We start from the raw sequence: 57671 nt of genomic DNA on the forward strand, positions 1-57671 counted from the left end.
TAGGTTCTGTACGAAAAGAGATGTCGCAAACACCGCATGGAACAAGCCAGCGAGACCATAGCGGCATAGCTTTTCGCGAGCTTGTCGAAGTGCGTCACGATGCGTCGGTTCTCTTTCAGCCAGTCAAACATGCGCTCGATGATGTTGCGCTGTCGGTACTTGGGCCGATCAAACAGCCTTGGTAAGCCAGGCTTGGGTTTGCGCTTCATCGAGCGCAGCGGGATGACGGGTTGCATTCGATATCGGTCGCAATAACGGCGTAGCGCTTCGGCATCGTAGCCCTTGTCGGCAAGCAACCATTTACAGCGTTTACGCGGGCGGCCACGTTGGCTCAATGGAATGCTGACCTCGTCCAACAGGGGTTGGGCGTAGCTGATGTCACTGGCTTGACCGCCAGAGAGGAGGAAGCACAACGGTGTCCCGTTGGCGTCGCAGAGCATGTGGATTTTGGTTGTCAGGCCACCGCGACTGCGGCCTAGAGCGTGATCGGCAGGCTCGTCAGGCCCCCTTTTTTTTTCCGGCGCCTGATGAGGCTCGGGTTGCGCGTACAGCAGTTGAGTCGATCATCCAGGTCTGTAGATCAATCAAACCTTGCTCATTGAACCTCAGGTGCAAGCGTATGAGCATCTGATCGAACGTGCCTTGTTTTCGCCAAACCCGAAACCGTTGATACACCGTTGACCACGGGCCAAAGCGCTCCGGCATATCTCGCCACGCAGCACCTGAGCGGAGCACCCAGAGCACGCCATCGAGCATCAGGCGGTCGCTCAGGCGGGGCCGCCCCCGGCCATGGGTTTCGGTGAAGAGATCAGCAACCACAGCCCAAGCCTCATCCGAAAGTTCGTAACGCTTTGCCATCACAGGATTCCTTTCCGTAGATGGTTGGAAACCTTACAAAAAATCAGCTTCTGAGGGACGCCGATTGGGTTTCTCTGGATTTCACTATCCCATAAAAAAGGGCCCCGCAGGGCCCTGATTTGTACTCAAACAGTGTTACTTAGCCAACCAGGATTCGACCTCTTCGGCACCGTGTTCAGCCTTCCACTCTTTGAGCTGCTTGTGATTGCCGCCTTTAGTTTCGATGACTTCACCAGTGTGCGGGTTTTTGTACTGCTTGACCTGGCGCGGCTTGCGATTGCCTTTTTCAGCAACTGCGATAGGAGCTGCCCGGCGAGAAGCGGCTTGAGGATCGAGGATGGCAACAACGTTACGCAAGCTATAATTGTACTCGCCCAATAAGTTGCGAAGCTTTTTCTCAAATTCGATCTCGCGTTTGAGACCATCATCGTTTTTCAAGCTTTCCAGCTCAGCCAACTGTGCAGCGAGCTGTTGTTCAAGGGCGCGGAATTCAGCGAGCCTAGACATATCGGTTCCTTTTAGATTATTGGTTAGGCTCGTTTTGAGCCTCAGGCAGAGCCTGGTGAGACTGCACGAATAGTACGATGGCCGAAGCTGCCGTGTGAAGGGTGTAGGCCACCATGTGGCAGTCAATTTCTTTGGCAACAACCCCTTGGCCAGACCGGCCAAGGCATTGCGAATGCTCGGCATGCCTCCAACCAATAGGTTTGTCCAACCAGACGGAAAAGTCGTTAACTGACAAAAAGCGTCGCGAATGACAAGATTGGTCTGACGCTGTCCGTGAAGTTCGGCATTTAACCGGGCGCTCCAATAGTAACGTATAAAACACGCTCTGGTGATCAGTCCCCCCCCTCAGTGCTTAGCACCGTGCAGCCCTGTGCCAGTTCGCCCCCCTCTAAAAATCGAGGCTGTCAATCACGATTGCAAGCACACCTACTAGATGGTAGGCTTCGATCCATTCGAGTTCGACCCTCAATTCCCTACCACCTTTGCGACAATTCACACACGCAAAACTCTCAGCAAGCCTACTCCAAGACCAATGCTTCCTACGGAGCTAAACATGACCAAACAGAAAATTACGTTTCCAAATTCCCAGGGCATGAACCTTTCAGGTCTGCTTGAGGCGCCTCAGTCAGCTAAAGCTTACGCATTGTTCGCGCACTGTTTCACGTGTGGAAAAGATATAAAAGCAGCCGCCCGAATTGCCAAAGCGTTGGTAGACAATAATATCGCTGTGCTTCGATTTGACTTCACAGGTCTTGGTGGCAGTGATGGAGATTTCTCCAACAGTAATTTCTCTTCTAATGTTGCCGACTTAGTAGCTGCAACAGAATATTTGCGTAATTTCCACCAGGCACCATCCCTTTTGATTGGACACAGTTTAGGCGGCGCCGCAGTTATAGCAGCGGCCAAGCACATTCCAGAGGCAAAGGGGGTAGTTACAATCGGCGCTCCCGCCGATGCGTCCCATGTCATGAAACAGTTCAAAGGTCAGGTGGAAACCATCAGAGACATTGGTGAGTACAGCGTAACGCTTGCAGATAGACAATTCACAATAAAAAAGCAGTTTCTTGACGACATTGAGAGCCACCAGCAGGATAACAGTGCTGCGAACTTGAAACGTGCGCTTCTTGTCTTTCACTCCCCCACGGACAACATCGTATCGATAGAACAAGCGCAGAAGATTTACCAAGCAGCTAAACACCCTAAAAGCTTCATTTCACTGGATTCCGCCGACCATCTATTAACTAACAGTCGAGATGCGGAGTATGTTGCCTCATGCATTGCCGCCTGGAGCTCTAGATATCTATAACAGTGTTACTGCCTCGATCTAAAGGAATTGTCTTATGCGATACTGCTCAATTTTGGCCCTAAAGAAGGCTAGGGAACAAGGGAAAGAAACTCCCCTCTGCTGCGATAGTGAATCGGCACAGCGACAAGGGAAAGAGAGTGCCAGTAGCAGTTCCTGGTCTATGATATTTCTCATCATATTAGTGGCGTTTTTTGCGTTAGCTCTAATGCAATCGTCCTAATCCCAGCGTTAGCGTAGGTGCGAGAATTCTGCATAGGGCTGGCACCCTACTCTTCAGCGGTCGCAAGGCTGTGTTGTTGCCGCCACCAATGACGAGCTCAATCGTGAAGCCATCCTAGACACCTAACGAATGGCCGTAGCTCCCCTTCAGACCAATTCCGCCAGTCGAGTCGATCACGTACAGCATCGGCTCACTCATATCCACTGCGGGAAACGGCTAAGCGGCAGGGGTGAGGAAAGCACAGGTAGCTCAGCATCCACAGCGCTCCGTGACCGCCGGAAGCTTCTGAAAGCCAGATATCAAGCCAAGTCCAGCCGACCAGACACAGAGGCTCGGCGCAAGTGATTGCGCCTGTTGGCTGGGAAATCCTAATAAATGAAACAGGATTGCTATTCCTACCTACTAGGTGGTGGCTTGTTTTGCTTTCACGTAACCATACTAAATGTTTCAGTTCTACGCCTTGCCGTAGCTGAGAGGATCACATGCAAGATTGGAACAGGCCCGACAAGACATCAACGCCCGCGTTATGCAGCTTGGCTCGCTTTCGCCAGAAACCATTAAAGGCGTAATGGCACTAGGTGGGGCTGGCGCAAAAACCAATCACCTAGACGCGAAAACCCGCGAGCTGATTTCTCTTGCGGTAGCGGTGACCACTCGCTGCGACGGCTGCATTGCATTCCATGTAGCCGAAGCTAAGAAGCTTGGTGTTACGGTTGAGGAGGTCTCAGAAGCTCTGGGAGTCGCAATCAACATGAACGCAGGCGCAGCTCTGGTTTATAGCACCCATGTGCTAGACGCCTTCGACAAAGAATGACCTAAAGGGGCTGTTTTCCTAATGAGCAGCCATCCTTTTCCCGTCCGCGCCCAGACTAATAACTGGGCTGCTGAATCTTTCAGGTGATACAAAATGAGCGCAGAATCCAAATTGATCACGATTGACGTTTGGTCGGACTTCGTCTGCCCTTGGTGCTGGATTGCAAAGCGTCGGTTCGAGATTGCCCTCGCCGATTTCGAGCACAAGGACTTGGTTCAAGTTAACTACAAGGCATTTCGACTCGCTGCTGGCCAAAAAGCTGCACCGATAAAACAGGTTCTTGCGCAGAAGTTTGGCAACGAGCAGTCTGCCAAGGGGATGATCCAGGCTGTTGTTGCGAACGCCACAGAAACAGGCCTCGTTTACAACTTTGACACTATGCTTTTTGGAGACACCACAAAAGCACATGCTCTCGTCAAAGCAGTCGACGATAACGACATCAAAAAGGCTCTCAGCGAACGCCTTTATAAGGCCTGCACCACAGATGGACGCTCGATCTTCGAAGTGAACTCATTAGCGGAAATTGCGGGAGAAGTCGGCCTTTCAGAAAGTTTCGTCCAGCATGCCTGGAATGATGAGACGCTGCCTTACCTAGTCGCCAAGGATGAGAAAGAGGCTCGTGAGGTCGCAAACGGCGTTCCTCTGTTTGTCTTCAACAACGGCTTCTACATTTCGGGAGCCCAAACCGTTGACGCATTCAAACTGGCGCTACAACGAATGCATTCGGATGCCACCGAAGATGAATCTTTTCAAGGGCAGACCTGCGGCCTAAACGGATGTGACAGCTGATGAACGTGCTCGCACATTAACGATAAATATTAATTTCTGTAGGCCGTCAGCATGAACAACATTGTGAATGGTATCGACGTTACTAATCTAGAGAACTTCGCTCGCGAAGTAGCGGCGGATGACACAAAAGCTGAAGTCCGCTTCAATGTCCACACTAAGTGGATGGGCCAAACCAAAAGCGTTACGAATGTTACTCAATGCAGGCTTGCCGGTCGGCAAATAGCGCGAGACTTCCAGATCGTCTCGGACGAGCCTGTTGAGCTGCTGGGTGAGAATACAGCTCCCGGCCCAATGGAGCTGCTGCTTGCCGCCCTGAATGCTTGTATGTCGGTGGGTTACGCAACAGGCGCTGCGGCGAGGGGCATCAAAATCAAGAGTCTTGAAATTGAAACGGACACTAATCTAGATCTACGTGGATTCTTGGGTCTTGATGAAAGCCTCAACCCTGGCATAAATGAAATTAACTACAAAGTAAAAATTTGCGCAGACGCGCCTCAGCATCAAATCGAGGAGCTTCATGCACACGTCATTAAAACCTCGCCAAACTTCCATAATATGGCGAGAGAAATCAAAGTATCACCTAAACTAGAGATCATATAATATCTGGCAGCATCATCGCTGAAGGGACGCCAAAGTACTACCTGGCGGCCCTACGCAGCACTTTAAGAACAAGCTTGGATATGTTTCTATGAGTGACGTTCATGACTTAGATGCAGACGGGCTGTATAGAGAACTTAGCGTACCCCATAGACTTTTTGTGGTCTACTTCTCTGCTCCTTGGTGCGGCCCGTGCACCGGAATGAAGCCAGTCTTCCAAAAGCTCGCTGACGCCTACTCTCAGCTCGCGTCATTCAGACACGTTGATGTCGCCCTATCCCCCACGGTTGCGAAAGCATCAAATATTCACGGCGTTCCTTCAATCGCAGTATTTAGAGAGGGGATTCTCTCTAAGTTGATCATGGGTGCGAATTCATACAGGGAGTTGCAGAAAGCTCTGGAAATTGAACTCAAATACATGGACTGAAGCGACCTTTAAGGTTGACACTCTATAACAGATTCTCGGTTGGAAATCTGACCCTACCCAGTGGAGGACTTCTTTTGAATACACGTCTATCTGCCGCTCTCACCACAAAAAAAACACAACGCGTTGTCATTCTCACCGCTATCGCTTTGACCGCCTTTGCTGCGAACTCAGTGCTGTGCCGCGTCGCACTGCGCCACAGCGCTATCGATCCGATCAGCTTCAGTGTCATACGTTTGGTGAGTGGTGCACTGATCCTATGGGTGATTCTTAAGTTTCAGCGGCCAGTAAAAAAGGCGACAGGCTCCTGGGGGGGAGCTGTATCACTCTATGTTTATGCCTTTGCGTTTTCCTACGCGTACCTGAAACTAGACACCGGTACCGGCGCACTTGTTCTGTTCGGCGCAGTGCAGCTAACCATGCTCGGGTACGGAGTTCTGCAGGGAGAGCGTATGGGCGTCTTGGCACTGCTAGGCCTAGTGTTGGCGGTTACTGGCCTTGTCGTGCTGCTTCTTCCTGGATCCAGCGCTCCGCCGCTGACAAGCGTAGTAATAATGCTAACATCAGGGGTGGCATGGGGGGTCTACTCAATCCTCGGTAAAAGCTTAACTGATCCGTTGGCGGCTACAGCTGGCAACTTCATGATGTCTGTGCCGCTAATCATGCTTACCTCCCTGCCCTTCATATCCTCTTTCCATGCAGACGTTGTCGGTATTACCTCTGCCGTCGTATCAGGCACAATCGCATCAGGCGCGGGATACGCTATCTGGTACGCGGCGGTTCGAAATCTCTCATCTTTTCGCGCAGCTACGGTACAGCTGACCGTGCCAGTGATTGCCTCTATCGCCGGAGTTCTACTGCTAGGGGAAACCTTTACTACTCGACTTGGCCTAAGCTCCCTCACAGTACTAGGTGGCATTGCCCTGGTACTGTCAGCTAAGCAAACAGCTTCATTAAAGCCGAGAGACTGAAAAGCATCGACACGTGCAGCACAGTCGATCTTAGGCTGCACGCACTGCATCAATCGCTGAGGCAAGTTCCACATCGCGCGTAACCTTGGCACTCACAAAGGAAGAGTCGGGCACCTTTTGATCTCTTTGAGAGAAAAGCCCGTATACATCTCCTTAATATTTCCCAAGCGGCGGATCTTATACATAGCCAGCTGATGGAAATCGTCCATGTCTTTAACCACCACCTGAAGTAAATAGTCATACTTCCCAGATATGTTATGACAGGAAATCACACTTGGAAGTGAATTGATTCCCTTCTCAAAGTTGTCCATCGCCTCCTCAGAATGCGTATCCAACGTAATACTGATGAAAGCAAAAACATTCAAACCAATAGCTTTTCGGTTAAGGGAAGCGTGATACCCCTCGATCACCTCTTCTTCAAGCCGCTTCAATCGCTTCCAGCTTGCAGGGGCCGAAAGCGAGACGCGAGCTGCAATCTCAGCGTTGGTGAGACGACCGTTCAACTGAACGATCTCAAGGATCATTCGATCCACCTTATCCAGCTCAATCATGGGCGCATCTCGGGCAATGGCAGAAAAATCTAAATTAATCGGATACGGAATTTTCCTAGACAGCCCTAATAATATTAACTAGATAACCGCCATGCAAGAAATATACGAAAGAAAATTTCTCTAGGAAATAAATATAATTAACTGGTCTAGCCACGCATCGATCAGAGAGAAAAGCCTTGAATAACAATAAGTTAACCACCTCAAGCGCGACGGTGATTGCTCACGCAGGTAGCCATCCCGAAGACCACTACGGTTTCGTCAACCCTCCTATCTACCGAGGTTCGACAGTCGTTTTCCCAAGCGTCGACTGTATGCAGAATGGCGACCAGCGCTATCAGTACGGTCGATGGAACAATCCATCGACCGAGGCCCTGTGCGAAGCTATATCAACGCTGGAAGGCGCCACTGGGGCCGTTCTGTGCCCTTCCGGCCTATCCGCGTGCGTTACCGCGATATTGTCCGTTGTAGGCTCAGGCGACCATATTCTGGTACCGGACAGTGTTTATGCCCCGACACGCCATTTTTTGGATACTGCAGGAAAACGGCTGGGTATTCAGACAACCTACTACGACCCTCAAATTGGAGCGGGCATCTCCGAACTTTTCCAATCTAATACTGAGGCGGTGTTTACTGAGTCCCCAGGCTCTCACACCTTTGAAATTCAAGACATCCCGGCAATCGCCAAGGCCGCACACGCCCATGGCGCACTGGTTCTGCTCGATAACACCTGGGCGACGCCGCTTTACTTCAAAGCGATCGATCATGGCGTTGATCTCTCGATTATGGCTGCCACCAAGTATATCGTTGGTCACTCTGATGCCCTTATCGGCACCATCGCCGCATCATCACGCGCATGGCCGCAACTGAAAGCCTACCATTTCCAATCGGGCACATATGTGAGCCCGGACGACGCGAATCTGGCACTGCGAGGACTTCGGACATTAGACGTTCGTCTGGAGCGACATCAACGCAGCGCCCTGTGCGTGGCAAAATGGTTGGAAGAGCAAGACCAAGTTTCTCGTGTCATTTACCCTGGGCTACCATCCCACAAAAATCACTCCCTATGGCGCCGGGACTTTACCGGCGCAACAGGCCTCCTATCGTTTGTTACCAAGTCCGCCCCCATTGAAGCAGTCAAAGCTCTTCTTGATGATCTAAGTCTTTTCGGACTCGGCTATTCCTGGGGTGGCTTTGAAAGCCTAGCGATGACAGTTGATCCACGAAAAATGCGTACCACAACCACTTGGGAGGAAGAAGGTCACCTGATTAGACTTCATATCGGCTTGGAAAATGCAGAAGACCTGATCGCCGACCTCAAACTAGGCTTTGATAGATTCGATCTGATTTGCCATCAGGCTTAACATTGGTCTAGCGTTAATTAACCGAGAAGATAAATAAAGCCTTGCGCACGCTAAAACAGGGGGAGCCGGTAGGTTACCCCCCTTCTTCACGTACTGCCGCGAATAATAAAACCGGAGGCAATTGTGAGCATTTTTAGAACAAAAAGCTTAGACGAAATAAGCAAATTACAGAACTCGAACGCATCTCTGAAAAAAGTGCTAGGGCCAGTCGATATGATTTTTATCGGTGTGGGCGCCATTGTAGGAACAGGTATTTTTGTGTTAACGGGCACAGGGGCTCTAACAGCCGGCCCCGCATTAACAATTTCGTTCATCATCGCTGCTTTAGCATGTGGGCTCGCAGCACTCTGCTATTCAGAGTTTGCATCAAGCATTCCAGTAGCAGGCTCCGTCTATACCTACAGCTATTTCACCCTTGGGGAGATTGTTGCATGGATGATCGGCTGGGATCTTATGCTCGAATACGGCCTGGCTAGCGCAGCAGTTTCTGTTGGTTGGTCTGGTTACTTTCAATCCCTGCTAAGCGGATTCGGATTATCGTTACCCACTGCGTTGACGGCAGCACCTGGGGCGCTGCCAGGCGTTAGTACGTTCTTCAATCTGCCTGCGTTTGTCATCATGATGGTAATCACTTGGCTGCTTTCTATTGGAATACGTGAATCTATAAAAATCAACAATATCATGGTGGCACTCAAAATTGCAGTAGTACTTTTGTTCATTCTCGTCGGCGCCCGACACGTAAAGCCCGAGAACTGGCAGCCCTTCGCGCCTTTTGGATTCAATGGAATAATGAGCGCAGCAGCATTGGTCTTCTTCGCGTTCATTGGTTTTGACGCAGTATCTTCTGCAGCTGAGGAAGTCAAAAGACCTGAGCGTGATCTGCCTATCGGGATTATTGGTTCACTTGGTATATGCGCGATATTGTACGTCGTGGTATCCATGATCATGACAGGTATCGTTCCATTCGGTGAGTTCCTCGGCGTCGACCATCCCGTCTCGCTCGCCCTCCAGTATGCAGGTGAGAACTGGGTAGCGGGCTTTGTCGACCTGGGTGCTATTTTGGGGATGACCACGGGTGTTCTTGTAATGCTCTATGGGCAATCCAGAATTATCTTCGCTATGTCTCGCGATGGACTGGTACCCTCAAAGTTTTCCGAAGTTCATCCTAAATATGGCACACCATTCTTCACTACTTGGGCGATCGGCATCATTTTTGGTCTTATCGCAGCAGTAGTACCACTGAATGTACTTGCCGAACTTATGAACATCGGCACGCTAGCCGCATTCTGCCTAGTTTCGTTTGCAGTAATCGTGCTTAGGAAGAAGCGTCCCGAACTGCCACGCGCCTTCAAGTGCCCGCTCGTGCCGCTCGTACCAGCACTCGCAATTATTTCCTGCATTACGCTGATGTCGTATCTAAAACTGCACACATGGATTGCATTCGGAGCATGGCTGCTCATTGGTGCCGCAATTTACTTCCTATACGCCAAAAAACACTCAAAACTCAATATGTCTACAGAAGGTGCAGTGAATACAGGCATCCCCTCGGTCTAATCCGCTAGCGCCTCATTGTGGCCAGTCTCGCTCAGAGCAAGACTGGCCTTCATTTAGACAAAGCTAAGGAGAACACATGCCCCATCGGATAATTATTGTCGGCGGCGGTATTGGCGGCACAATGACTGCCAATCACCTTGCCACCAAACTCTACCCTGAAATACGCAGTGGTAAAGTAGAAATCTTGATGTTGTCAAACTCCCCCTGGCACTACTACAAACCAGCCTTCATGTACATCGCCTTTGACAGCTTCTTCAAGAATGAACTCAGGCGGCCTCAGCGCAGCCTACTCCGCCCTGAGATTGACTTTCTTATTGAAGAGGTCGAGGAATTCCAATTCAATATAAACCGCGTGAAATGTAAGAGCGGAAAAGCATACGGATACGACCAACTCATTATCTCCACAGGGTGCATACCAAGCCCTGAACGAATCGACGGCCTAAAAGAAGGCGGTGATCACTTCTATCAGCATGAGCCTGCGCGGCAGCTTGCAGATAAGTTAAAGTCGATCGAAAAAGGTCGCATCCTAGTCACGGTAACATTCCCCAAGACGCCCAATGTACCTCATCAATGTGGTATTGCGCCCATTGAAACTACACTAATGCTTGACGACCTGCTACGTAAACGCGGCGTTAGAAACAAGGTGGAAATTGTCTACACGTACCCCACCGTAGCTCAACTGTTAAGAAACTGTCTTTTTTTGCAAAAGGACACCTGCGAAGTACTACCAAGCATATTTGAGCAAAGGGGCATCAAGCATCAAAGAAGCTTTACTCTCAACAGAGTTGATCCAGAAAGCAATATCGCCTTTTCAGAAGAGGGTGGGGCTGAAGATTTCGATATCCTTATGGCAACCCCACCTATCCGCGCCGTAGAGGCGGTCAGAAACTCCGGACTATCGCAAGCTGCAGACGATGAAGGGTGGCTCCCTACAAATTATCAAACCATGAAAGTCTATGGCTTAGAAAACGTCTATGTTTTGGGCGATACCGTTGATCTCCCCGTGAGCAAGGCCGGAGGCGCATGCCATAGCCAGTCCCCCGTTGTAGTAAATAACATAGCCTCCGAGCTTCGTTTCGGGCGGACTTGCGACAGTTACGAGGGCAAGGTTGCTGCAATTGCTCAGATGGGACTGGAGGCAGGAATGCCGCTCTGGTACGACTATGAAAGTGATGTAAAGCCTACGCCCCCCACTAAGGTTGGCGGACTTATGAGGAAAAGCTTCAATAGAGGCATATATTGGGCGGTCGCGCGCGGCCTGGTGTAACACGATCAATAATTTTACAGGACACCTCAGATGAGCTTACTCTCTGAACAAGGAAGCGCCTCGGAAAATCAACCGGGAGCGCCCTCGATTTTGGAATCGTTGGAACTTAGCGAGGCGGCGCTCGAAGGGCTCAGGCTGCTTGTCGTAAAGCTTGAGCCACTCTTGGCCGGAGATCGACTCTCAAGGCTGGTCGACCTAATGTCAGTTGCGACCGACATCGTCGACATGAGCGATTCTTACATGGTCGAAAAGCTAGCAAATGTCTTCGAAGAAGGCACGTCTGCTGCATGGTTAGCGGGTAACGCAGCTCGCGTCGCAAGCGCGCAAGTGAGCAAGCTTTCGGAACCCCCCTCTTTAATCCGTTTGCTTCGGATGACCTCTGATCCGGATGTCAGACGGGGACTAGCATTTGCGTTGGAATTTTCGGGAGCACTCGGAAAGCAACTCAACCATGGCGTTACCAACCATTTAGATGACTGACACCGTTTTCGCAGACCAAGACGCAAAGCGCCCGATGCATTGCATCGGGCGCGATTGACTACGCAGATAAATACCTCAAGGTGCTAACAGCAACGTGGCTGACCGTTGCCACCGCCATATCGAGCTTCCTGTCTCTCCCGAAAGAATTCCTCATATGACATCAGAGGTTTGTCAGGGTGCTTGTTCTGCATGTGCTCGACGTAGGTGTCGTAGTCAGGCATGCCCACCATCAGACGCGCTGCCTGACCCAGGTATTTACCGAGGCGGCTCAGGTCATTGAACACGCTACCACCCTCCTTTATGCATCAGGCAGTGCTTGGTAAGGCGACTCTTTATCCGTCCGCTCCTTGCTACCCCACGCCGCAATCCCAACCTTAAGCGCGTAGAACAAAATGCTAAACATAACAAGCAAGAACAGGGCTGTGAGCGTAGCGTTCGTATAGGCGTTGAAGATCACATGCTGCATCTGCGAAATGTCCTTCGCCGGCGCCAAAATCTGACCATTGGCCTGCGCATCACTGTACTTACGGGCCAACGCCAGGAAGCCCATAGCAGGGTTAGCATCGAACAGTTTGATGAATCCTGCAGTTGTAGTGCAAATCAGCAGCCAAATCGCTGGTAGCAGGGTCACCCAAACATACCGATGACGCTTCATTTTGATAAGCACGACGGTACTTAGCATCAGAGCGATACCTGCCAACATCTGGTTGGAAATGCCGAACAGCGGCCAAAGCGTATTGATACCACCCAACGGATCGATCACGCCCTGGTAGAGCAGGTAGCCCCACAGTGCCACACAGCCAGCGGTGGCAATAAGGTTCGCCGTCCAGGACTCTGTGCGGCGTAGGGAAGGAACAAACGAACCTAACAAATCCTGCAGCATGAAGCGTCCTGCCCTGGTGCCAGCATCGACTGCGGTCAAGATAAACAGCGCTTCGAAGAGGATTGCAAAGTGGTACCAGAACGCCATGGTATTTTCACCCGGCAAGAGGTGGTGCAGGATTTGGGCAATACCTACAGCTAACGTCGGTGCACCTCCTGCCCGGGCAAGAATTGTGGTTTCACCGATATCTCGGGCAACAGCCTCAAGCTGATCAGGTGAAATTGTGAACCCCCAACTGCTAACCGTCTGCGCTACGGACACTGCATCACCACCAACGATAGCCGCAGGGCTGTTCATGGCGAAGTACACACCAGGCTCAATTACCGACGCAGCCACCATAGCCATGATCGCTACGAAGGACTCCATCAACATGCCACCGTAGCCGATGTAGCGGGCGTGGCCTTCGCTTGCGAGCAATTTAGGTGTTGTGCCAGAGGCTATCAGCGCGTGGAACCCCGACACGGCACCGCATGCAATGGTAATAAAGAGGAACGGGAACAAGCCGCCTTTCCACACCGGCCCCGTGCCATCGGTGAACTGAGTCAACGCCGGCATTTTCAGCTCGGGCATAGTGACGAGAATCCCGACGGCAAGTGCGAGAATCGTGCCAATTTTGAGGAATGTGGACAGGTAGTCACGCGGTGCCAAGATCAGCCAGACGGGCAGCACCGCAGCGACGAAGCCGTAGCCAATCAGCATCCAGGTGATTTGAATACCGGTGAAGGTAAAAGCCTTGGCCCAAACTGGATCAGCAGCAATCTGCCCTCCCAACCAAATTGAGCCCAACAGCAGCAGCACCCCAATTACCGAGATCTCTCCGATGCGCCCGGGACGAACATAGCGCATGTAGACGCCCATAAACATGGCGATCGGAATGGTGGCCATGACGGTGAAGATACCCCAAGGGCTCTCGGCCAGCGCCTTGACCACAATCAGCGCTAATACGGCAAGGATGATGATCATGATCAGGAAGCAGCCGAACAGCGCGATCGTTCCTGGAACTCTGCCCATCTCCTCTCGCACTATGTCTCCCAAAGAGCGACCGTTGCGGCGGGTAGACAGGAATAGCACCATGAAGTCTTGTACCGCGCCGGCAAGCACCACGCCGGCTATCAGCCAAAGCGTTCCAGGCAAATAGCCCATCTGGGCAGCGAGTACCGGCCCAACCAAAGGCCCCGCACCAGCGATGGCAGCGAAGTGATGCCCGAAGAGCACGTGTTTGTTGGTCGGCACATAATCCAGGCCGTCGTTGTTGACTACGGCGGGAGTGGCTCGACGAGGGTCTAGCTGCATCACTTTCTCGGCGATGAACAGACTGTAGTATCGGTATGCAACGAGATAGATGGCGACTGCTGCGACTACGATCCAGAGAGCATTGATAGCTTCGCCACGGCGCAAGGCCACGACGCTCAGCGCGAATGCTCCCAGAACAGCCACGGCAAACCAGGCAATGTGTTTAGCCATATGGGTCATTACGTGTCTCCTGTCGACAGCCTGTAGGTCGTCGACCGTGATTTTTATATTTGTGTCCGCTTCGCGGCAGCGGCCAATATCCGCGTATACCCACCACAAATAAATCCGCAGAACTACGCCCACAAGGCTACGTAGTTCTACTGAGCTGCCGGCTATGCAATCGGGCCTTTCGACCGCTAGCCGCTTTCGGCTACTCGGTGCATCGGGGATTGACATAAGATGCTGGTGCCTCGGTGGTCTCTAACCGCAGAGCCCAAGACCGCTGGTCGAGTACAAGGTCTGGACAGGAGTAGGAATGCAGCTCAAACACAAAATTGTCGCCCTGGGGATCTTGCCACTTGTACTGGCTATTGCCGCTATCTGCGCGCTTGTCATCTCCCTGAACAACCAGCTAGGTGACCAGCAAGCACAACTGATCGAAGACAGTATTTTGGTCAGTAAGCGCGCAGAGCTGGAGAACTACGTAGCGATGGCGAGGAGCTTGATCGCCCCCCTCTATAACGATGGCCATGGTGACGACCAGGCCAAGCAAAAAGTCCTAGACGAGCTGAGGAAGCTAAGCTTTGGTATAAATGGTTATTTTTTCGTCTACGACCGCCAAGGCCGCAGTCTGATGCATGCACGGCAGACGGAGCTTGTCGGCAAAGACCTCATGGATATGAGAGATCCACACGGTCTGCTAGTAATTCAAGCGTTGCTGCAAAGTGCCCGGTCTGGAGAGGGTTTTCAACGCTATGCGTGGAACAAACCTTCATCCGGAAGAGTGACCGAAAAGCTAGCGTACGTCGTAATGTTAGAACAATGGGGGTGGATGATCGGTACGGGCATCTACCTCGAAGACGTTGAGAAAGCCACTCAGCAAGCTCGTGATGAAGTGGCCCAGGGTATCCGCAAGACGATGGTTTCAATTGCCGTCGTCGCACTTGTGGCGGTCTTGTTCGTATTTGCAAGCGGAATGACGCTGAACCTGAGTGAGCATCGGCTAGCCGACACCAAGCTGCAACGCTTGAACCAGCGAATTGTCAGCCTTCAGGAAGAGGAGCGTTCGCGCGTTTCTCGCGAGCTTCACGATGGCATTAGCCAAGTTCTCGTATCCATAAAATACAAACTTGAGCTAGCAGGCTTTCTGCTCGAAAACGAAGAAAGCCGAGGTGCAGTCATCTTAAAAGAGGCTACCGAGCGGCTTGGGGAGGCAATTGGGGAGGTTCGCAGCATCTCACACGACCTTCGCTCTTCGCTATTGGACACCCTGGGGCTTCCTGCCGCGATTGGACAATTATCTGAGGAGTTCGAGCAGCGCAGTGGGCTGCGGGTAACGTTTGAGACTAATGAGTTTGAGTGCCTGCTGGACGACGGGGTGCCCGTCTCGCTTTTTCGAATTGTTCAGGAAGCGTTATCCAACATCGAGCGACACGCTCAAGCTCAGGATGTAGCCATTACTTTGTTTGGAACCGAGCAATCTGTTCGTTTAAGAGTCATCGACGATGGAATTGGCTTTAACGTCGATGAAGTTGAGCGTCGCCATGCCGGGATCGGGCTCAGAAACATACGCGAACGCGTCGAACACTTGGGTGGTCGATTTCATCTGGCATCTTCACCTGGCCGGAGTGAGGTCGACATTGAGATCCCAATGAGCATCCCCTGTAGAAAAGTTTGAATCACTTATTTCGATAACGATGGACACCCCCAATGAGCCTATCAACAAAAATTCGTTTAGCCTTAGTCGATGACCACTCGCTCGTTCGCGATGGAATCAAGGCACTGCTTTCAGTAGTACACAACGTGACTGTTGTTGGTGAGGCCGAAAACGGCGCACGCGCCATGGAAATGGTTGAACAGTGCAAGCCAGACCTACTTCTAGTAGACATCAATCTACCAGACATAAACGGTCTTGTACTCACACGAAAAATACGCGAAAAGCATCCTTCATTGCGGGTTCTGGTGCTCAGCATGCACGACAGTAAAGAATACGTCAGCGAATCACTGCGTGCAGGCGCGAGCGGCTACGTGTTAAAAAACTCCCCTTCGAGAGAAATAGTTGCGGCGATTGAAGCGATCGCAACTGGAGGTACTTTTTACAGTGCCGAAATAGCACAAAAACTTCTCCTTGAAGACGGCGAGTCCAGCGAACTAACGCCCAGGGAGAGCCAAGTTCTTTATAAAATGGCTCAAGGACTGAACAACAAAGAAATGGCCCGTGAACTTAATATAAGCGTCAGAACAGTAGAGACGCACCGCCTGAGCATTCGACGAAAATTAAAAATCGACAAACCTGCAGCGCTAGTAAAATATGCAATCGATCATGGAATAATTTCCAGCCAACCACATTGAAAATGTGACGATAACCTAAACAACTATCTGGCTCGCCAAATTGTAATGAAATCGTACCATTTCTCGTGCGTCATTATACACCAGCCAGCCAGCCAGCCGCGCACCAGCAGGACTGGCACAGCCACACTCCAGCTCACAAGGATGCAGCAGTGCCCCATTCCGTGTACCTCTGAATCCAAATTCCTTAGTACTGCCCCGCGACATAAGTGATGCCAGATGGCACCACCCATTGCAAGCCTACCTACTGGATGGTATCCTGACTTCACAAGTCGGAGGAATTTACACGTGGACACAAACGATAAACCACCCACCCGAGCTACCTTTCGGTTCGGCATCAATCGATCGTCGGCTAATAAGCGAATGCGTTACATTGAAGGAACGCAAATCGATCCAAACGAATGCATTTTTTGCGTGCCCGACCTCAATGATGACGTCGTCGAATTAGGCAAGCGGGTGCCAGACGCAGAATCACCCCAGAAAACTCAGTGATCAAGCAAGGCGGCAAACGGCATGACCCCCGTACTCCCGCTCTTGGTAAGCTTTTTCCCGCCCTGCCCTCCAAAAAATAGATAGCCTGGCTGGGAAGCCTCATTGCTCACGTATGGATTTTGATCTGCGCATTCGCAACCAATCCCAACAAAATTCGTTGATCCCGAACCAGTTTGCGTCTTAGCGTTTCTGGCTCATTTCGAAATGGCCTCAGATCAGCCGCCGCCTGGTGGATCGGTAGTCCTAAGCAGGCTCCTAGGCTCGCCAATCCCGCATGGAGCCTATTCGAGATGGGCGCTAAGGGTTAGGAAGCCCAGTGCGCGCATGGCGAGCGCTGTCTTATGAGGGGTGACTAATTTATGATGTCTGGATGACAAATTTGGATGCCGCATCATGAGTACACGTTCAGACCTTTTGACCAGCGCTGAAATTCTGTTGCGCACGAAGGGCTACGCAGCCTTCAGCTATGCCGACTTGGCAGAGGAAATTGGCATCAAGAAGGCGAGTATTCATCATCATTTCCCGACCAAGGAAGGCATGGCAATTGCCATCGTCGAAAGCTATCTGTTTCGTTTCAAGAAGCAGTTGAATGCCATCAATGATGAAAATATTGGCGTTGTTGACCGGTTGAACGCCTTTGCTCTTATGTTCGCGCACAGTAGTGAAAATGGAATGCTTCCACTCTGCGGGGCGTTGGCTGCAGAGCTGCTGGCCTTACCTGAAAGCCTCAAGGCGATAACAAAGGATTTTTTCGAAATCCATCTCACTTGGCTTCAAGATAACATCAAGCATGGCCAGGTTCTGGGTGAGCTTAAGGCCGACCTAGACGTTACGAAGGTTTCAAGATTTATATTGAATGCCCTGGAGGGTGCCAGCTTTGTGTCTTGGGCCATGAACGATGATTACCAGAAGTCTTCTGGGTTTGATTTGATTCTGGCTGGGCTTTTGAATTCTGAAACTAAACATTGATAGTAACCGTCCGGCCAACACATCTTCCCGCCCCACCCGCTGCAAGCCATGGTGTCCACCTAATCGAGTGGACACCATCGCCCTCAATACTGGGGTTTTGAAGGTGCGTTCTTCGACCTCTTACGTGACTCGAACAGGGTCATCTTTCCCTAGCATACGCCTGTATCCGTCCAGCAATTCGCTGAGGGCGTTCGCGACGCCCTCGCCATAGCAACCCGAGGCGCGCCCCAGACGTCACTGACGATTATGCTTTCCATTCCACTCGCTCTAACGCTCAAAGACCGAAAAGGCATCGCCAGGGCAATAGGCCATCAATGCACAGGAACAACTCGAAGCTCAATCTAAAGCAGACGGGGGTTATCCATTGCTGGCCCACAATCAAGAAATCCCGCTACGGTACTCGCCTCAACGGGCAGCCGGAGCCAAGCTCCACCTCGCAAAAACTACCTCATGGCGGGGTGTCACAGGTAGGAGATGAACCGTCGGGCTCCGCAACAGAAATAGAAACGCCCCGCCTGGGCGGGGCGTGGTTACCAGCACCGAACTCAGCGCTCTTTGTTCGCCTGCGAAAGCACGGAGCCGGCCAGGCTCAACACCGTCTGGCTGTGGCCCAACTCACCCAGAATTTTGCTGGCTAGCTCCTCCATCCGAGCACTGGTTTGCTTGGTAGATGAGGCCTGAGAAAGCGCCGAGCCAGCTAGCTCCTTGGCCAAAGCGGAGGATTTAGAGTCAAGCAGTACAGCCGAGGCCAGGCTGGCGATCGAACTGCTGGTTTGTTTCGCATTAAAGCTCATAGTCTTACCTTTTGATCAGAGATTAAGTGCCCCGACCGAGCGCTAGCGCATCGAACCACGCGTCACCTTTCATTTGACGCGGCAGTGCGCAATTCGATGTAATGCGTTCACTCAAGTCAGGTTGTCCAACCGTATGGCTTTGAGAGCGAGTGGATCACGGAACGTTTGGCGACCTAACGTGACCGCTCGCTGAACTCGCCTCCCGTCTAGGGACACGGCACTGCAAACACCATATCTAGGGTGTCTTTGTCGCAGCAACCACAAGATGAGCGATTTCCGCTTAGTTATCAAGCGTTGAAGACACATATGCCCTGTGGATAATGTGTGCATATCCTGTTGGGCGTACAGCCCAAGCTGCATACCGCTTGGCTTGCAGCGCGCCCCAAAAATTTCGAACTTTTTTTTGACGCTGGCCATTACGTGATTCGTCGTGAGGATCTGAAGCGCTCACGCATGCTGAATTGGCCTGCACCTGGTGGCGGAGACGCTCGGGAGATAGGGCGAAAATGATGCAGGCCAGCCTCGTCCCGCTTGGCCTTCAAGCTAAGGCTGCGCAGGCGGCGGCACTGTCGACGGGCCAACTCATTTTGATGAGCGTGCGCGGATATTGGATTTCAAGGCAAATGTAGGCGGGTTGGCCTTGTGATCTGGTCGGGAGCATCTGGGTATGCAGAGGGATGAACGCTGGCTGCAACGCGGTGGATTTCTGCGTGTGCAGGCGTATCCATTTATGCACGAGGTTGGCGTTGAGGCTGGGGCCCAATCCGATGTTGGCGATGGAGGCGCCGGGCTCTGAACACTCTTGAATGACCTGGGCTTTGAAGGATTTGCTGTAGGTACGGCGCTGAAGGCGCATGAAGAGTCCGCCTGATGGGTCAGAAATGGCGTCCACTTAAATTAGGTGGATACCATGGCCTCCGGCGTTTGCATCGGGAAGGTGTGTTCGCCGGCCCCTTACCATTAATTAGGCGTTTTGGGGCTCAGAAAAGCTTGTTCTTCATGCGCTGATTATTGAGAAACCAGGGCAACGCCCTGGTTACATTCTTCACGGACGCACGTCCCCCAACTAATGTAGGCGCACCAGCCACAGATTTGAGAGCGCAAACAACTTGATCAGTCTCGCCGTGCTCTGCAAACACGCCACAAGCGTTTCCTGGCTGAGATGAAACAGGTCGTGCCGTGGCATGCACTGGTTGCATTGCGAACCGCATAATCCAAAAGCTGACAGCGGTAGGAAGCCCTATCCACTGGAAACCATGCTGCGCATCCACCTCTGCAATACTGGTCTCACTAGCGATCCAGCCATGGAAGAAGCGCTGTAAGAGATCACCTCGATGCGCCAGTCTGCACAGCTGACACTCAGCGCCCCGACCCCTGAGGGCACCACGATGGTGAGTTACCGGCATCTGCTGGAAGAGCATCTGCTTGCGAGGGGCATTCTGGAGATCATCGACGACTTCTTCTCGACAAAGGCCTCTCATTGCGCAAGTGGTCGATGGTCGATGCCATCATCGCCACCCTCCCTGTTCGACCAAAAACATGCATGAAAAACGTGCCCCTAAGGTGCATCAGCCGAAGACAACTGCTGCCAGCCTAAAACCCCTCTTGTCTGGTTTATGTTTTCATTAATTATATTAAAAACAACGTCTTGGAGTATTTCACTCTGAGCCGCTACCACCTCTTCGCAGTGGAGCTCCGCACTGTCCGCTGCCAGTTCTTAACGGAGCTGGCCTCTTCCCCTCTGTGTAAATCTAAAACCTCCGAGAGCCTGGCATTTCAGTCGCCTAACCTGCTGAAATAGCAGGTATTTCACCAAGCTTAAGATACGAGCCTCTTCGGATCGAAACGTCGCCGCATGCGTGCGCACACTTCACGGGAAAAGAATTTCTTGCGCGCCAACCTACCAGTTGGTAGAGTTGTTTCTCAGCGAACAACCTACCCCCGTAAATGCGTGCACCGAGGATCTATCAAATGACTACCAATCTGAACGGTATTGACGTAGCTGCCCTGCAACAATTTGCCCAAGCCGTTGCTGAGGATGCGAGCAAGCGCCACGCCAGTTTCAACGTTAAGACCGCGTGGAAAGGCCAGACCCGCTCTGTAGCCAAAGTCAGCCGTTATAGCCTGGCCGGTGAAACCTACTCGCGTGATTTCGAAATCGCCGCCGATGAACCCAATGAACTGCTGGGCGAAAACACTGCGCCTAACCCTCAGGAACTGCTGATGGCTGCTCTCAACGCCTGCATGTCGGTCGGCTATGCCGCCAATGCCGCGATGATGGGCATCAAGATCCACAGCCTGGAAATTGAGACCGACGGCACTCTCGACCTGCGTGGCTTCCTGGGTATCGATGAAAGCGTTAACCCAGGCTACGACGAGGTAAGCGTCGTAATCCGCCTGCACACCGACGCCTCCCGTGAGCGCGTGGAAGAGCTGCACAAGGTGGTGCTTAAGACTTCGGTCAACTACGCAAACTTCTCTAAAGCCATCCGCATGCTCCCTAAGCTCGAAGTCATCGAAGGCTAACTGTCATGGCCGCAGGTGTGTACGGCACCTGGCGGCCAGCGACCTTTCGGTTATCTGGTACTGGAGTCTGTAATGAACGATTTTTTTAAAGGCAAAAAACTGTTGGTCGTGGGCGGCACAAGCGGCATGGGCCTGGAAACAGCACGCCTGTTTTTGAAGGCTGGTGGCAGCGTGGTTCTCACCGGCAGTAAACAGGATAAAGCCGACGCTGTTCGCGCTGAGCTGAGTTCGTTGGGGAACGTATCGGTGATCGTTGCCAACCTCATGACCGAAGAAGGGATGAATTTCGTACGCAACGAAATCAATGCCAATCACAGTGACATTGGCTTCATGGTGAACTCCGCAGGCATATTCATTCCGAAGCCTTTCATCGAGCACGATGAGGCTGATTACGACATGTATCTGGATTTGAACCGCGCCACGTTCTTTATCACGCAGGCCGTGGTCAAGAATATGCTCGCCGCCAAGCGCGAAGGTTCCATTGTCAACGTCGGTTCGATTGGCGCCCAAGCTGCACTGGCAGGCTCTCCAGCGACTGCTTATTCGATGGCTAAGGCGGGTCTGCACGCAGTCACCCGAAACCTGGCAATTGAGCTGGCGCACTCCGGTATCCGAGTTAATGCCGTGTCTCCTGGCATCGTTCACACCTCGATCTATGAAGGTTTCATGGACAAGGACGCGATTCCGGATGCGATGAAGTCGCTCAACGATTTCCACCCGCTGGGGCGTGTCGGTGTTCCCGAGGACGTCGCCAACACCATCCTCTTCCTGCTCTCGGATAAAACTTCCTGGGTGACAGGTGCTATCTGGGACGTTGATGCAGGGGTGATGGCAGTACGGGCCTAATACCGTAGCAAGCGCTGCATATAGCGCCTCTCAGTGAGGCGCTTTCCCAGTGCACTGCCTCCGGTGGAAAAAGGTGCTGGCTGTAGGAGTTCCAAATGCCTATCACGACAAAAGCTGCGCTCATGAGTTACGCGGAAACCCAGATGCGTTCAAAGGGTTACTCAGCATTCAGTTACGCTGATCTCGCTGCGAAGATCGGTATCAGAAAAGCCAGCATTCACCATCATTTTCCTACGAAGGAGTGCTTGGGCGCAGAGCTGATCAACGATTACATCTCCCGGTTCAATGAAACGCTGGCCTCAATCGAAGCCATGTATCCCGAGCCACTGCAGCGTCTGCAGGCCTTTTCTCGACTTTTCGTGATCAGCGCGAATGATGGGCTGCTGCCTTTATGCGGCGCCTTGGCTGCGGAAATGGCTGCGTTGCCGTTGTCGCTCCAAGGGCTCACGCGGGACTTCTTCAACTCTCAGCTCGCCTGGCTCCAAAGCACCCTGAATGACGCAGTCCGCCAGCACAACTGGTCGCTGGGAACAACGGCTGAAAACTTCGCCTTCATGCTGTTGAGTATGTTGGAGGGAGCAAGCCTCATTGATTGGACACTCGGTCGATCAACCGACCCTTTGGCTGGTTTTAACCATTTGCTTGAAATGGCGGCAATTCGGTCTTCATTTCTTCGTGCAGGATAGATTATGAAAACTCCTTCGAAAAAATACGTTGTCGATATCTGGTCTGATTATGTGTGTCCTTGGTGCTGGATTGCCAAGCGCCGCTTTGAGAAAGCACTTGAATGCTTCCCAGAGAAGGACGACGTACAGGTCAACGTTCGGGCCTATCGGCTGGCTGCCAACCATGCTCCGGAGCCGATGATTCCTGCCTTGAAGCGTAAGCTTGGTAACGCAAACTCCGCTTTATCGATGATGAGTACCGTCAGTAAATATGGCGAGGTCGACGGGCTTGATTACCGCTTTGACACCATGATGTTTGGCGATACTGCGGATGCTCATGTGCTGGTAAAAGCTGTTGAAGACTCGGAGGTAAAGAAGCGTCTTGTGGAAGCGCTGTACGAGCAGAGTACAAGCCACGGTAAGTCCCTTTTTGATCGCGCCAGCTTGGCGGCGATTGCTAAAGGCGCAGGTGTGTCGGACGAGTCCATCCAGCTGGCTTGGTCATCTGCAGAGTTGCGCGCTGAGATGAAGGCGGATGAACAGTTTGCCGCCCAATTGGGTTCCGGCGTACCGCTCTTCGTCTTCAATAATGCGTTCTCGGTATCAGGCGCACAGACAGACGCATCCTTTCTTCAGGCGTTGAATCAGATGGCAGCTGAGGCGAAATCCCTGGATAGCTCATCAATGGGCCAAGTCTGCGGGATCGATGGCTGCAAAATTTGACTGGCAATGGATGGCGGCATTCTCAAGGTGCCGCCTTTCCTCAATACAGAACGAGAAATCCAGATGAGTCGTATCGTTGAGTTGAGCGCTCCCCAATTTGCTCGCTTCGTAGCCAAAGGGAGCAGTGTCGTAATGTTCTCAGCCTCCTGGTGCAAACCTTGTAAAGAGATGAAGCCGATCTTCTTGGAACTGGAGGGAAAACTCCATTCTCTAGCGGTCTTTGGAAAGATTGATATTGCGGTGTCTCCGACAATTGCGCCGATGTATGGCATCCGCTCTGTGCCGTCCTTGGCGGTGTTTCACGAAGGCCGCTTATTGAAAGTCTTCGCTGGGTCTAAGTCAGTTTCAGCCTTGAAGAAAGCAATTATCACTGAGCTGGAAGACGCTAGCTAACGGAGCGTTCTCCATAACTCGCAGTCTGGCCGGCTATTCACCTCTCGGTGCTGAAGACTCATTTTTTCCTGGGCCTGCGTCAATTGGATGAGCACGATCTTCGTTGAATATTTCCGTCAGTAAAGCGTTGGCTCGTTTGTAAGCGTCGTACTTGAATTCGGTGTCATCAGCGGGCTGAGCGGCCATTTCTTCCAGCATTTCCAAATTCAGGCGACGGAACCGATCCGCACGCTCACGAGCCTCGTAGCGCCCTACACCCAGTTGCTCCAAGGCTCTACGCCCAAGGGATAACGCGCTTTCAAAAGTTTCCCGCTCGACGGCCTCTATGCCCATCTGGCGCAGGGTAATGCTATGCCCCATATCACGAGCACGCACCACCAGTTTCAGGGATGGAAAATGCTCTTGAGCCAGCTCGGTCAGTGCCAGGTTATCGTCCTGGTTGTCGATGGCGTTGATCAGCACCACGGCTTTCGCGGCACCCGCAGCGTGAAGTAAATCGAGACGTGTGGCATCCCCATAAAACACCTTCACTCCGAATTTTCGCAGTGTCTCGATGTGGTCGGGATCATGATCCAAGACCACTACCTCAAAGCCACAGGACATCAGTAGACGCCCAGCGATTTGACCGAACCGACCGAAGCCAGCAATGATGACCCGAGGATTGCTCTGATCAATGATGTCCGATTCCTTGCTACCCTGTTTGCCCGACGAGTCCAAGTGATTGAGCAAGAGGATCAGCAGAGGCGTTATACACATGGACAGCGCCACCGCCAACGTCAGGCTTTTACCCCAAGGGTCGATCAGGATGCCGGCGACAGTCGCTGCGCCAAATACCACAAAGGCAAACTCACTGCCTTGGCCGAGGAACACCGCCTGCCACGAGCGCTGATCACTTGGGACACTCAAGAAACGCCCCAGAAGCTTTATCACGAGCAGCTTGATCAGGATAAAGCCCAACGTCAGAGTGATGACTTTCAAAGGGGCGTCGATCAGCGTTCCGAAGTCAATCGACATGCCTACGCCGATGAAGAACAGACCCAGCAATAATCCCTTGAAAGGCTCGATATCGCTCTCTAGGGCATGACGATATTCCGAGCTAGCCAATAGAACGCCCGCTAAGAAAGCACCCATGGCCATCGATAAGCCTGCCTTTTCCAATAAGAGGCCGAATCCGAATACCAGGAACAGCGCGACAGCACTAAAGATCTCTCTCAGGCCAGAGCGCGCTACAAAGCGAAGGACGGGTCTGGATACGTACTGACCCAAAAGAACAACTGCGACAACTGCACCTACGATTTTCGCGATAGACAGGGCCAGTTCCGCACCCGAGGGCGTGCCACCGTTTGCGGCCAGCAGTGGAATCATAGCCACCAGGGGAATCGCCGCGATGTCTTGGAAAAGCAACACGGCAAAGCTGCTTCGACCCACGGCGGTCGAGGTCATGTTCCGCTCATTCATGGCCTGCATCGCGATAGCTGTCGACGAGAGGCTCAGCGTTAGCCCTACCAGCAGCGCAGCTGTCCAGTTCAAGCCTAGTGCAGCGCAAAATATTGCGATGGCTGCACCACATGCCAGCATCTGCATCGCACCACCACCGAACACCATCCGGCGCATAGCCCAAAGACGCCTGGGGTCGAGTTCGAGACCAATGATGAACAGCATCAACACCACGCCAATTTCAGCGAAGTGCAGTATGGACTCGACGTCGGTCACAAGCTTCAAGCCCCACGGGCCGATTAAGCAGCCGGCTATCAGATACCCCAGAACCGGGCCTAAACCTAACCGAACGGCAATTGGGACTATCAAGGCAGCTGAGCCCAAGTAAATGAGCATTTCAATCAGGCTATGAGTGTCCATTCAATCTTCCTTCCACGAGGCCAGGCGCTCGCCGTAATGGCGGATCTGCTTGAGCAGTCCGTCTTGGTCTGCTCTATATGCACCATGAACTGCGACTGGGCTTAACCAACGCATTCCACAGTAATTCGCGGTTGCTTGAAGAGGCTGGGACAGCACCGCGAAACCCGGATGGTCACCGCCTTCAAAATGATCATGCTCTCCGCCCGTGGTCACGGCCCACAGGAGATTTTTATTTTTCAAAGCAGTAGCACCCGCCCCGTAGGCCCAGCCCTGCGTGAAGACCTTATCGATCCACAGCTTCAAAAGTGGGGGGTAGCTATACCAATACAAAGGATGCTGCAGAACCAGCAGGTCTGCTTGCTCCACGGCCTTCTGTTCAGCTTCAACGTTGATGTTGAAATCGGGGTATAGGTCGTACAGGGAACGGACTACAACATCGGATTTGTTAGCTGCGAACCTGAGCATCAACGTGTTTACGTTGGATTTCTCAGGGTAAGGATGGGCGTAAATGATCAGAATCATGACGTGATTCCCCACAAACCTGGCGTTCTTCAAGAACGGAAAAAGCCCCCTGATCGTTGAGCGTAAATACACTCAGCGATCAGGGAGCTAATGGTTTGGCGATGAAGCCTTATTGGCCTGCTTGCAGCTTCAGCACGTCCTGTGCAGTGACTGGATTGCCAGCGATGCCCCAGTCACCGCTCTTAACCTCTTCGAAAATGACCCAGGTCAAGGCACGCATGTTTTCGCCTTCCACCGACACCATGGCGTCAGTCACTTTGCGAATGACCTCGGCTTTTTGCTCGTCAGAAAAAACCCCTTCAATACCTTTAATAGTTACGAGTGGCATGGTGTTCTCCTAAATGTTTGGGATGGAATTTCAGGCTTTTGCTGCTGTGTATTCAGGGTAGTCCGTGTAACCCTTATCAATCGAATCGCTTACGCCGTAGTAGGTAGCGCGATCACCCTCGGCCAGCGGCCAATCGTTCTGCATGCGCTCGACCAGATCCGGGTTGGCGATGTAGGCGGTGCCGAAAGCGATCAGATCGAGTTCGCCTTTGGCCAGCTCAGACTCTGCGATCTCTTTGGTGAAGCCGCCAGCAGCCATCAAGGTGCCTTTGTAAGCGTCGCGGAACGCAGCACCGAAGCCTGGGGGCGTTTGCGCGGCCAAGATGGTCGGTTGGTAGTTCAGGTGAACAAATGCCAGCTCTCGTTCGTTGAGGGCAGCCGCCATGCTCATCCAGGTTTCTTCTTCGCCTTCGTACACCCCGAAGTCGTACAGGCGACCAAACGGCGAGAAGCGAACGCCAATCTTCGAACCACCAATTTCAGCAGCAATCGCGTCAATTGTTTCCAGCAGGAAGCGCTGACGGTTGGCAATAGAGCCACCGTACTGATCAGTGCGAGTGTTCAGGGCGCTGCTCAGGAATTGATCGAACAGGAAGCCGTTGGCTGCCATGATTTCGATACCGTCAAAACCTGCGTCCATCGCCATCCGCGCGGATTTAACGAAATCCGCAATGACCCGTTTCACTTCTTCAGTTTCCAGGGCGCGAGGTTCGCTTGGTTGAACAGGCCCAGATTTGCCCGGTTCGATCCAGGCATACACCGTGGTGTCTACGGCAGGCACTTTGCCCGAGGAGACCGGTACCAAACCATGCACCGAGACATGGGACATACGCCCTACGTGCCAGAGCTGCGCAAAAATCTTCCCGCCTTTGGCATGCACAGCGTCAGTGACATTGCGCCAGCCTGGCAGGTGCTCATCTTCGTAAATGCCGGGGGTGTACAGATACCCCCGAGCCTCGTCGGAGATAGGCAGGCCTTCGGTGATCAGCAAGCCGGCAGAAGCACGTTGCGCGTAGTACAGCGCGTTGGATTCATTTGGAATGTTGTTCAAGGTTCGGGTGCGAGTCATGGGGGCCATGACGACGCGGTTTTTGAGCGCAATACCGGACAGGTCGTACGGAGTGAACAGCTTATTCATGATTAATCTCGACGTCGTTGGAAGGTTGAAAGTCAGCGTCTGATTCAGGACTTATCAAACGCGTCGAGCACGTGGGTGCTGTAGACCAGCGCAGCACCGGCGTTCATGTTGATGGCTACACCCAGGGCTTCAGCTACTTCTTCACTGGTAACGCCGAGCTTCTTGGCCTCAGCTGCGTGGAAAGCGATGCATCCGTCGCAGCGAGTGGTCACAGCTACAGCCAAAGAAATCAGCTCGCGGGTTTTGGCGTCCAGATGGTTCGTCTTGCCGCCAGCGGCGCCTAGCGCAGCCATGCCTTTCATGGTTTCAGGGGACAGGCCATTGAGCTCAACGAGGCGAGTGTTGATGTCTTTGCGGGTTTGCTTCCAATCTTGCATGAGGCTCTCACGTGGGCGTTAACGCCCGGCAGGTTCACGGGTTGGTTTCGACTATGAGCATACGCTACCATCTAGTTGGTAGGCTTGCAACGCCTCATGCTAAATTCACGTCATTACGCAGGATCGAGGTGACAGTATCGATACGTGGCCAATGATATTTTGGTCGAAGGCGCCTGGCCATGACTGCGCACCTACCTATAGGTAGCCATCTTCAAAAAGAAGATTCGAATGAGCGTAGGCAGTGCAAAGGCTCAAGTGGAGCGATCCATATTCGCGAAATGTGGTTGAGGCTCGGTCAGAGTCAAGCCTGGCCTTATCAGGGTTGAAGGCACTGAATAGGCTCTGGGCTGAGCCCTGCGAGGGTGCGCCGGCAATAGGCTCTGTACCGCATGGAACAAGCCAGTGAGACTATGGCGGCATAGCCTCTGGCAAGCTTATCGAAGCCCGGAGGTTCTCTTCAGCCAGCCAAACATGCGCTTGGTGATGTTGCGCTGTCGATACTTGGGCTGATCGAACACTCTGGGTAATCTAGGCTTGGGCTTGCATTTCTTCGAGCGCAGGGAGATGGCGGGCTGCATTCGCTATTGGTCGCATTAGCGGCGTAGCGCTTCGACGTTGTAGCCCTTGTAGGTAAGCAACCATTTACGGCGCTTACGCGGGCGGCTAGGTTGGCTCGATGGAATGCTGACCTCGTCCAACAGTGGCTGGACGTAGTTCATTCAAAACGGGGCCCGGTCAGCATCAGATTGATTCTGATCGACGCCGTTATTCATACACCAAGATCTCCCGCAAAAAAGGCATCTCTCAGAGCAGGCGTGCCCTCATGCTCAAAGACGAGCTTACGCAGTAAATACTGCGCGAGGTATGACCGAAGACGGGATCGGAGCTGAACATAAGGTTCTGCATGCCCCACATCGCTATCAGGCCAGCGAAGCTTCAAGGCGTGTCTCAAACTCATCAGTGTCTCGCCGCCGAGTGTGTCCTCGTAGAGCCGGGTCAAATCGTCGAAGCCAGCGGTGCGCTTGTAGCCGACCAGTGCCTCACTCAGAATCAAGCTAAGCGAATCCGCGTAGACCTGCCACGCCCTTTCCCACACCAGCTTTTCCACATCACTGTCCAAGCACAAACCTCGCTGCTACAGCACAACTACACCGTGCCCACTAGAACACGGCACGACATTTAACAGCCCTGGAATTGAGCCTGAGCATGCACATCGAATTTGACCTGAATCAGAACGACCTGGAAGCCCTCTTGCGCCACTGCCAGGCCTACAGACCAACAAGCAGTGATCCTCGTGAGAATCAACGCCTGCAGGATGCGCTGGAGGCGTTGGAGCAGGCCTTGGTGGAGGCAAATGCTACTCGGTAATCCGAGGACATCATTATGCAGATCAATATGCTGATAACCAGAGGCAAGGACACCCGTATGCACTAGGGAAAATAAGGCGGCGCAACTCCAGCGTCGCCGTAGGTTGTCTGACATGGGTGCATTTTGAGACGGAGCTACTCCACTCAAAAAATTGGGTTCAGCTTGTTATTTGAAGTCAAAAGCAAAAGCAGCGGCCTTACGGCCAAAAAGACGATCTCCCCTACCGGCCCTCGCCTCGCCTATCGGCAAGGCAATTGAGGCCTGAAAAGCGCTCAGATCAAAAGCGAAAAGATCGGCCATCACACCGTGTCTTATCCAAGCATCATCGGTGGCGCCGACACGGTAGAAAATCTTTTTGCTCTCAAATATAGAACTCCGTCTCGCTTTAAAAATTTCAAGAGGGGGGGGGTGGCGAAAACGTCGCAAATTGATAAGAGATGTCGCAATTGAACAAGGTTGTCCAACGCTGTCCTTGGAATGTGACATTTTGACGATTGTTACGATGGTAGTAGCTTTCCCCAATTTGGGGTTCATCAGCAACGCATCAAAGGCCTGACGGGCGCCAAGTTAGGAGGCTGGTACGTCATCTGGTTACGCGATCGGCGGCCAGGTCTGGCAATAAGGAAGGGCCTGAGGGAGGGGGTGCAGCTACCACCTCGGTACGTTCAATTAACGGCGCGGAAGGGAGCGCATGTGCGTGCACACGATCTCCCATTGCCCCAGCCGGAAACGGTTGTACTGGCGAACCAAGACAACTTTTCCATGATCGGTCATGGCGTATTCTCCATCTGATCTCAGCGGGCCGCTGATAGCCTTTACACGCCACGTGCAAAGCGAGCAGATGAGTGCCAGGCAGGAAGGAGAGTCCTTTGGTGGTAGCTGCAGGCGTAATGCTATCAGTGGAGGGCCAGCCTGAGAAGACTCGCATTTACTTTGGTGGCCTTCCCACCTTTCCCCATACCGGCTTCGAAAAACCATCGCCTCCAGGCAACCTCATGCCATCATCTTGTCGAAATGAGCTTCGAAATTCGTTTCGACGAACACGTCCTTGAAACGATCGATGAAGGTGGCAGGATCGATCTCTCCAAAGTCTGTGATGTTGACCGCATCAGTATGGGACTCGCGGTTGATGTAACGAAAAAAGGCCGTGAATTCCGGCTTGTCCTCGCTGAGCTTCATTAGCGCCTGGCGCAGCGTGGGTGCCTGGTGCACGAAGCTGAAGTAGTACTCCAAAATGTTACGCATCATGTTCGGCATCACGTTGGGGGACGTCCTGCCTTGCAAGGCGTCCTTGATCGTCTGCCAGCACGCCTGGTAGTCATTCTGAATTTCCCTCTCCTCCATCGCCACTACCGAGCTGTATTCAGACTTGGTAATACGGAACAGCGCAAACGCCTTCTCCCCATCCTCTTTCAACAGCTTCACCATTTCATGGAAGAAGAAGAGGTTGTGCGTGAGTATAATCACCTGCTTGAAGCGCTCCTTCGGCATCAACACCTGGCGCCTGATCAAGGAAGCTATGTCGTACACGTAGTTATGGGAAAGGCTCGAAATCGGATCGTCGATGACGATGATCCGGTCACTCTTGAGCCTCCCACCTCCAGCACCCATTTCGCCATTGCAGACTTCAAGGAAGTAGAGGAATGAGATCAGTGTTTTCTCGCCCTCACTCAGGGTCTTGAACACCCCCTCAGTCTGACCTGGACGCTCTAGCCGGTATTGGGGTACTGCCCCCTCCTCCCTGATCAGCGTAAAACCCTTCAGTCCGAGCATCCGCAACCAGTATTTGATGTTCTCGACCGCTTGGTCGATGTTTGTGATGGACGCTCTGGACGTGCTGACGATGCCCTGCTGCTCTTGAATACGATTTCTGAGGGCCTGCACTTCATCCTTGGCCGCTTGGCGTACGCGGCCTTGGGCCTTTTCAACTTTGTCGAATGTCACGAAAAAGGCGTTGCACGCACCTCTGTACCATTTCCAGAAGCGTTGCTTAATGCTCTCTTCATGCTGCTTACGGTTTTTTATCTTCCCGTTGACCTCGTCGATCTTCTGCTGCTCCGCGTCGATCACAGAATTCAATTGAGCTGTTAAAGGAACGGTGGACTCCAACGTCGTTACTAGCGAAGGACTGGCGATTTTCCCGGCCAAGGCTTGGAGGTTATTTTGGAGCACAGCTTGCAGCTTGGAGACATGCAGCTTGATTGCTTGATGCTGATACTCCGGAGCCTCGCACCGACGTAGAAACTGCTCGACTCCGCTCCGGTACCGGCCTTCGAGTTGTCGCAGCACATCCAGGCGTTCCTCGTAGGTCTTGTCGAAGACTTTACGAACCTCAGCGTAAAAATCCGGTGGCAGGTTTTGCTGGCAAAGCGGGCATTTGTCGTGTGCTTCTGTCTCGTAACGCAGGGCATGCTTGACCCAGTCCGAGTTTCCCAGCTGCTGAATAAACGCAGAAAGGTAGGAGTTACCTGACCCGGTGATGACCTCTTGCAGAATCGGATCCCCCTCAAGGCTTTGCGCTTGAAACGCGAGCTGCGGGATACCTGGCAGTTCCTGATCGCTGAACTCCTTTAGCGCAGCGGCCTCAGCCAACAGCACTTGGGCAGTTTCGGAGGAGGCCTCCAGCGGTACACTGCGTACGTGCTCTAGCAATCGCTCCTTTGTGTTGAGCAACTTGAAGCAATAGGCCAGTGCAGTACCATCAAACTCGCGCTTGGGCTTCCACACATTCTCCAACAGTACCTCGTACGCGGCGTCATTAACCTTCTTGCTGTTAACTCCCTTCTCCATTTCAGCGTCATGGGCGATCGTAAGCTCAGCAATGGATGCCTCTGCCGTCGCCAGTGCCTCTTTGGCCTCAATGTTTCCCTCATTGAGCGTGAATACCCCTGGCTGAGAAGTCGCTTCCTGGAAGTTCTTCTCCATGAAATGATGGTTGTAGACCAGCACCTCGCGACCGACCTTGATCGGCTCCACCCCGCAGACGCTATAACAGGCCTCGCCTGGGGCTTGGAGATAGTTGCCAATGGTGGTTTTGCCTGTACCGTTCTGGCCATAGAACAGGCTCACGCGCTTGAGCGGAGCAATGGACACGGCAGCGTCAGGCGAGTAGCTGGAAACATTGCGGAGAAGGATTTTTTCGAGCATGGCACAGTCCCTGGCAGAGGCAGATCCAGCTCAAAGATAGGCAGAAACCGTGCGATTTCATAGGGCCAGCACGCGCTAGAAAACAACTATTCGTGTCGCTAGTGTGAATCGGGGAAGTGTCAGGGGCAGCAGGCTCGTGCCGATCTGGCTCAGCGTCCATTCACAGGGCTGATCAGGGTGGCTCAGCTAGAGAGCTGGGCCGGCTGCGTGGGTGATGATCAGAGAGCGTTCTGGGCTGACCTCTGGTTGGCTCTGATCATTCAGTGGTTACTGCTCAACCGGCGCGATTGTGGTCGGTGACCAGGTTGGCGAATTGCACAAGGTCGCTGATATGCCCCTGGCCTGACCGATCCAAGTGATGCCCCACGATTCCCACAGCTCTAGGGCCATCCCTGTCGCATTTTCTGGAATCGCCAATCATCACCACTCGGGCTTTCTCTCGGGCTCTTTGAATCTCCGCATGGCGGGCGTCCACCCCCATCTCTCGGCAAATGTGCAGGTAGATTCTGGGGTCAGGCTTCATGACCCCAAGCTCGTAACTGAAAGCGTGACATTGCACGTGCGGGAAGGCTTTCCTGATAACAGGGCCGTAGGGCTGGGCTAGGTTCGAACAGATGCCAATGAGCAGCCCCGCTTCCTGCAGTCGGTCAATCACCTCAAGGGCATCAGGGTATGGCTCGATTGATGCCAGTTCCTCGCCCAACGCATCGTTCATCTCCGCTCGCTCCGAAGAAGAAAGCTCGATCCCCAGATGATCAGCTACCTGGTCAAAACTGAGGTTCGCTGTCATCACGAAATGGGTGCTGTCGGATGTTAGCGCCAAACCCTGTCGGCGGCCTTCTTTAAGCAAAGCGCCGTAAGGGTTGGTGCGTTGACCGATGCGAACAACGGTACCGTATGCATCGAAAACGACTGCTGAAATCATGTGCCCTTCTTCCTGTCCAGCCTTATTCAAAAGCCATTGTTCAGATCAAGTAGTAGTAAGACGAAACTGAGCCCGAGCCTGTTCCGCCACCCGTTTTCCTCAGGACTTAGCCCGCCAGAATTGGACTGTAAACCATTTTTTTGACCTGTAAACTAAGTAGGTTTACACATCAAAAAACCGGTTTACACAATCCAGAACTAGGAATCGACAGTCCACTGGCTGTCATACGAGCCCGACTCCGCGCGAAAGCGATTGCCTCATCCAAGAGCACACTGGCCCCGGGCACCCCCTCCTCTGGTCGATGATCCGGATCATTTCAGGGGCAGGGATGAGTGCTAGCCTCATCGGCTTCGAGCCAACTCACGACGACGTAATGATCACGCCCACAAAGGCTCTGGAGCAACACGAAGCCCTGCTGCTCAGCGACAGCCATAGCCGGGGGAGTGGCGACGGTCTCGCCATCACCGATGAGGCCCGAGCGATCCGCGAAAGCAATAGCCGAGTAACGCGCACCTACCTTGGCGACATTAGTAAGGTAGGCATCGATGATCACGCCCCACTTGATACGCTTCGCTGCTAAGACTTTCAGAGGAATGGGGTGCTCGTCGCTCACCGAGCACCTTGCTACTGTCGACACTTCAAATCTCCAAAATTTTAAACGGGTTAAAACCGGTTTCTTCTTGGGGGTATCCACGTGGATTCGAGATCAGCCGGCACCGCCCGAATGGTCGATCGATCGAATGGTGGGTATGCCCAAAAATCCAGACGTCTGCCTGGTCAACTAGCTGGTGCCATCGATTGAAATAGGCAGCGCTCAAATGCCCAGAATGCTCTGACCCAGAGGCCTCTGGGATAGGACAGTGATGGGTTACGACGACGGTCTGGCCGGCGTAGGGAGTCGCGAGCTTTTCGCGGAGAAACTCGTACGACGCGCGATTTAATTCGATGAGATCTGCAGGCCGGATACGTCGGTACTCACTGCCCGTACGGATCATCCGAAAATCGTTCATTCCCCCCAAACACGCACTGGAGGCTGCCATCACATCCCCGGTGCCACTGAAATCTGTCCAACACGTCGCGACTAGAAATCGAACGTTGTTCGACGTCCAGACCTGGTTATCCAGGACGTGGACATGCGAGGCGGCTACGGCTTCCATTTTTTCGCGAGTACGGGTGAGATGGCCTTTGTAAAATTCGTGGTTGCCGCTGCAATAAATCACATCACTGCTGAACGACTCATTGGCCCACTTCACACCTCGGTTCAAGAGATCAATATCCCCTGCCAAAATGACAAGATCTGCATCGACGCTCGGAGGGCTGAAGCAGTCGAATTCGTTGTGCAAATCCGAGTAAATCAAAATCTTCATTCAGGAACCCTTGCCTGAGCCGGGGTGGCATGCCTGGCCGACCGCAGAGCCTGCTGAGGGCGGTTCTGCATGGCCTTCCATTTGACGGTTTATCGCTATATTGAAGTTCCGTGAAGCCTGACTAGGAGCCCTACTCTCCCCGGTATTCACAGGCCTGGAGGGAGCAACTGATACAGGGCGAACCTCCCTTCAAGGAGACGATCACGCGAAAACAAAGTCCGATAATGACAACTATATATGGTGGAACCAGACTGAGCAACATGGCCTTATCCTCGATTTTTGAGGATGCCCCATGACGCTTAAGCTCGGCGTTGCTGCAGTGCTTCGAACGCTGCGAAGCGGGCAGCGCCTGACGATTGAAAGCGTCAACGATGCCACCAGCCGCCAGTACTTGACCCAGCTTGAGCAAGCCAAGTCCAGTATCTCACTTGAAAAACTTCAGGCGATCAGCACTGCCTTGGGCATGAGCCCGCTCACCTTCATCGCCCTCACGCTCTCCGTCACCGGCGAGGAGTCGGCGCAAACACTTCTGAAAACCGCCCAAGGTGAACTGGACGAATTCGAAAAAGCTGGTGGAGTACAAGCGCTGCAGCACCAGTTCAGCCAAGGGGCGGTAGCTTCTCGACGCCCAGGTCGGCCCGTGGATCAGGATCGCTTGAACAGCGTTTTGCGTTGCAAGGCTGAGGGGCTTACTCAGTCAGCAACTGCTCAGAAATTGGGTATCTCCAAGCAGACCGTGCATGAATTATGGAAGCGAGAGGTCGGCCTGTAGGCCAGGCACTAAGCAGATCTGAGAATTCCCGGCGATCAGAAAGACCTGAGGAAATAAAGTCAGAGGATAGCGAGCGCGTGTTTCGTAGCCCTGGCTGCATGTAAACACCCACCGCCCCAAAGACATTTATCTCGACCAACCCTCCCCCACATTAATACCAAGCTGCGAAAAATCTTGCAGAAGACGCTTGCGACTCAAAATTGCAGGGATCTTGAAAATCTGCTTGTAAGCCTGATAGAGGCCAAAGGGGATCAGCAAAAGTCCCGCCCCGAAGGTTGCAGTAGCAATGACTATACCCGCAGGGATCGAAGCAACGCCAATCAGAACGCCAGCCCAAAAACCGGATCGTGACAACTGACGAACTTCGTCCAAGTCATATTCGACCGTGCCGTTTTTGGTTTCAAACGCGACCAGCACAACGGCGGACTTATGAATATTTTTAACATACCACGTCCTTGGCACATCAGATGCAAGCGCACCTCTGCTCTCAAGGTATTTAGGAATAATTAGGTTTTTATAGTAGAAAATTTTGCCTGACTCATCCAACAAGCGAACCTTTTTGTAGAGGCGCGCACAGTCTTGAGACGAATGAAATTCATAATTTTTTACAGTAGCTGTTACTTTCTTCAGCTCCGACATCCTAGCGTTCCTTAATGCCTGTTCCGTCGACAATTTTTCGATCAGCCTTGGTGCCTGAAGGCGACTGTATGAAAGCCACCACCAGGCTCATGCGCCACCGGTGGGTAAGGCTTCAACTGGCCTGTGCGCAACTCACCTCGGATAATGATGGCGAAAAGCCCATACGTTTCAATATATAGATTTGTATGGATTCAGGCAAACGCGGCATACCGTCTGTTTTTGGGGTGCCGCCATGTCGATTCAGGAAGGTTTCGCCGCAGCGCTGCGGCTGATTCGAATGACCAAAGGGCTGAATCAGAAGGATTTAAGCGGCACAGTTACAGGATCGCACGTCAGCCAGCTCGAAAGCGGCAAAACCTATCCAACGGTCAAGGTGGCTGGTGACCTGGCCCAGGCTCTGGATCTCTCACCCTCAGCATTACTCGCTGTTGCCATGGCTTGTGATTCGGGGGCCACTCCAAGGGCCGTGCTTCTGCAGGCCATCAAAGATCTGGAATCGCTCGGATTGATTGACCAGGTGCCTCCTGCTTCAGCGGATGCCCTGGATGGAACCCATCCGACTAGTCTTCGAGCAGCCGCTGTTCGCGCCAAAGTCCAGGAGCTCAAGAGGCAGGGGCTAAAGCAGGTCGAGGTGGCCAAAGAACTGGAGCTACCTAGGACGACAGTCCAACGGCATTGGCACTAAGTTTGTTAATCCGGGTCTTCAAAGCCAAGTCACTGAGCCTCCCCGCACCTGTAAAAGCTAGCTGAAATTCATCCTCGACGACTGGTGAAGGTGTTCGCACGCAGGGGCGAGGACTTCGACGACGCAGCGCTGGAGTGCGCCGCTGCCATAGGCTCGCTTCGCCTTGCCAAGCGTGTTTCGGAGAGGCTGCTGGTCGGAGCACCGGAACAGCGCGCAGCGAAAGCTTCCAATTTTGCTACGGTTGCTTGTGATGGCCAAGCAAGCGGCTAGGCTGATCGGCGATCGCCACCTCCAAGCTGGAGAACGCAGACTTCTTAGCTCAACAGCAAACCGCCTAGAGCTGACCACCTTCTGCCGATGCTGCCATATATAACGGAGGACAGTTGAGACCGCCAGAACCAGATTTCTTGACCAAGCTGTTTTAAGCCACTAGCGAACATGGGAGCTGGAGGGTTGTGTGCATCGTGATCAAACGATGCTGAACGAAAGTTAGATGGGAGCCGTAGGGACACACTATTTGAGGCATATCAACAACTTGCCTGCCGGAAAGCCACCGACAGCTAGTAACAAAGCTAGTTACCTTTCCACATACCGCGAATAAAGTTTCGCATCCCTCTTGAAAGCGCCCATCAACAGCAATAAGATCTTCATGCACCACCAACATCCACATCAACACAAGGAAGATTTTATGGCGCTTAAACCAGGCCCAAAGCCGATTGCCAAGTCAACCGGCGAAGTAGATAAACGTCGCCGTGACAATAAAGACACGCAAGGTAACAACCCTGACTTGAAGCCGAGCAAATCTTCAAAGAAATAGCTTGTTACAGACAGAGCTACTGTAACGGTAGCTTTTGTCATTAAAGCCTGCAAGAGACCGACGAGCAGCCGGACGGTTGAGTTATCGTTACTTTTGTAAATTACTTGCAGGCTACCTACTTATAATTTTACGTACTCTATTTCTTGCTCTTCAGAGAAGCTGAGTGGCCGTTTTTTGCATTCTTCTATCGGTCTCTGCAAAGCATGGAGCCGACTATCCAGACGCCCATCAGTGAGTAGTCCCGCCGCCACTGCCGAATGCCCTCATTTGATAGTCTGTTACAGACTGGAACAGAGCCTCGGCAATCAAGCGTAGCCTTTCCACTTCGATTGCGGGCGCGCCAGTGCCCTGAGCTTGATGGTAACGGCGCATCGCCTCAACTGCCTCAGAGTAGGCTGGATGGTCGGGCGGCAGGAGATCGGACAGTTTTGGCATAAATGCTCCGATTAGTGAATCAGGTCAGGCAGACTACAGGTTGCCAGCAACTGGAAATCCACTACCTCGTGATAAAGGGACTCCGCTCGCAATCGACGGCGCTCTACCTCTTCCAGAGATGCCTCTTGATCCTGAGCTTTTTGATGCGCCCGCATCGCTTCAAGGGCTTCGCGCAGCAGCGGCTCGCCAGCCTTGGCCATGCCTTCTAAGGTTCGCACAGTGCGCTCCTCTCTACACTGATTGTTTGGCCTATTTGCGAGCGGAGGTGATCAAGGATCGGATGCCTGTTGCCACTAGGAGGAGTGGCACCCAAACGTTGACTTCACTCATTAACCGCTGAGGCGACACTGAAGACCTGAAAGCACAAATCAACTGAGATAGGAAACGGCTCCTCTCAGACATGCAGTTCAGTTAGTGACTGCGGGTATCGGCAATTATAGCGATAACGGTGACAGCGTCCGCATGAAAATATGCAGACACCATTGCCGTTAACGCTAGAGTTCGGAGGGCAAATTGACAGGACGCTTGCACCCCTCGCGCCCCTACGTTGAGACAAACGGTCATGAGAACAGCGGTTCGGTCGCGCAGAAGAATTTACGGAAGGAAGGGCAAACGCCACTCAAGCCACTTCAAGACCCCGACGTCGCTGCAAGCCTTGATTTCCAAAGATTCGAACAGGTTAGTCAAAAGCACTATCGTCACCGTTACGAGCACGAAGAGTGCCCTGAGTCATTTAGATAACGAAACGGGCGACCATGCCATTGAGTTCCACGGCTAGCCTAGACAACTCATGGCTAGCGGCACTGGTCTGATTAGCTCCAGCGGCGGATTGAGTCGCCAGGTCGCGAATATTCACAAGGTTCCGGTCTACCTCGCGAGAAACCTGCGCCTGTTCTTCGGATGCACTAGCGATTACCAAGTTGCGTTCATTGATCTGAGAAATGGAGGCAGCGATTTGTTCCAATGCATCGCCTGCTGAGCGTGCGAGTTCCAGCGTGCTTTGCGTGCGATTGGTATTAAGAGACATCGACTGAACAGCATCGCCAGTACCAGTTTGGATGCCCGCTACCATCTGCTCTATTTCTTGGGTAGATTGAGCCGTCCTGTGGGCCAAGGCGCGAACCTCATCAGCCACGACTGCAAACCCTCGGCCCGCCTCTCCTGCACGCGCGGCCTCAATGGCTGCATTCAATGCCAGCAAATTGGTCTGCTCGGCAATAGTACGAATAACATCCAGGACTTTACCAATCTCGCGTCCTTGCTCAGCAAGACCTTCGACCTGAGAAGAGGTAGTTTGTACATCTTGAGTCATAGCCTGAATGGCCTTCACCGTTTCTACCACCTTATCGCGCCCCTGGCGCGCAGTGTCGTTAGACGCCTGGGATGCTTGAGAGGTAGACACCGCATTGCGGGCTACTTCTTCGACCGCAGCCGTCATTTGGTTGACCGCTGTTGCAGCCTGCTCAAGTTCATTATTTTGTTGCATCAGCCCCCGCGAAGACTCCTCGGTAACGGCGCTTAACTCCTCCGCTGAAGAGGCAAGTTGCGTGGCCGATCCAGAAATCATCGCGATCGTTGTACGCAGATTCTGCTGCATGATGGACAATGCTCCTAGCAACCGCGCAGGCTCATCACTACCTCCAACCTCGATATGTCCAGTCAACTTACCTTCGGCAATGTCCTGCGCGGCACTCACAGCTTCGCTTAATGGGGTTACTATGCTTCGCGTTAGCAACCAAGCGAGTAGCACTGTCAGCAGAGTGGCAGCCACCGAAACGATGATAATAGCCAATTTTGCGTTGCTGTATTGTTCACCTGCCAAATCCGAGGCATCACTCGCGTTGACTTTATTTATAGCTATTAACTTACTGAGCTGAACACCCATCAAGTCGGCCAAATCCTTCATCTGACCATTTACAAGTTGGCGGACAGCTTCAGTCTGTCCTTGCTGTGACAACTCTAGCGCCCGAGCTTGCTCTGACAAATATGTCTTTAAGGTAATGTCGAATTGAGTGTAGAGCGCTCGCTCATTGGCACCCGACGGCAGGATTGCATAGCTGTCTTTTGACTTTTGGAGGAGCTCAATTAACTCTTTTACGCGACGTTCAGTTTCCTGGAGCGCAGCAGGCTCACGATTGACCAAGATGCGAAAAATGGTAATACGTAACCGCAATGTATTTTCAGTCATCCCCCAAGAAAACCTACACTAGGCAGAAGGTTAGTTTCCATATTTACCGTTGCGTCACGGATCACAGACATGCGCCCCTGAGCAAATAATTCAAGTAAAATAACTAGCCCAGCAATAAACGAAAATCCCGAGAACGCCCGGGGCGCTATATTAAGTCGCCTCAACATCATGGAACGCCCTCCAGGTTTTAAATAACGGCCATAGCTATAGAACTCGCAAAAAAAAAACGATGACCTAAGGCGAGAAGTAGATCTAGCTTAAACCGTGCACTTTAGTTAAATTTTGGCACCCTCGAAATTAATAATAAATTCGTTGACAGCTTCGACCCCACAGCCTAAATTTCTTTAGTAAGCCCAACGAGCAGCTATAGCATTAAATACAATTTGGAGACCTAGTTCACGAGGCGTTACGTGATTTTTGCTAAGCCACACAAATAAAACCACTGCTGCTTGCCGCGACTTTTCATTCATCACCCAGAGATCCGACAAATTGAAGCCGCCATAGCTTTCTGGGTCATGCCACGCCATGAGAAATGCCGCGACGGGCTCGGCTGCACAGTCACCCGCAATGGCTGCAGCAATTAGATCGCGGATAGATAAGGATACAAGCTCGTCCAACTCGTCATATCGGAAGTGTGCTAAAGATTTCTCGTAACTCATAATTCTCAGGCTGACCGTCTCGGTATGATAGAAATCACCACATCAAGCGTACGCCTCCTCTCAACCTCATCGGGGAACGCGGTTAAGTCGTACGGATGAGCAGAGGAATGGTACAGCTCATTAGGCGACGCCAGCCTTTCCCAGGTCAACAGAACCCAATTAAAAAATCGCCTAGACCTCCATGATTGATACTTATATCTAGAAGAACACGATAACCTAAAAAGACTACCAAGGAGAAGGCTTAAATACCACTAAAAATTTTGCCGATATTTCAACATACTTTTTTGTTTTATGTTGCTTCCTGAGACGCAAATTTTCACGTCCACAGGCGCAAATCGAAGAAAGAAAACTGTAGCCATCTTGAAGGCCTTTCTGCACTAAAAAGTATTGGCGCCATAGCCGCTTTTTGAACGCTAGAGACTTGGCATGCTTTCTCATATTTGGCATGCTCATTGGCTACCTAACCCATTGAGTTCTATCATGCCCACACTAGCGCCCTCTTGCGCCCAAGTGATTTTACGCTTGGCCGAATACGTGCCTGAGCCTCCGGTACCGCTTCAACACCTATACTCAAGTGTGGACTCAAAAGTCAGAGCAGACGCTAGGGTAGATATCATTGAGGCGGCAAGCCTGGTACAAGCGATTGCACTCGTCTCAGGAGATATTGATATTGGACTAATGGCATATGACCTATTCAGGCCTGGGCAGCTCAATGCCCAACTCTACGCAATCATGTCGAGTGACAACCTGGGCGAAGCACTTAGAGTCGCAGTTAAGTATTCAATATTACTAGCCGATGGCACGCCGATTTCATACACTCAGAATGAAGATGGGTTGACGCTAAAATTCCTAAGAGTTGAATCGATGAATGTCACTCGACAGTACATTGATTGCTGCCTATCCACGATGGTGGGGCTAACCCACTGGCTGCTTCCTTGGGAGCCACCTATTCCGCTGTCCGCGACATTTAGCTACCAGGCCCCAGCCGACCAAAGCAAGCTGAAACGCATCTTCGGAAATAATTTAACATTCTCCAGCGAGTTGAATACTATTTCCTACTCCGCTCGTGACTTAATGAAACCCCTAGATACTGCTAACCCACAGCTCAAAATATATCATTTGAGCCAGATCAACGAATTACTCTCTAAGCGACAAAGCAAGATCACTTCTATCGTCAAAAATCTGATTTTCACAGACCTAAATTCAAGCCGATTGATGTCTTTGAATAAAGCGGCACGTGAGCTAAATTTTAGCTCTCGCACCCTTCAAGCTCGACTCAATGAGGAACGGACATGCTTCAAAGACTTACTTGATGAGTGCCGGCGTGAAATAGCGTGTGAACTTTTACGCACCTCTGATGCTACGCTTACTTCAATCGCAGATAGATTGAACTTTCGCGGAACTAGTAGCTTCCACAAAGCTTGCACTAGATGGTTTGGCTGCTCGCCCGGCATGTACAGATCCAATCAAAAAATTAATTAATTAGTACGCTAAAATGCAACAGCACCTTGAGGCTATTTAGTCCAGACCAAAACATCGGGAATTCTCACACTGCTTTTTTGGATAAGGCGGATCGAGCGTAGTGCCAGAGCAAGGGATAAAATTCCTTAAAGTCCACGCTCAGGGAGTCATAATTATCCATCATTTCTTCGTAAGCACCAATTAAGTGCGTGGGTTGAGACAATCGCTGGGAAATGACATGTAATCCCTCACCAATCTTGGAAATATTTCTGTAAGCGCCAAGCCAATCCTCGGAAATGATTAGAGGGGCTATAGGCTTCAAACGCTCAGGTAAAACCGGCTCATCCTCCAAAATTTTGTAAACTTTATGTGAAAAGGTATCGAGCGCAACATCTGAATATTGATCCCAGTCTCGCGCCAGACAGTGATCAAAAAACATATCGATCACGATCCCCGCATAACGACGCCTTTGGCTAGGGAAACGTCCAAGTGCGCGCCTCACCACGGAATGGGCATCAGTAAAAACATCGATTTTTCGATGTAACTTTATAGCTTCCTCTGTCTGGAAAGAAAATTGCCCTGTCAGCGGCCCTTTTACAAAGTCACCATACAAGCTGCCAAGCAGTTGGTCAGGATCCTGGCCGCCTAAGTGCAAATGCGCTAGATAATTCATTAACAGTACCTACTGTGCTCGCCTATAAAGTCGCGCCAAGCGATCTGAATTTCGATAGCCCGAACGATTAACCTCTCATCCATCAGGTCGGTATCGTACACCCCCTATCCTAACCTAGCTATCGATCACGTCGATTATCACAATAACCTGAACGACTACCTTCTGGATTGTTTTTATGAAAACCCAGCATTTTTAGCTCAGACCAACAGGAAAAACGACTAGGTAAACTCTGAAAAAGACCTCCTGATTTGGCAAAATTTCCGAATACCAGTTTCTGAGCCTTTCGATCATGAAACAGATGTCCTTCGCCGACACCGAGTACGCCAGCAAGCGCAAGTAGACCCGCAAAAATTATTCCTGATCGAGAGGGATCAGGTGGTGCCCTGCAAGGGTTTGATTACTCTGATCGAGCCGCATTATCCAAAGGGTGAAGGTGGTCGTCCGGCCTACCCATTGATGGCGATGCTGCGGATACATCTGATGCAGAGCTGGTTCGGCTACAGCGGCCCGGCGATGGAAGAGGCGTTGTATGAGACGACCATTCTGCGCCAGTTTTCTGGCCTGAGCCTTGTGCGAATCTCGTACGAAACCACCACTCTCAATCTCCGGCGCCTGCCGGAAAAGCACGACCTGGCAACTGGAATTCTCGGTGTGATCAATAGCTATCTGGGCGATCACGGCCTGTCGCTGCATCAGGGCACTATCGTCGATGCCACTTTGATTCACGCCCCCAGTTCGACAAAAAACAAGGACGGCAAGCGCGATCCCGAGATGCACCAGACGAAGATGTATTGGCTGCGCGAGGGCACCGGATAGGCGATCTCTAAAGTTTTAAAACCGGCCCTGCCTAACCCTCGCTCAACCTTCAAGCCTATGCCTATGCGCTATGTGGCCGCTGCTGAGTCGAGCAGTTCCTGCGCGCCCAGAGTCACCGACATTCAATACGATGATCCGTATCGGTTGAGCACGCTTTTACTATTGCGAAACAGGCAGAAGATCGTACCGCCTGAATAGCGATCGATAGAAGGAGATCATCTGCTCCTCTGCATCCGGCAGGGAGAGTTCGTAACCACCAAATCGATACACCTCATACCCTGCGAGCCTCAGAGCCCTGTCTGCCGACATCATCGCTGAGTAGCGGCGGGGGCTGGCTCGTCCATCATCAGTCGCGTAGTGATGATCACCATCGACCTCAATGACTACCCGGACTCCTCCAGGTAGCAACAGCAGAAAATCCATTCGAGAACGGAGCAGCGCGTCCTTGCCTCGTTGAGAGACCGTCTGCGGATCCCAGAAAAACCAGACCTCCGGCAAGAGGACTGGGAGCTCAGGAATTCGAGCTTTATCAAAGGCCTTGTAGAAGCTTGTAAAGGCCAAAATCTGCGGAGGCGATGACTTGGGTAAACAGTTACCCAATCGTTGATACAACGCCTTCTTGCCCTCCCCCGCTGCCAATCCCCGGGTGTGCTCGAACCAGGATTGCAGGTCACGCCAAAGCAGCCCCGCCGGCCCTATCGCTCGGTCGTACATCAAGACCTTGTCAGCATTGCTGACCACTTCAATGTCGTTGTCCAGTGCATTACTGAAGCGCAGGTCGGGCTTGGCTTTGGATGCAAAGATAAGGTTCTTAGGCGAAGCCTTAGCATTGCCGCCAAGATACGTGAGCTGACCCTCCAGGTAGGCGTCAGCCCCAATCGTGACGATGAAATGGACGCCGTAGGGCTTCAACACTTCATCCACTGCATCCATGAACGCCCGCTGAGCGGCCTCGTCGGGGCGCACCGAGGAAGAAGCCAGTGCTTCGATGAATCGCACGAAACGGGCATCGGTGGATTTGAAGGCGCCCACCTTTTCAAAGAGTGTCGTGGCGCTCCAATCATCGTTGGCGATGCAGTGACGCTCAATATGGTCACGCAGGCTGGGGGCCAGCGAAAAATCTGCCAGCAAGCTTCGCTCATCGATACGCCAGAAGTTCGCAAGGGTCGTGAGAAACCCTTCCCCATGGAGAAACAGTGCTTCTTGATCAAGTCGCCGGGATAAATCCCGCCGGTACCGTGCGGGGATGGCCGGGCGAGAGCCCTCGTCCCAGTAGAGCTCTTGAAGCTCATCGCGATGCACGACCGGTAAATCAAGTTGTGCCAAGGCCGCGCCGGCAGCGAAGACCAACTGCTCGTCTGAAGCTTCGTACACAGCGCCACGAAAGTGATCGCGCTTCGAAGGTGCGCCCAAGTAGTCGTTCAGCCCTATCGACGCGAGGACGCCTGGAATTTGAGTACCGGTGTAGTGATTCTTCTGCTCGCCCAGGATCTCGCCTAGACGCTCACGTAACGCAATCAGGTTTGACGAGGTTCGGGGCATTCTAGAACCTTTGTGCAGAGGACGACAGTGAACTTGAACGTACGTGGTGCTACGGTCGCGCCGCGATCGGCAAAGCCTAACCGTTGTGATGCCTTGACCGTAGCTGTATTCGCACTGAACAGCAGCTACGCTTGGCACACACCATTTAGGCCCGGAGGAAATCACGATGGCGTATTCAGAGCTCCTGCGCGACCAAACTGAGCGAGTCTTTGGGGACAAAGTCAAATCAGCGGTGTGGCTCAGTCAGCCACGTGCTGCGTTCGATGGGCTAAGCGCGCTGGAGTATGCCCGAGACGAGCCTACGTATCTTCGCGTAAAGGAAACACTGGACAGGATCGAGCATGGGTTTGCAGCCTGATTCCGTTTCAGCAAGGCCTCTGTTCGGAGATCACTCCAACTAAGCGCTCGGACGGTAACCGCTATCCAACATCCTGAGCGATGGCAAACCCTCATCATGGGAGGTGCAGCTGATTGTTCTACAGCCCGTCACGCGCCCCCAAAACCTCTGCTTTCAAGAATTACCCTTTCACCGAGGTAATGCGTAGGGTTTGCGACCGCCACCTGCCTTCGGGTAATGCGGCTCGATCAACGCGACCAGCCTGCTCCACGGCACGACCTGTTCCATCTCCGCCAGGAAACGCTCACGAGGGGTTTACTTGCGCTTACCGGCGTATTCGAAATCGGAGAAGCTCATCTGTCTCATGGGCAAGGCTTGTTGGCGTGGATGAACGGAGCACTATTTCAGCACTGGTCAGGCTGCCTGTGCTGACTTGATCGGAGTTTCCCTAGAGCTAGGCTTCGTACCGTCAGCACCGTCCGCTGCGCTGCTTTGGTGAATCACAGCCGCAGTCTGACAAACCTTGGTTCATAGATAAAAGATCGCTCCCTTCTACTCGGAGAGCAATCAATGCATCGACATACAGTGCTTGCTTGGCTGCAGAGCTTCCTCAGCGGCGTCGATCTGCAGGGCCTTGGCGATTGACCGGAGGCTCCTCCGAGCGCCGTTGATACTCAGTGGTGGGCGGAGGTGGCGGAACGCGCGTTTGTTCGTTATTGCTTGGTTTCTGGTTGTCGGTCACGCAATTAGCTCCCTTAAGGTGACTAGAACAGCAAGTGCCGCAAGAGCCCCTGCTCCGATTATGATTTCCTGGTATGCCAGATCGAGTGGTTTGGTCTTCTCAGCTACCGTGACCTTCAGCGACTCCAAGGTATCGATGTAGCAGTTGTAGATGTGCTTCTTCTGCGCCTCTTCATCTACGGCAATCAGGTACTCGCCAGTCGGTCGGGAGGACGGCAGGTTTGGATAGTCCTTGATTCGCAGTGCGCTCAGCGCGTGCCCCCATGCACAGGCGATTGCGAACGCTGCCACGGCGAAAGCAATGAAAATCAGTATGGCCAGGGGAGACCCGAGCTGAAAGATGACTCCGTTCTTTAGGCCTGCTATTGCGCTGAGGCCTGCGATGAGAATCGAGACCGCAGTGAAAAAACGAGCGCTCTTGTTCTCTACGTGATTGAAGCGTTCCTGCTCATCCTTGAACCTGTCTTTCAGGTAGGAAATGGTTTCGTCCATTAGACCATCCAGAAGTTGCTGGCATGCTTGCGTACTGGATGTGACATTAGGCTGTGACATCTGCACGTATGGGAGGCCGCTATGATAGCGTTTTAATGCCCCAGCGGGCACCAAAGGCCAACAGAAGGGATCTGACCGATGAGTACCAGCCTCTATCGCACCCAGATAGCGCAGCATCAGCGCACCATCGCCAGACTTCAAGGCGAAAAAGTAAAGAAGGTCAAGGCAGCAGCAAACGCGGGCAAGAAAAGCGCCGACGCCAGCGCAGCTGCGGCCAAAACCTCATCGGTCTCAACGATGAAATCGAAGCTGCGTGATGCAATGCGCTACGACAGCGAACAGACCAAAGCGCTATCGGAAGTCAGCCAACTGGAGAAAAAAATCTTCGAAGCCCAGAAACGGCTCACCCAGAGCGAGCAGCGGCTTACCGAGGTGCTCAAGCGTGAACAGCGACGCTCTGACGCAGCACATGAGCAACGCATGCGGCAGATCAATGACGGGCTATCCCGCCATGAAGAACTCCACGATCAAACCGCCAAGGAGATCGAAAAGCTGAAGGCCTTGCCCGAGAAAATCACGGTCGTGTTCTTTGCCGCAGACCCCGGTAGCGATAAGAGCAACAGGCTTCTGCTGGATGAGGAAGCTCGTTTGATTGGCGAGAAGATCAGGGCATCCGAGCACAGGGATGTGCTTGAGTTCCACACCCGATGGGCAGTGCGGCCCATGGACGTTTTCCAGGCAATGAACGAGCTCAAGCCAACCATCGTCCACTTCAGTGGTCATGGCACGAGTGCCGACACGCTGGTGCTTCAGGACGATCAGGGAAACCCGAAACATGTTCCTTTGGAAGGCATCGTAAGCGCTATGGCTATTGGCTCTGAAAACCTGAAGCTGGTCTTCTTCAATACGTGCCACTCGTTCAACCAGGCCGAAGCATGCATACGCCACATACCGGCAGCGATTGGCATGAACCGCGACGTGGGAGATCTCCCCGCTCGATTCTTTGCCGCACAGTTCTACTCAGCGATCGGTTTCGGCCATTCCGTCCAGAGAGCCTTTCACCAAGCCAAAGCCTTGGTCGCGATGGAGTTTCCAGGCGAAGAAGCCATACCTGAGGTGTATGAGCAGGATGAGGGGTCGCTGGTTTTGGTGAGGCCTTCAGAGTTTTGATTGCACTCTTGCCCTGATTTGCTTTGTTCGGGAAAGTTTCCAAGCAAATGCTGCGCTTTCCACTAGCAGGGTGGAGAACATTCCATGAAGAGCTTACTGAAAAAGTGGTTGACACTAACACTGTATGCACATACAGCTAGCTCGTCAACCCACGGTTCCCTCTTCAACTAGCGAGCAACACAGCTTTGCAATGTGCCTGGGTAGAGTTGCGCTACAAACAGGATGTTTGTGACGTATTGAGATAGCTCCTAGCGGGGCTTTTTTCGTTTTTGTGCCCGGTCGGCTGCCCAGAACTGTTCGGCTTTCACGTAACCCTCTCTGAGCTCTGCATAATCGACCGCGCAGCGAAAATCCCCTGATCAAACCTTGCGGGGGTCTCCCTCTTTTCCAACGGTTTCGACGGGACGTGTTCTTTCTGCTCCGGGTTCGGTTGTGGCTTTATCTCAGGCCGAGTCGTAGCTGGGTCGTCGACAGACGGATGCGGGGTTGCTGGAGCTTGAGGCGATGGAACGGCGAGCGTAGCCGCTGAGGGTGCAGGGGCGCTATAGGTAAAGGCGTAAATAGAAATACCCAGCGCCGCGAGCCCAAGCATCGCAGTACCTCGGCAACTGACCCTGTAGAAGAGCCCCTCAGCTTGCTCAATGGGCTCCCCAACCATTTTCTTGAATTCAGCTTCAGACAGAAAGCGATACAGCTTTGGCTGCCAGTCCTTACGCAGCTTTCGCTGGATGCTGATGAACTTTCGGCCCGACATCACGTTCAGTACCGTGTAGCCAAATGCGACCGCCATTACGATCGAGATCAGGTACGGGTTGATCTGCAACGTGAGCCTCGCGGCAATCAAGCCCAGGCCAACAGTCAGCGCCGTGGAGATCGCGGCAATTGATTGGCGAGTCGCGTCTGTGGCCTTCGACGTTTCCTCCGTCACGGCCTTACGAAGATCTGTAAGGGATTTCAGTGTGTCTTTGGTGATTTCCGAGACCGCCATCTGATAAGCGATTCTCGCGCAATCCAAGGCAGCGGCCAGGTTCTCCCTGAAGTACTCCTGTACCTCCCCGTCCGCCCGACCGGAGCGCGCGATTTCGGCGGACAACAGGATGTGCTTCACCTCTGCTTCCCGCGCGTTATCGAACACCCATGCCGCTGCTTCCTGGACAACCTCGAAGTCTTTAAGCGAGATGGATGGAGTCCCCTCGACCGCCGCTGGGATTGTCAGGTTGAGCTTGGGCGGCCCTTTGAAGGTGAGCTTGCTACCACTGGTGTCGATTTCATTCGCAAAGCAACAGCTGAGGGCACCGAACGCCTGCGCTGCCCAGAGCATGTGTAAAGGATCAGCCTCATCGAGATGGTGTCCTTCTGCGAGCAACCAATGGCGCACATCCTCCGGTACTTTGCGGAGGGTCGCTGATTCTTTCACCAGGAGTCGAGGTGACTTGGTCGCCTGTGATTCGGTGTAGTCGCCCCCTTCACCCCAACCACAATATGCCCTCGCTCTGGTATTGAAAGGCTGAGTGAGGCCAAGCAGGTGCCAACGTGCAGCAGCGTGTCCATTGACCAGGAACGCCTTGAAGCCTACTTCCGTCGCCACATAGAGGGCCTGTTCCTGGACATGATCTTCCGGAAGTGGCTTCTCCAGCTCAACGCGGAACGGCCCGAAATCTTCATCCTCGTCATCGACGTCAGTTTCGCTGCTCGCGCAGTCGTAGATCGTGAATGACCAGGCAGCAGCGACAGCGGCTTTCTTGATCGACCGAGCAGTTTCCGCTGATAGGTCGGAAACGATGAGGGTAAGGTTGCCCTCTGTGATTAGCGCCTGACGCTTGCGCGATAGCTCGTTAAGCAGGCTGGCCAGGCTTTGGTGTGACAACGCTGTCCTCCTTGACTCGATCTGTATCGACGATGATTTGTTTCTTATCTCCGTCGAGCTGTATCACCTGGACGTTGGGGTTTTCCTTCCGATCGGGGAAGAGAATGGTGACGCCCTCAGCCGTGACGATCTTGCGCATGTAGGGCTGACGGAGGATCCGGCGATCGGGCTTGAAGCTCAGCTCGTGCAGCTTGCTCTTCCTGACACGACTCCGAGTCTCACGCTCCAGGCGGTTGGCTATTTTCTCATCCTCAGGATGTCCCGCTGCCATCATCACTGCCTCAACGATCGCCTCTTCATCAATGCGTCGACGAGTGCCCAGGTTGGCTTGGGCCCGCTGCAGCGCCTTGGCTATATCCTGACCGGGCAGGTGCTCAATGCAGGTCTGCAGCGCAGCCTTTAGGACTTTGCGGGTTATCTCGCTCAGCTCAGTGTCCGAGACTGCTCTACTCACAGCCAAGAAATCGGCGAAGTAGTCGGCAAGATCCACCCCTTGCTTGGTGCGATCGGTAGCCGAAATGTTCTGGTCGGCAACCCCGCTGATCACCCGAATCAGTGCCGTTTTCTGAATGGCCTTCTTCTCGTCTACCAAAGCATTCACGATACGCCGCAGCTTCTTTCCTGGAGCACCGTCATTCTGCTCCAACGCAAGCTTGTAGTCGTACTTGATCAGGCTGTAGATCTTCACATCCGGGTCTGCGACAGACAGCTCGAACATCAACAGAACGCCATCAGCACTGCCGCCCACGTGCGCACGGTTGAAACTGGCGGCTAGGGCCTGAGCGCCGGCCACGAAGGACGTGTCCGCACTTGCGATCGCCTCGACCTCGTTACGGGTCACCGATACCGCTTTGAACATGAAGACCGGCGCGGTGGCCATGTCCACGATCTTGCCGATGAAGAACGCTTCCTCCTCCAGAGCCCGCTCTGGCATGGCCGCGAAGTCCTTGGTACCCACGACATGCAAGATCATCCGTGTGATCTTGAGTGAATCAATCTCTTCGTCCGAAAAAAAGCTCATGCCATCTCCATGGAATCTGCCCCCCTCCTGAGCAGGAAGAGGAACCACCCGCCTCGGCATGCGCCCAGGCGACAATTAAGCATCAATTGCAGCCTGCAGGGCCGATGGCCACTTTCGCGGAGGGCTAGGATGTAATGCTGTGGCCGGAGCATATCCGGAAAGAATGGCCAGCAGCCAGTACAACAGCGCTGTGGGTGCATTAGCCAACTTAAGCAGCGTAAGGCCATCCCACAGTCGCCAAGCCGATCAGCTTTTGCTGCCAGAAATCCTCACAACCGCCTGGCTCCTCCATAAAGAGTACATTTGTACCAAAACGCTACAAGTTTCTGCGTTGGGTTTCTCAATGGACGAAACTCTGCTAATTCACATGATCCGGAATGGATGAACGAGTGAGCTATTAGAGAATGTTGCATCTCAACAGAAATTAGTTAGAGAAATTATTAATAAATATCATTGACACCAATGACATCTAGCAAGCGAGCCAAGGCTTGGGAAAATCGACGGATAGCATGAAGAATTAGATAGTGAGTGAAGTGATCATGCTTTAACCAAGGACTAACCTCGAACGCCTAATTCGCTCTAACAATGCGCTATTTATGAATGACTATGTAACTCAGTAGAACCACCGGCAAGGCGACCATCCAGCGGAGCGATGTTATTAAGTCAAACACTCCACCTACGCAGCCCCGTCACCCACGCCATCTAAATCTTCTGAAAACCACTTGATATCTAATAGCACAAAATATAAAGCAACGGAAACTGACTTTGACTCCATTGATTTATTGCGGACACACTAAAACCCGGAAAATTCCGAACAAAATCAAAAAAGGGAAAAATTTGGATGCTCTTTAACTCAATCGCTTCCTAATTCTATCTAGCTCTCTAAGCTCATCCAATGTCGATATTTTAGCCCAAGGCCCATAAAATCCTGGCTCTGGGAAGTTTTCGGACTCCTCCCCTTCTAGAACTGTTTTATATATATCTGCCGCTTGCTCTACCATGCCATCAATCATCTTTAAGAATGTAACCAACGCATGCCTTAAAGTCTCAGACTCATCCACCACAGCTTGATCTATCTTTCCCTGCGTTGGCAAAGCCACTAAATCAATGCTTCTAATCTTTTCTTTAAGCAATAAATTCTGCGACTCAAGGCTCGCATTGCGTATCCTCAAAGCTTCTATATCGGTTATGACACTACCTGAAACTGCCTCCACGGAAGCCTCCGCCCCCAGGAAGTCTTCAAGTAGCTTACGGTAACTTGTATTCCTGAGCAGCGTAACGTGGCTCACAGGCTTACAAAGCTCCTCACGCTCTGAACCCGTCTGAGCGAAGAACGCTTTTAACTCAAACTCCGTTACCAGCTTAGCCACATCCTTGGCTAACCTGGTAACATTATTATACTTAGCATTAGAAAGAACAATCAGTGCCTTTCTAATAAACTCTATACGCTGTTGTCTATGATTTTCCCTATACTCATCGAACGTGTCCTTTTTCGGGTTCAGCATCGTGTTTCTCCACTTGGCTGTGCCCGATCCTATTGGTTATTAGCAAATCGGGTTTCACGGGCACTGGCGGTTTGGCTGCCGCCTGACTGATCTTGAAGACGTCCATAACGTCTAGTGCCTGTGAATTTACCATACTGCCAATTTGCGAAGCTAACGCCACGCCTGGTGGATGCTCGCTGATATTGAGGACGCTATCTAGATCCCCCTGCTTCATTAGCAACATTGCTCGAAGATAGGCGAATTTAGTATCCAGATCGGCGCTAGATGCGTCCGGAAAATTCTGGACGTCGATGAGCCGTTTGACCAAATGCTCCCCCCCGGTGAGCTCCACCCGCTTGAAGTGGGTCAACAGATCATCCTTCCTGGGAACGAACAGCTTATTCGCCTGCCCATTGAGTGCCATTTGGTACAGCTGCTGCTCGACAGCCTCGTACGCAAAGGCTTCACGAGCATACCTATCGTGATCCTCACTCAGCGTCTCGATCACCTGCCGATCAGCTGCGGTGCGTTTGAGACTCCGATAATGTTTCAGCTTGCGGAGCACCTCTGCCATTAACTCTTTGCATTTGTCCTTTTCGGCACTGATTGCCGGTAGGTGACAAACTCCGCGAATGGCGTAATGACACATATCACAGGGCCTGCCAGCCCCCAGCAGCTCCAAAATCTCTTTGGGGCACCGATTGTTGAATGGACAGATGTGAGTTGGGTTGTAGGCAAATACCGTATCCTTACGAGCCCTTAGAATCTCAATTCCGCTTTGATCTTCCTTCACTCCAATCAAGCTGATCAGCCCATGCGTTTTAATAGCTTGAGCGGGATCAGTTTTGATGTCAGCAGCTAATCGTGCATTGAGCTTGATGACCGCAGCAGCCAGCTCCGGAGCCTCTGCATCGTTGAGTTTCTCTGTGTTTTTCAGCAAATAATTCGCTAGTAGTTTCTGATGATTCGGAAGGTCATCCTCTTCAAATACAGAGTAATACCACACATGCGGCTCGGACTGACCTGTCATATATTGACCGACAACCCATGCAGGGAGGAACCTGACTGCTTCCGAGACGAAGCCAGCGCGCAGCCCGTGAGGCGTATAATCACTGACCATAGAATCAACAGTGATCCCCGCAAAGAACTCGTCGGTGTAAACAATAGGGATCTCAGCCCCACCATTTCTCCTTCTTACGAAGACCAGGTCAGGGACTTTCAGATCTTTGAGTTGATTATGGATAAAGCACTGCAAAATCGACAGCATCACAGGATAATATCTATAGCTCGCCCAACTATTTTGCCCTTCCAGTGGCATTCTGAACAATGGCTTGAATTTGCCAAATTTAGAGCTCTCCTTATTTCCGTACCATAAAGGCTCGCTGTAGTTTTGCGCACTGCACTGTCCGTACCATTTCCTTTGCCTATCAAGGATGGCCATCACCGGACGAGCAACAATCGCAGTCCATTCGCCATGCGACTTATCACTACTAACAAACAGCGGCGACAGCTGGCTACCACTACTGCGATCCAGCATGCAATCGTATCGATCTTTATCAAGCCAGATGAGATGCTTCTGACGAAGGCCAGTCTCACACATAAGCTGCGTCAGGCGAACGTGATTAGGCACGATCCTCGGCACAACTTCGCCCCCAATCTCATAATCGATCGTACGATAGAAACGGGGAAGAAATTCAAACTTATGGATTTTTCCATCGCAGTAGAAAATAGGACAATAGTTCAATTTGCTCTGATCAATAACCGTGACCCGAGCCTCCCCCCTACCCCACATCGACTCCCATTCAGAAGATTCTTGCAGTTCGGCTAGACTAGGTTGATACAGCGCCCCCTGAATGACCCCTGGCATTTGACCGTCAGCCATCATATTCAGATGCATAACCAAGTATTCCATGGAATAAAGCATACTCACAAAGGCACCAAAGTACGCTCGGGGAATTGGCCGTTTGACTGTACCGCTCCGCCGCCTCACCGGTGGATAGCAGGCTGACGAAAAATTGTTCGTAAAACGATCAGCATTTGGGATGGTGAACCGGTGCTCTTGCACCCAATCACAAAACTCGTCTGCACAAAGGACGCGCGAATACCACGACTCATTCCCCCAATCGTTAAACCTAGCGTAGCACTCAAGAAATTTCAGAAATGTCATGGGAGGTTCTTTCTCATACACAAGAACCCCATCTACAAAGTTAGCCTCACGAGTAAAATACAACACGCAATCGTAATCATTGAAAGTAGCCGGGTAATCTCGCAGATCTCCATCGCGAGCCAGGAAGAAATTAGGCAGATAAGTCGACAAGTATGCCAACTGCAAATTCAGCAGAAAAATCTGAGTTTTTTCGCTTTGCAACCGCTTCGATTTTACAAATGATCGGAAGGTGGCATCCACTCCAGCACAGAAGACCCTGACCTTCTCAGGCAACCTAGCATAAAACTTCGCACCACCCTCTTGCATATCAAATACAGGTTTAAGCATGTACGACTTGACGCAACGAGTGAAAAGAGCATCAAGATCTACGGGCTTAACGCCATTCCCATACTCGACGCCCTCGTCAAACGCGATGTCTGCAGCCGTCTTTTTTGCAGGTTTCTTTCTATTTTCCCGAGCAATTCTATTGATGTCGTCGATTTCCCTCCTGACTTCCGCGACTACCTCTTCTACCATTCCCCGAGCTGCAACGTTATCCCCGGCCAAAAAATACAGGAACTGCAACACACGGTATTGTCCAAGAGACTTTTTTCGCCCAATACTATCTTTATAAACCGCAACACAGTACTCCCGAGTCAAATCATCCGAACAGTAAACCTGACCACTTAGCAACAGCTTAGTCCAACGTGTATAAGCGCTCTTGTCAAAATGACGATCGTGCTTGCTGGCGTATAACTTGTCATGATTCATATTCTTTCGTATCTGTTGGAGCGCAGGCGCTCCACCCAATGCGATCACTTTTTCAAGGACGCTATCCAGATGGCTTACGGCCCTCATCGAAAGAGGCAGGATGACCTGCCTCCTCGACCACATGAGAATAAAGACTAGCTTGAAGAAATTTGCGAGGGCCTGTTCTTGCCGTGGAGTGCACGAAGTCAGCTGGGGATGAACATCCGCGAATTTCGCATCAGGATCATCAGTGCAGCAATTCACCAGCGCACGATAATGACTTTTCTCCCACAACGAGAAGTTAATCATCGCCCCCTGAAAATAACTATCAACCTGATAAGTTGCATCGGGAGTTACCCCTGAAGAGTGCTCCTGATAGAAAGCTCTGACCTCTTTGCAAGCGCCTTGAATCGCAGAGGCGATCTCCGAACCAGGAATCAACCACATCATGGAGTTTTTGTATAAAATCTTCATACCATCTTTACTCTTTAAGCAGAACGAAATAGCGAATTTTGGACAAGAGAAGCCCACAGGACGCACTTTCTAATTAAGTGCGCCCGGATACTCCGCGCGTTTTTTGACTAGACGTTATTTACAGGGGCCAAATAGCACCAAAAGGTAGATCAGGCTTCGCTGGTTACAAATTTTTCAAGATGAGCAATTTGCTGCCTCAAATGCTCAATCTGTACCTTAGCTACATTGAAGGTACCATCTCGCATTCTCATAAGGTTCATCGCAGCCATGGACGCTCGAAGCATGTGGCTATCTTTGCGCGCATATCGCTGGACTGCAGTAGCGGAGGAGTGCCCAAGTAATTTCTGGACAACGCCAAGCTCGAAGCCAAAGGCACCAGGTTTGAAAGGATTTGGGCAGTGATTGTGCAAGTAGTACGCATACATATGGCGAAGAGCATGAAACCCATAGCTCTCGCCCGTCAACGCTTTAGCGGCTGCGTTGAAGCGCTCCCATACGGCTTGATAGGAGGATGGCATGCCCTCTCCGTTGATGAGGTTCCTAAACAGAAAATGATGCGACACAGGCCTGTGGCGCTTCATTTCCAGAGCACGCTGCTCGGCGATGTAAAGATCCAGATTCACCCAAAAATGAGAAGCGAACGGCTCTATCAAGAAGGTTTCGGGGTGCAAACGCCCTTTGTGGCTCAGCTTGCTGATAGCCACATCTGTCATGAAGCGGGACAGCTCTTTGATTCGAGTGTTCGGATCGATGATCTGAACGTAGTTGTCAAATGGCTTCCCAGGATAGATACATACATCAGACGTAAACATCGTCAGCGCTTCTGAGATACGGCAACCGCAGGCCGCTAGCAGTGACCATAGCGTCTTGTCCCTGAGGCACGTCGCGCTCTCGATAAGCTTCACACACAGGTCAATCGGAAAGACTTTTTCATCGCCACCATAGCTATCAGTATGTGCCATGGTTGACGGCTTGGAGGTGGCGACCAGCCCCACCTGTCGTATCCGTTTTGCCCCACCCGCTATGCATCCTGCCAACCAGCTACTGTTGCCAATTGCAATGCTGATCTTCGTAGGTGCAGCTACGTACTGAGAGGTGATTGCCGGCAGCGCTGAAACGAGATCTTTGCCTACGTAGCCGGTCTCCTGGAGCTGAAGGATTGCCTTTCTGAAAGTCTCACTCGCATCGATGAAGTTATTGACGGCAGTAAGGTGCTTCCGGATCGAGCTACCCCCCATTTTCCGGTCACCCAAAATCCTCGCGACGGATCGGCTCAGCTCGACACTGCTGCCCGAGCCATAAGCCAGGAAATTCTCGTACCCCTCGATCGCTTCAGTCAGAAGCAAAGGCGTGAGGCCCCCATTCAGATCGGCAACCACCTGGATGTATTGGATGAACAGCAGCACTGCTGGGCCATAGGCTTTCACTGTGTTCCAGGCCTGACGCTTCGAGAGCTCGAAGATCCAGGTGTCAAAGAACTCGCTGGTCACCACGTCAGCAGAAAGCATGCGGTACGTTGGCCTTCCGGCGCGAAACGTTTCCATGATGCTGACCGACACATCTACCACTGCAGCCATTAAGCCCCCGTCTCGGATGTAGGTTTGCTGGAATGGGCAAACCCCTAAGGTGCAACTACCAGTTGCAACGGGTGGCGATACTGCAACAAGACGCAACAACACGCAA

At 52.2% G+C, this 57671-nt stretch carries 56 protein-coding genes and 4 pseudogenes; 27 read left to right on the forward strand and 33 right to left on the reverse strand.

Annotated features, from left to right (window positions below; translation table 11 throughout):
• Together CR917_RS16130 and CR917_RS16135 are read right to left on the reverse strand one after the other, a co-directional pair.
• Positions 1-858, reverse strand: a protein-coding gene (locus CR917_RS16130) for an IS5 family transposase (protein WP_100633741.1) whose coding sequence is annotated in 2 segments (ribosomal slippage) — positions 1-515 and positions 517-858 — 857 coding nt annotated over the 2 segments. Because the reading frame shifts where the segments join, the coding sequence is not laid out codon by codon here. This gene is flagged as partial in the annotation.
• Between the two features lie 135 nt (positions 859-993).
• A complete protein-coding gene (locus CR917_RS16135) occupies positions 994-1365 on the reverse strand; it encodes a histone-like nucleoid-structuring protein, MvaT/MvaU family (RefSeq protein ID WP_100633735.1) in 372 nt (123 codons plus the stop codon).
• A 553-nt stretch (positions 1366-1918) separates the two neighbouring features.
• Between CR917_RS16135 and CR917_RS16140 the strand changes: the two genes are divergently transcribed.
• The 6 genes from CR917_RS16140 to CR917_RS16165 all read left to right on the forward strand — a co-directional run bounded on the left by CR917_RS16140 (position 1919) and on the right by CR917_RS16165 (position 6486).
• Complete coding sequence (locus CR917_RS16140) at positions 1919-2671, forward strand: S9 family peptidase (RefSeq protein WP_100633734.1); 753 nt, start codon at positions 1919-1921, stop codon at positions 2669-2671.
• 746 nt (positions 2672-3417) lie between these two features.
• Positions 3418-3705: a carboxymuconolactone decarboxylase family protein gene (locus tag CR917_RS16145; protein ID WP_100634010.1), complete on the forward strand. Its 288-nt coding sequence runs from the start codon at positions 3418-3420 to the stop codon at positions 3703-3705.
• Positions 3706-3798: 93 nt separating this feature from the next.
• The gene (locus CR917_RS16150; protein ID WP_100633732.1) at positions 3799-4494 is read left to right on the forward strand and encodes a DsbA family oxidoreductase; all 696 of its coding nucleotides are present in this window, start codon (positions 3799-3801) and stop codon (positions 4492-4494) included.
• Between the two features lie 51 nt (positions 4495-4545).
• On the forward strand, positions 4546-5094 hold the full coding sequence (locus tag CR917_RS16155) for an OsmC family protein (protein WP_100633730.1): 549 nt from the start codon (positions 4546-4548) through the stop codon (positions 5092-5094).
• A gap of 88 nt (positions 5095-5182) precedes the next feature.
• Positions 5183-5518 (forward strand): thioredoxin family protein, encoded by a 336-nt coding sequence (locus tag CR917_RS16160; RefSeq protein ID WP_100633728.1) that lies wholly within the window; start codon positions 5183-5185, stop codon positions 5516-5518.
• Between the two features lie 74 nt (positions 5519-5592).
• Positions 5593-6486, forward strand: coding sequence for a DMT family transporter (locus CR917_RS16165; RefSeq protein WP_100633726.1), 894 nt, complete (start codon positions 5593-5595; stop codon positions 6484-6486).
• A gap of 92 nt (positions 6487-6578) precedes the next feature.
• On the opposite strand, the gene CR917_RS16170 is transcribed toward CR917_RS16165, so the two are convergent.
• On the reverse strand, positions 6579-7037 hold the full coding sequence (locus CR917_RS16170; RefSeq protein WP_100633724.1) for an Lrp/AsnC family transcriptional regulator: 459 nt from the start codon (positions 7035-7037) through the stop codon (positions 6579-6581).
• Positions 7038-7213: 176 nt separating this feature from the next.
• On the opposite strand from CR917_RS16170, the gene metC reads away from it, so the two are divergent.
• The 4 genes from metC (at position 7214) to CR917_RS16190 (ending at position 11699) form a co-directional block, all read left to right on the forward strand.
• Positions 7214-8398 carry a cystathionine beta-lyase gene (gene metC, locus CR917_RS16175; RefSeq protein ID WP_100633722.1) on the forward strand — a complete coding sequence of 395 codons (1185 nt, stop codon included), beginning with the start codon at positions 7214-7216 and terminating at the stop codon, positions 8396-8398.
• 123 nt (positions 8399-8521) lie between these two features.
• The gene (locus CR917_RS16180) at positions 8522-9952 is read left to right on the forward strand and encodes an amino acid permease (protein WP_100633720.1); all 1431 of its coding nucleotides are present in this window, start codon (positions 8522-8524) and stop codon (positions 9950-9952) included.
• Positions 9953-10028: 76 nt separating this feature from the next.
• Positions 10029-11219 carry an FAD/NAD(P)-binding oxidoreductase gene (locus tag CR917_RS16185; protein ID WP_100633719.1) on the forward strand — a complete coding sequence of 397 codons (1191 nt, stop codon included), beginning with the start codon at positions 10029-10031 and terminating at the stop codon, positions 11217-11219.
• Between the two features lie 30 nt (positions 11220-11249).
• Positions 11250-11699, forward strand: coding sequence for a DUF1641 domain-containing protein (locus CR917_RS16190; protein WP_100633717.1), 450 nt, complete (start codon positions 11250-11252; stop codon positions 11697-11699).
• Positions 11700-11782: 83 nt separating this feature from the next.
• Here CR917_RS16190 and CR917_RS16195 read toward each other — a convergent pair whose 3' ends face one another.
• Positions 11783-11983 (reverse strand): YbdD/YjiX family protein, encoded by a 201-nt coding sequence (locus CR917_RS16195; protein ID WP_014860748.1) that lies wholly within the window; start codon positions 11981-11983, stop codon positions 11783-11785.
• A 14-nt stretch (positions 11984-11997) separates the two neighbouring features.
• On the reverse strand, positions 11998-14055 hold the full coding sequence (locus CR917_RS16200) for a carbon starvation CstA family protein (protein ID WP_100633715.1): 2058 nt from the start codon (positions 14053-14055) through the stop codon (positions 11998-12000).
• Between the two features lie 295 nt (positions 14056-14350).
• Between CR917_RS16200 and CR917_RS16205 the strand changes: the two genes are divergently transcribed.
• From CR917_RS16205 to CR917_RS16215, 3 genes are all read left to right on the forward strand, one after another.
• Complete coding sequence (locus CR917_RS16205; RefSeq protein WP_100633713.1) at positions 14351-15712, forward strand: cache domain-containing protein; 1362 nt, start codon at positions 14351-14353, stop codon at positions 15710-15712.
• 32 nt (positions 15713-15744) lie between these two features.
• The gene (locus CR917_RS16210; protein ID WP_100633711.1) at positions 15745-16386 is read left to right on the forward strand and encodes a response regulator transcription factor; all 642 of its coding nucleotides are present in this window, start codon (positions 15745-15747) and stop codon (positions 16384-16386) included.
• Positions 16387-17268: 882 nt separating this feature from the next.
• Positions 17269-17844: a TetR/AcrR family transcriptional regulator gene (locus CR917_RS16215; RefSeq protein WP_100633709.1), complete on the forward strand. Its 576-nt coding sequence runs from the start codon at positions 17269-17271 to the stop codon at positions 17842-17844.
• 545 nt (positions 17845-18389) lie between these two features.
• On the opposite strand, the gene CR917_RS16220 is transcribed toward CR917_RS16215, so the two are convergent.
• Entirely contained in the window at positions 18390-18638 is a 249-nt protein-coding gene (locus tag CR917_RS16220; protein WP_100633707.1) for a hypothetical protein, read from the reverse strand.
• A 538-nt stretch (positions 18639-19176) separates the two neighbouring features.
• A complete protein-coding gene (locus CR917_RS16225; RefSeq protein ID WP_100633705.1) occupies positions 19177-19494 on the reverse strand; it encodes a transposase in 318 nt (105 codons plus the stop codon).
• Between the two features lie 273 nt (positions 19495-19767).
• On the opposite strand from CR917_RS16225, the pseudogene CR917_RS27750 reads away from it, so the two are divergent.
• From CR917_RS27750 to CR917_RS16250, 6 genes and pseudogenes are all read left to right on the forward strand, one after another.
• Positions 19768-20216 (forward strand): annotated as a pseudogene (locus CR917_RS27750) (transposase); the annotation flags it as partial.
• A 393-nt stretch (positions 20217-20609) separates the two neighbouring features.
• Positions 20610-21164: an OsmC family protein gene (locus CR917_RS16230; RefSeq protein ID WP_100633703.1), complete on the forward strand. Its 555-nt coding sequence runs from the start codon at positions 20610-20612 to the stop codon at positions 21162-21164.
• Between the two features lie 72 nt (positions 21165-21236).
• On the forward strand, positions 21237-22010 hold the full coding sequence (locus CR917_RS16235) for an SDR family NAD(P)-dependent oxidoreductase (RefSeq protein ID WP_100633701.1): 774 nt from the start codon (positions 21237-21239) through the stop codon (positions 22008-22010).
• Positions 22011-22105: 95 nt separating this feature from the next.
• Positions 22106-22696 carry a TetR/AcrR family transcriptional regulator gene (locus tag CR917_RS16240; RefSeq protein WP_100633699.1) on the forward strand — a complete coding sequence of 197 codons (591 nt, stop codon included), beginning with the start codon at positions 22106-22108 and terminating at the stop codon, positions 22694-22696.
• A 3-nt stretch (positions 22697-22699) separates the two neighbouring features.
• Positions 22700-23398, forward strand: a complete 699-nt coding sequence (locus tag CR917_RS16245) for a DsbA family oxidoreductase (RefSeq protein ID WP_100633697.1) — start codon at positions 22700-22702, stop codon at positions 23396-23398.
• A gap of 63 nt (positions 23399-23461) precedes the next feature.
• A complete protein-coding gene (locus CR917_RS16250) occupies positions 23462-23791 on the forward strand; it encodes a co-chaperone YbbN (protein ID WP_100634008.1) in 330 nt (109 codons plus the stop codon).
• Positions 23792-23824: 33 nt separating this feature from the next.
• On the opposite strand, the gene kefC is transcribed toward CR917_RS16250, so the two are convergent.
• The 7 genes and pseudogenes from kefC to CR917_RS16280 all read right to left on the reverse strand — a co-directional run bounded on the left by kefC (position 23825) and on the right by CR917_RS16280 (position 29132).
• The gene (gene kefC / locus CR917_RS16255; protein WP_100633695.1) at positions 23825-25648 is read right to left on the reverse strand and encodes a glutathione-regulated potassium-efflux system protein KefC; all 1824 of its coding nucleotides are present in this window, start codon (positions 25646-25648) and stop codon (positions 23825-23827) included.
• On the reverse strand, positions 25649-26170 hold the full coding sequence (gene kefF, locus CR917_RS16260) for a glutathione-regulated potassium-efflux system oxidoreductase KefF (protein WP_100633693.1): 522 nt from the start codon (positions 26168-26170) through the stop codon (positions 25649-25651).
• Positions 26171-26279: 109 nt separating this feature from the next.
• Positions 26280-26498: a 4-oxalocrotonate tautomerase family protein gene (locus tag CR917_RS16265; RefSeq protein ID WP_014860756.1), complete on the reverse strand. Its 219-nt coding sequence runs from the start codon at positions 26496-26498 to the stop codon at positions 26280-26282.
• A 30-nt stretch (positions 26499-26528) separates the two neighbouring features.
• On the reverse strand, positions 26529-27635 hold the full coding sequence (locus CR917_RS16270) for an alkene reductase (RefSeq protein ID WP_100633691.1): 1107 nt from the start codon (positions 27633-27635) through the stop codon (positions 26529-26531).
• A 44-nt stretch (positions 27636-27679) separates the two neighbouring features.
• Positions 27680-28012, reverse strand: coding sequence for a carboxymuconolactone decarboxylase family protein (locus tag CR917_RS16275; protein ID WP_014860758.1), 333 nt, complete (start codon positions 28010-28012; stop codon positions 27680-27682).
• Between the two features lie 316 nt (positions 28013-28328).
• Positions 28329-28719, reverse strand: a pseudogene (locus tag CR917_RS27755) (hypothetical protein); the annotation flags it as partial.
• 62 nt (positions 28720-28781) lie between these two features.
• On the reverse strand, positions 28782-29132 hold the full coding sequence (locus tag CR917_RS16280; protein ID WP_146095018.1) for a hypothetical protein: 351 nt from the start codon (positions 29130-29132) through the stop codon (positions 28782-28784).
• A gap of 86 nt (positions 29133-29218) precedes the next feature.
• Between CR917_RS16280 and CR917_RS27445 the strand changes: the two genes are divergently transcribed.
• Positions 29219-29380 carry a hypothetical protein gene (locus CR917_RS27445; RefSeq protein WP_167400214.1) on the forward strand — a complete coding sequence of 54 codons (162 nt, stop codon included), beginning with the start codon at positions 29219-29221 and terminating at the stop codon, positions 29378-29380.
• A gap of 165 nt (positions 29381-29545) precedes the next feature.
• On the opposite strand, the gene CR917_RS27110 is transcribed toward CR917_RS27445, so the two are convergent.
• The 5 genes from CR917_RS27110 to CR917_RS16300 form a co-directional block, all read right to left on the reverse strand.
• A complete protein-coding gene (locus CR917_RS27110; protein ID WP_146095019.1) occupies positions 29546-29914 on the reverse strand; it encodes a hypothetical protein in 369 nt (122 codons plus the stop codon).
• A 459-nt stretch (positions 29915-30373) separates the two neighbouring features.
• Positions 30374-32527 (reverse strand): AAA family ATPase, encoded by a 2154-nt coding sequence (locus CR917_RS16285; protein ID WP_100633686.1) that lies wholly within the window; start codon positions 32525-32527, stop codon positions 30374-30376.
• 274 nt (positions 32528-32801) lie between these two features.
• A complete protein-coding gene (locus CR917_RS16290) occupies positions 32802-33452 on the reverse strand; it encodes an HAD family hydrolase (protein ID WP_100633684.1) in 651 nt (216 codons plus the stop codon).
• Between the two features lie 316 nt (positions 33453-33768).
• Complete coding sequence (locus tag CR917_RS16295) at positions 33769-34065, reverse strand: hypothetical protein (RefSeq protein WP_100634006.1); 297 nt, start codon at positions 34063-34065, stop codon at positions 33769-33771.
• Positions 34066-34090: 25 nt separating this feature from the next.
• Complete coding sequence (locus CR917_RS16300; protein WP_100633682.1) at positions 34091-34819, reverse strand: metallophosphoesterase; 729 nt, start codon at positions 34817-34819, stop codon at positions 34091-34093.
• Between the two features lie 292 nt (positions 34820-35111).
• Between CR917_RS16300 and CR917_RS16305 the strand changes: the two genes are divergently transcribed.
• Positions 35112-35591, forward strand: coding sequence for a helix-turn-helix domain-containing protein (locus CR917_RS16305; protein WP_100633680.1), 480 nt, complete (start codon positions 35112-35114; stop codon positions 35589-35591).
• Positions 35592-35717: 126 nt separating this feature from the next.
• On the opposite strand, the gene CR917_RS16310 is transcribed toward CR917_RS16305, so the two are convergent.
• Entirely contained in the window at positions 35718-36230 is a 513-nt protein-coding gene (locus CR917_RS16310) for a hypothetical protein (protein ID WP_100633678.1), read from the reverse strand.
• A 232-nt stretch (positions 36231-36462) separates the two neighbouring features.
• Between CR917_RS16310 and CR917_RS16315 the strand changes: the two genes are divergently transcribed.
• Complete coding sequence (locus CR917_RS16315) at positions 36463-36915, forward strand: helix-turn-helix domain-containing protein (protein WP_100633676.1); 453 nt, start codon at positions 36463-36465, stop codon at positions 36913-36915.
• 616 nt (positions 36916-37531) lie between these two features.
• On the forward strand, positions 37532-37732 hold the full coding sequence (locus CR917_RS27290; protein WP_157811436.1) for a hypothetical protein: 201 nt from the start codon (positions 37532-37534) through the stop codon (positions 37730-37732).
• 228 nt (positions 37733-37960) lie between these two features.
• Here CR917_RS27290 and CR917_RS27760 read toward each other — a convergent pair whose 3' ends face one another.
• The 4 genes from CR917_RS27760 to CR917_RS27115 all read right to left on the reverse strand — a co-directional run bounded on the left by CR917_RS27760 (position 37961) and on the right by CR917_RS27115 (position 41014).
• A complete protein-coding gene (locus CR917_RS27760; RefSeq protein WP_100633674.1) occupies positions 37961-38167 on the reverse strand; it encodes a hypothetical protein in 207 nt (68 codons plus the stop codon).
• An 11-nt stretch (positions 38168-38178) separates the two neighbouring features.
• Complete coding sequence (locus CR917_RS16325) at positions 38179-38385, reverse strand: hypothetical protein (RefSeq protein WP_371920438.1); 207 nt, start codon at positions 38383-38385, stop codon at positions 38179-38181.
• A gap of 515 nt (positions 38386-38900) precedes the next feature.
• Entirely contained in the window at positions 38901-40355 is a 1455-nt protein-coding gene (locus tag CR917_RS16330; RefSeq protein WP_371920439.1) for a methyl-accepting chemotaxis protein, read from the reverse strand.
• Positions 40356-40699: 344 nt separating this feature from the next.
• Positions 40700-41014: a hypothetical protein gene (locus tag CR917_RS27115; RefSeq protein WP_146095020.1), complete on the reverse strand. Its 315-nt coding sequence runs from the start codon at positions 41012-41014 to the stop codon at positions 40700-40702.
• A 480-nt stretch (positions 41015-41494) separates the two neighbouring features.
• On the opposite strand from CR917_RS27115, the gene CR917_RS16335 reads away from it, so the two are divergent.
• The gene (locus tag CR917_RS16335; RefSeq protein WP_205885381.1) at positions 41495-42496 is read left to right on the forward strand and encodes an AraC family transcriptional regulator; all 1002 of its coding nucleotides are present in this window, start codon (positions 41495-41497) and stop codon (positions 42494-42496) included.
• A gap of 64 nt (positions 42497-42560) precedes the next feature.
• Here the strand turns inward: CR917_RS16335 and CR917_RS16340 are convergent, their stop codons facing one another.
• Positions 42561-43148 carry an ACP phosphodiesterase gene (locus tag CR917_RS16340; protein ID WP_100633668.1) on the reverse strand — a complete coding sequence of 196 codons (588 nt, stop codon included), beginning with the start codon at positions 43146-43148 and terminating at the stop codon, positions 42561-42563.
• A gap of 289 nt (positions 43149-43437) precedes the next feature.
• On the opposite strand from CR917_RS16340, the pseudogene CR917_RS16345 reads away from it, so the two are divergent.
• Positions 43438-43934: pseudogene (locus CR917_RS16345) on the forward strand (IS5 family transposase); the annotation flags it as partial.
• Between the two features lie 189 nt (positions 43935-44123).
• Here CR917_RS16345 and CR917_RS16350 read toward each other — a convergent pair.
• Positions 44124-45506 carry a hypothetical protein gene (locus CR917_RS16350; RefSeq protein ID WP_104572619.1) on the reverse strand — a complete coding sequence of 461 codons (1383 nt, stop codon included), beginning with the start codon at positions 45504-45506 and terminating at the stop codon, positions 44124-44126.
• Between the two features lie 166 nt (positions 45507-45672).
• Here CR917_RS16350 and CR917_RS16355 point away from each other — a divergent pair, with 166 nt between their 5' ends.
• A complete protein-coding gene (locus CR917_RS16355) occupies positions 45673-45864 on the forward strand; it encodes an MbcA/ParS/Xre antitoxin family protein (protein ID WP_100633664.1) in 192 nt (63 codons plus the stop codon).
• A 177-nt stretch (positions 45865-46041) separates the two neighbouring features.
• Here the strand turns inward: CR917_RS16355 and CR917_RS16360 are convergent.
• Positions 46042-46209 (reverse strand): annotated as a pseudogene (locus tag CR917_RS16360) (IS5/IS1182 family transposase); the annotation flags it as partial.
• 372 nt (positions 46210-46581) lie between these two features.
• Positions 46582-47076 carry a hypothetical protein gene (locus tag CR917_RS16365; protein ID WP_100633662.1) on the reverse strand — a complete coding sequence of 165 codons (495 nt, stop codon included), beginning with the start codon at positions 47074-47076 and terminating at the stop codon, positions 46582-46584.
• A gap of 138 nt (positions 47077-47214) precedes the next feature.
• Between CR917_RS16365 and CR917_RS16370 the strand changes: the two genes are divergently transcribed.
• On the forward strand, positions 47215-48246 hold the full coding sequence (locus tag CR917_RS16370; RefSeq protein WP_100633660.1) for a hypothetical protein: 1032 nt from the start codon (positions 47215-47217) through the stop codon (positions 48244-48246).
• A 304-nt stretch (positions 48247-48550) separates the two neighbouring features.
• Here the strand turns inward: CR917_RS16370 and CR917_RS16375 are convergent, their stop codons facing one another.
• From CR917_RS16375 to CR917_RS16395, 5 genes are all read right to left on the reverse strand, one after another.
• The gene (locus CR917_RS16375; protein ID WP_100633658.1) at positions 48551-50113 is read right to left on the reverse strand and encodes a hypothetical protein; all 1563 of its coding nucleotides are present in this window, start codon (positions 50111-50113) and stop codon (positions 48551-48553) included.
• Complete coding sequence (locus tag CR917_RS16380) at positions 50082-51134, reverse strand: nucleoid-associated protein (RefSeq protein ID WP_100633656.1); 1053 nt, start codon at positions 51132-51134, stop codon at positions 50082-50084. Before CR917_RS16380 ends, CR917_RS16375 begins: the two co-directional genes overlap by 32 nt.
• A gap of 848 nt (positions 51135-51982) precedes the next feature.
• Complete coding sequence (locus CR917_RS16385; RefSeq protein ID WP_100633654.1) at positions 51983-52639, reverse strand: hypothetical protein; 657 nt, start codon at positions 52637-52639, stop codon at positions 51983-51985.
• Positions 52608-55988, reverse strand: a complete 3381-nt coding sequence (locus tag CR917_RS16390; protein WP_100633652.1) for a hypothetical protein — start codon at positions 55986-55988, stop codon at positions 52608-52610. Before CR917_RS16390 ends, CR917_RS16385 begins: the two co-directional genes overlap by 32 nt.
• 149 nt (positions 55989-56137) lie before the next feature.
• Positions 56138-57565, reverse strand: a complete 1428-nt coding sequence (locus CR917_RS16395) for a site-specific integrase (RefSeq protein WP_100633650.1) — start codon at positions 57563-57565, stop codon at positions 56138-56140.
• Positions 57566-57671 lie beyond the last annotated feature (106 nt).

It is taken from the genome of Pseudomonas sp. BRM28 (genome assembly GCF_002939405.1).
Taxonomy (GTDB): Bacteria; Pseudomonadota; Gammaproteobacteria; order Pseudomonadales; family Pseudomonadaceae; genus Aquipseudomonas; species Aquipseudomonas palmensis.

Bases quoted from the DNA above. Each gene is read 5' to 3' on its own strand.
- CR917_RS16305 (WP_100633680.1), top strand. From the start codon at position 35,112: ATGACGCTTAAGCTCGGCGTTGCTGCAGTGCTTCGAACGCTGCGAAGC.
- CR917_RS16235 (WP_100633701.1), top strand. From the start codon at position 21,237: ATGAACGATTTTTTTAAAGGCAAAAAACTGTTGGTCGTGGGCGGCACA.
- CR917_RS16135 (WP_100633735.1), bottom strand. From the start codon at position 1,365: ATGTCTAGGCTCGCTGAATTCCGCGCCCTTGAACAACAGCTCGCTGCA.
- CR917_RS16310 (WP_100633678.1), bottom strand. From the start codon at position 36,230: ATGTCGGAGCTGAAGAAAGTAACAGCTACTGTAAAAAATTATGAATTT.
- CR917_RS16230 (WP_100633703.1), top strand. From the start codon at position 20,610: ATGACTACCAATCTGAACGGTATTGACGTAGCTGCCCTGCAACAATTT.
- CR917_RS16225 (WP_100633705.1), bottom strand. From the start codon at position 19,494: ATGCGCCTTCAGCGCCGTACCTACAGCAAATCCTTCAAAGCCCAGGTC.
- CR917_RS16240 (WP_100633699.1), top strand. From the start codon at position 22,106: ATGCCTATCACGACAAAAGCTGCGCTCATGAGTTACGCGGAAACCCAG.
- CR917_RS27110 (WP_146095019.1), bottom strand. From the start codon at position 29,914: ATGAACCCCAAATTGGGGAAAGCTACTACCATCGTAACAATCGTCAAA.
- CR917_RS16285 (WP_100633686.1), bottom strand. From the start codon at position 32,527: ATGCTCGAAAAAATCCTTCTCCGCAATGTTTCCAGCTACTCGCCTGAC.
- CR917_RS16220 (WP_100633707.1), bottom strand. From the start codon at position 18,638: ATGAGCTTTAATGCGAAACAAACCAGCAGTTCGATCGCCAGCCTGGCC.
- CR917_RS16330 (WP_371920439.1), bottom strand. From the start codon at position 40,355: ATGACTGAAAATACATTGCGGTTACGTATTACCATTTTTCGCATCTTG.
- CR917_RS16340 (WP_100633668.1), bottom strand. From the start codon at position 43,148: ATGAATTATCTAGCGCATTTGCACTTAGGCGGCCAGGATCCTGACCAA.
- CR917_RS16355 (WP_100633664.1), top strand. From the start codon at position 45,673: ATGGCGTATTCAGAGCTCCTGCGCGACCAAACTGAGCGAGTCTTTGGG.
- CR917_RS16265 (WP_014860756.1), bottom strand. From the start codon at position 26,498: ATGCCACTCGTAACTATTAAAGGTATTGAAGGGGTTTTTTCTGACGAG.
- CR917_RS16275 (WP_014860758.1), bottom strand. From the start codon at position 28,012: ATGCAAGATTGGAAGCAAACCCGCAAAGACATCAACACTCGCCTCGTT.
- CR917_RS16350 (WP_104572619.1), bottom strand. From the start codon at position 45,506: ATGCCCCGAACCTCGTCAAACCTGATTGCGTTACGTGAGCGTCTAGGC.
- CR917_RS16140 (WP_100633734.1), top strand. From the start codon at position 1,919: ATGACCAAACAGAAAATTACGTTTCCAAATTCCCAGGGCATGAACCTT.
- CR917_RS16395 (WP_100633650.1), bottom strand. From the start codon at position 57,565: ATGGCTGCAGTGGTAGATGTGTCGGTCAGCATCATGGAAACGTTTCGC.
- CR917_RS16290 (WP_100633684.1), bottom strand. From the start codon at position 33,452: ATGATTTCAGCAGTCGTTTTCGATGCATACGGTACCGTTGTTCGCATC.
- CR917_RS16145 (WP_100634010.1), top strand. From the start codon at position 3,418: ATGCAGCTTGGCTCGCTTTCGCCAGAAACCATTAAAGGCGTAATGGCA.
- CR917_RS27760 (WP_100633674.1), bottom strand. From the start codon at position 38,167: ATGCCAAAACTGTCCGATCTCCTGCCGCCCGACCATCCAGCCTACTCT.
- CR917_RS16185 (WP_100633719.1), top strand. From the start codon at position 10,029: ATGCCCCATCGGATAATTATTGTCGGCGGCGGTATTGGCGGCACAATG.
- CR917_RS16300 (WP_100633682.1), bottom strand. From the start codon at position 34,819: ATGAAGATTTTGATTTACTCGGATTTGCACAACGAATTCGACTGCTTC.
- CR917_RS27445 (WP_167400214.1), top strand. From the start codon at position 29,219: ATGCACATCGAATTTGACCTGAATCAGAACGACCTGGAAGCCCTCTTG.
- CR917_RS16380 (WP_100633656.1), bottom strand. From the start codon at position 51,134: ATGAGCTTTTTTTCGGACGAAGAGATTGATTCACTCAAGATCACACGG.
- CR917_RS16200 (WP_100633715.1), bottom strand. From the start codon at position 14,055: ATGACCCATATGGCTAAACACATTGCCTGGTTTGCCGTGGCTGTTCTG.
- CR917_RS16160 (WP_100633728.1), top strand. From the start codon at position 5,183: ATGAGTGACGTTCATGACTTAGATGCAGACGGGCTGTATAGAGAACTT.
- CR917_RS16245 (WP_100633697.1), top strand. From the start codon at position 22,700: ATGAAAACTCCTTCGAAAAAATACGTTGTCGATATCTGGTCTGATTAT.
- CR917_RS16190 (WP_100633717.1), top strand. From the start codon at position 11,250: ATGAGCTTACTCTCTGAACAAGGAAGCGCCTCGGAAAATCAACCGGGA.
- kefC (WP_100633695.1), bottom strand. From the start codon at position 25,648: ATGGACACTCATAGCCTGATTGAAATGCTCATTTACTTGGGCTCAGCT.
- CR917_RS16250 (WP_100634008.1), top strand. From the start codon at position 23,462: ATGAGTCGTATCGTTGAGTTGAGCGCTCCCCAATTTGCTCGCTTCGTA.
- kefF (WP_100633693.1), bottom strand. From the start codon at position 26,170: ATGATTCTGATCATTTACGCCCATCCTTACCCTGAGAAATCCAACGTA.
- CR917_RS16385 (WP_100633654.1), bottom strand. From the start codon at position 52,639: ATGCTGAACCCGAAAAAGGACACGTTCGATGAGTATAGGGAAAATCAT.
- CR917_RS16170 (WP_100633724.1), bottom strand. From the start codon at position 7,037: ATGATTGAGCTGGATAAGGTGGATCGAATGATCCTTGAGATCGTTCAG.
- CR917_RS16365 (WP_100633662.1), bottom strand. From the start codon at position 47,076: ATGGACGAAACCATTTCCTACCTGAAAGACAGGTTCAAGGATGAGCAG.
- CR917_RS16215 (WP_100633709.1), top strand. From the start codon at position 17,269: ATGAGTACACGTTCAGACCTTTTGACCAGCGCTGAAATTCTGTTGCGC.
- CR917_RS16150 (WP_100633732.1), top strand. From the start codon at position 3,799: ATGAGCGCAGAATCCAAATTGATCACGATTGACGTTTGGTCGGACTTC.
- CR917_RS16390 (WP_100633652.1), bottom strand. From the start codon at position 55,988: ATGAAGATTTTATACAAAAACTCCATGATGTGGTTGATTCCTGGTTCG.
- CR917_RS16210 (WP_100633711.1), top strand. From the start codon at position 15,745: ATGAGCCTATCAACAAAAATTCGTTTAGCCTTAGTCGATGACCACTCG.
- CR917_RS16370 (WP_100633660.1), top strand. From the start codon at position 47,215: ATGAGTACCAGCCTCTATCGCACCCAGATAGCGCAGCATCAGCGCACC.
- CR917_RS16155 (WP_100633730.1), top strand. From the start codon at position 4,546: ATGAACAACATTGTGAATGGTATCGACGTTACTAATCTAGAGAACTTC.
- CR917_RS16315 (WP_100633676.1), top strand. From the start codon at position 36,463: ATGTCGATTCAGGAAGGTTTCGCCGCAGCGCTGCGGCTGATTCGAATG.
- CR917_RS16270 (WP_100633691.1), bottom strand. From the start codon at position 27,635: ATGAATAAGCTGTTCACTCCGTACGACCTGTCCGGTATTGCGCTCAAA.
- CR917_RS27115 (WP_146095020.1), bottom strand. From the start codon at position 41,014: ATGAGTTACGAGAAATCTTTAGCACACTTCCGATATGACGAGTTGGAC.
- CR917_RS16335 (WP_205885381.1), top strand. From the start codon at position 41,495: ATGCCCACACTAGCGCCCTCTTGCGCCCAAGTGATTTTACGCTTGGCC.
- CR917_RS16205 (WP_100633713.1), top strand. From the start codon at position 14,351: ATGCAGCTCAAACACAAAATTGTCGCCCTGGGGATCTTGCCACTTGTA.